Here is a 54,813-nt window from a genome sequence, read left to right as displayed (position 1 = left end):
CGGTGGCCGGTGCGGCGGGCGACCACGCTCAGGTGCACCGGGAGCGTCGGCCGGTCGGTGAAGGCGAACTCGACACTGGCATATCCGAGGACCACGTCTTCGGCCAGGCGGCGGGTCTCCACGATGCGGTAGTCCGCCGTCATGCCGCGTGGCTGGGAGTCGTAGTACGCCGCCACGCCGGCTCGGCCCACGCTGTACGGGTGGAGGCCCTGGAAGATGGCGTCCTCGGTGAAGACGTCCGCGACGCGTTCGGGCTCGTGGGCGTCGACCGCTGATTTCCAGGTGTCCAGCACTCCGGTGAGGATGTTCATCGCGTTCAGTGCCCCGCGCTCTGGCCGCCGTCGACGTGCAGGATCTCGCCGGTGACGAACGGCGCGCCTTCCAGGTAGACGACCGCGTCGACGATGTCGCCCGGGTCGCCGATCCGGCCGACCGGGTGCAGGGCGGCCAGGGCTTCGTGCGTCGAAGCCGGGTGCATCGGAGTGCGGATGATGCCCGGGGACACGGCGTTCACGCGGACGCCGCGGGTGGCGTACTCGACGGCCAGGGACTTCGTCACCGAGTTCAGGCCGCCCTTGGTCAGCGCCGCCAGCGCCGAGGGGACCGCGCTGTTCGCGTGGTCGGTCAGGCTGGTGGTGACGTTGACGATGTGTCCGCCGCCGACCTCGAGCATCGCGGCGATGGCGCGTTGGGTGATCTCGAAGAAGCCACGCAGGTTGACGCCGGTCACCAGGTCGAAGTCGGCGCCGGTGTAGTCGGTGAACGGCTTCGCGACGAAGACGCCGGCGTTGTTGACCAGGGTGTCGACGCGGCCGAACTCGGCCAGGGCCTGGTCGATCACGCGGGCGCCGACGGCCGGATCGGCGATGTCGCCCGCGACGGCCAGGATCCCTGCGTCGCCTGATGGGGTGATGGACCGCGAGTTCGCGACCACGGTGTAGCCGAGCTTGCGGTACGCCTCGACCAGGGCTGCGCCGATGCCCTGCGAAGCGCCGGTGACGACGGCGACCTTCTGGGTGCTCATTTCCGTTGACCTCCTTGAAGTGGTGCTTCCGAAGCCGATGGTGTGCTGGACTCGGGTGCTTCGCCACGACCGGTTCGCTCTCACTTGAGAGGCGCAACCTCCCACCGCACTAAGCTGCCGCCATGGAGCTACGCCAGCTTCGGTACTTCGTGGCCGTCGCCACAGAGCTGAACTTCGGCCGGGCCGCCGAACGGCTGCGCATCGCCGGGCCGTCCCTGTCCCAGCAGATCAAGGCGCTGGAGCGGGACCTCGGTGTCCGCCTCTTCGACCGCGACCGCCGTTCGGTCACGCTGACCGAATGCGGGGAAGCACTGCTGCCCCAGGTCCGGGCGCTGCTGGAGCAGGCGGAGGAGCTGCGTCGGTCGGCCGCCGGGATCGCGGCGCGGGAGCCGGTGCGGCTGGGCTACGTGAACTGGCGCCCGGCCGACCTGCTCGACCGGGTGGCGGGTGTCGCGCACCTGCACGTCGACACGTGGGTGCTGCCTTCGCACACCCAGCTGCGCCGGGTGGCCGACCGGAGCATCGACCTGGCGATCTGCTGGGCGCGGGCCGCCGGCCTGGCGGAACTCGGTCTGGAAGCCCACCTGATCGGCGTGGACCGGCTCTACGCGGTCGGTACCGGCACCGCCGAGGTCGCGGCCCGGGACGTCGTCGTGCTGGTCGACGCCGACACGGCCAGCTGGGCGTCGTGGAACGCCTACGCCGAGGAGTTCGCCCGGGCGACGGGCGCCGAGGTGGTGCACACCGAGGACGGGGGATCCACGGGCCCGGCGCTGTTCGACCACGCCCGCCGGCTACGGCGGCCAGTGCTCAACAACCCGAAGGGCCAGACGACACCGGTACCGCCGGACCTCGGGCGGCGGCCGGTGGTCGACCCGGCGCCGTTGTGGACGTGGTCGCTGGTGTCCCGCCGCGACGAGACCCGCTCGCCGGTCCACGCGACCATCGCGGCCCTCACTCGGGACGTCGGCTCCCTGGACCTCGCCACCGGCTGGCTGCCCGCCGACGACCCGCACGCCGCCGAGCGGGATCGACCCGCCTGACGGGAGGTCACTTCCGCCGTGGGGGTCGGCCCCCATTCCTGCTTCTGCTGCGACACGCTCGATCGAGAACGTGTTCGGGCCGGTTATGCCGGATAGGAGCACGGGGCATGGCGGGCTGGTCACGTCTGTTCGAGCAGTCGCTCGATGATCTTCTTGGGGCGTTGGATGAGTGCAGCGCTCGTCACTACCAGCGTCCCGATCATCACGAGAGTGATGGTGTTGCAGACATCGACGGCGTGCGCGATGCGGTCGTCCGGGGTGGACAAGAGGATGTACGCCTTGGTGGCGCTCGTTACGATCATGATCAGGCCGAGCGAGGCCGTGAGCAACCGTTGCCACAGTCGGTATTCGGGTACGTCCCGCCATGCGTGCTCGAACGCCTGCTCCCGTTTCGGGTCCCCGAAGGTCGCGATGGACATCGTGCTCGCATGCGTGAGCGGTGCTCGACGCACGAGTGTGACGAGACAGAAGACGCCAGGAATGAGGACATAGGCCGCCTCGCGCAGTGCGGCGATGCGAGGGTTCTGCGTGGCCAGCGAGAGGGTGATCGTCGCGGCGATCTCGCAGAGCACCAGGAGACCGATCAGGTCGATCCGTCGACGGCGGACGGTGACCACCACCGCGACGACGGCGACGGCCACGGCCGGCGCCGTGAGCGCCCAGAAGACGCCGACCCCGAAGGCACGCAAGAGGTAGTAGCCGCCAATGGAAAGGACGATCTCCAGCAGGCTGGACAGCAAGCTGGTGGCTTTGGTCCTCGGCTGCCGCTGCGTAACGGATGACATGACCGCTTCCTCCTGTCGCCGGCGGACTTAGTACATACTGGACTAGTATAGTACGTACTATGGCAACTCGTGGACGCTTGTCGTCTGTCGCGATCGCGGTTCTGGCGCTGCTGGCCGAGGAGCCGATGCACGCCTATCGGATGCAACAGCTGATGCAGGAGCGCGGGGTGGGGATCGTGGTCAACGTGCGCAACCGATCCGGGCTCCACGCGTCCGTCGAGCGGCTGACCCGGGACGAGCTGATCCGCGTGCGCGCCGTCGAACGCGACACACGCCATCCGGAGCGCACCGTCTACGAGCTCACTCCACACGGCCGGGAGACCCTACTGACAAGCCTGCGCGACAACGTGGCCACGCCAGCACGAGAGTTCCCCTTGTTCCCCGCCGTGGTGTCGTTCCTGCACCTGCTCAGCCCCCAGGACACGCGAGTACAGCTGGAACTGCGGGCCGAGGCGTTGCAGCGGCAGCTGGCCGAGACGCAGGCGGTGCTCACCGCCTCACGCGAGCACGGTGTCCCCCGACTGCACCTGCTCGAGCACGAGTACCTCCAGACCGCCACATCCGCAGAACTGGACTGGGTGCGCGCGGTGTCCCGCGATATCAGCACCGGCGCCCTGACCTGGAAGCCGTACGCCTGACACGATTCCGGCCCTGCAGTGATCTGTACTCACCACGCGCAGCCATGCCCGCTCGTCGGCATGAGCGCGCGTCGTGACAGCGTGGTCAACGGCAGGTCGGATGTCGCGCTTCATGGACTGCCGCGTCGGGGCGGGAACTCTAAAACACGCGACGGTCGTTGCTCCTGCGGTCGTCTTGGACGAGGTGCGGGTCGTACACGCCCGAGCGTGCGGTGCGGCGCCAGTGCCGTGCGAAGTTCTCCGGGCCGTTGTCGAGATCGGCGATCGCGATGGCGGGCTCTCCGGTCTCGGGGCAGCGCACGACCCATCGGCCTGCGGGAGAAATCACGCCGGAAGCGACATCCTGTGTGGGGCCGGCGTAGCTGACCCAGTAGCTGTTGGTGGCGGCGTGCGCCTGCGCCTGGGTGGCGAAGTCCCCGTCGTCGGTTTGCCGGCCGGGCCCCGCTGTGGAAAACAGGACGCAGTCGACGTCGAGCCGTTCGTACTCGATGAACAGCTCGGGGAAGTGGACCTCCATGCCGAGCAGGAGCCCGAACCGCAGCCCGTCGACGTCGAAGGTCACCGGCGCCGATCCCGGTGTGTACATGTGCGTGACCTTCGTGTTCGACAGCATGCGCTCGTCGTAACGCGTGACGACCTCGCCCCGGTCGGAGATGACGTACAAGCTGTTGTGCGGGCGGTGTGGCGGGGTCAAGCAGTGCACCGAGCCCACCACGGTCCAAAGCCGGAGTTTCCGGGCGAGTTCCGCGATTGCGGCCAGTTCCTGGCGCAGGACACCCCATTCGAACCGGGTCCAGTCCGCCGGCCCGACCTTGTCCGGGCCTTCGACGGACATGATCCGCTTGTGCGGAGAACAGGTCGCGCCCTCGGGGAAGTGCACGAGTGCCGCACCCGCTTCGTGCGCCTCGAGCATCAGCCGGCGGATGTCGCTCCCGCTGTCCCGCAGCCCCGTGCGGTGGCGGGGATCTTCGCGGAGAACAGCCTGCGCCACGGCCAGCCGGAGCCGTTTCGTCTCCGCCGTGATGTCGCGTTCCGGAGCTTGCCGGAAGTGCCGGAGAGCAGTCGTGTAGGACTGGCCGGTCTTGGTCGCGCGGGCACGCACCCTGCGTTTGAAGTTCCTGTTCGCCGTCATCGAAGCCCTTCCGCAGCTCGGACGGAGGTTCCCCCAGCGAACACCACGCCCGAGACGGACAAGGCCGACGACAACGACCCGAGACGAGAAGTCCCTTTGCCTCCCTGCGGGACTGCGCTGGGGGCAGTCGACGGAGGTCCGGCGTGAGCCACGCCGGAGATCACCGTAGCACGGCACACAGCACGGACAGGCCGAGGCGCGCTCGTAGGGTCGAGCGCGTGTTCCAGGCCCGGACCCGAGTCAGTCCTGGGTGGATTCGGTGGGGAGCTCCGGTGGTGCCTGCAGATCGTGGGCGCGGAACAGGACGGCGTGCTCGACGCCCATGGCCTTGCCGCCCATCGCTGCGAACTGCGGAATGAACTTCGCCGGGACCGGGTGGTCGGGGAGGGCCGCCAGGTACGCGGCGTGTGCCTCGAGCGAGGCGACGCCGCGGCGCAGTGGTTCGCCCGTGACGTCGACGCCGTGGGTCGGGTCCGTCATGCCCGGGGTGAGGTACCAGCGCGCGGAGTGCGGTTCGAGGCCCTCGTCGTCGATCTGTTCCGGGAACACCCACCGGTTGCCCGCGTCGCGGATCGCGTCGAGCGTCGCGAGGCCGGCCGCGCGGTGGTCGGCCTGGTCGAAGCCGTACGGCGTCTCGACCTCGAAGCCGGTGCCGTAGACGGCGTCCGGCTTGAAGCGGCGGATCTCCCGGCAGATGTCGCGGCGCAGGTCGAGGCCGTGGACGAGCACACCGTCGGGGTGTTCGAGGATGGTCAGGTGGTCGACGCCGACCGCGGCGCAAGCGGCCCGCTGTTCGGCGGTGCGCAGGCGGGCGGTCTCCTCGGGCGGGTTCGGCATGCCGGCCTCGCCGCGGGTGAGCAGGAGGTAGCCGACCTCGATGCCGCGTGCGGTCCAGCGGGCGACGGCCGCGGACGTGCCGTACTCCATGTCGTCGGGGTGCGCGACGACGCAGAGCACGCGCTGGAACGATTCCTCGGGCAAAGCCGGCAACGTCATGCCGACATCCTGCCGCATTCCGGGCCGGCGCCGCCGATGCCCGCGGGCGGCCGATGCGGTTGGATCGAGTGGACGATGTCCGGGAGGTGGGACGCTGGTGGGTAGCGATGCCGGAGGGCCGGACCCGGCCCGGATCACCGACGTCGCGGGGTTCGTCCGCGAGGTCGATCTGCTGCGCCGGCAGGCAGCGCGCGGCACCGGCAAGGCGCGAGTCAGCCTGACCGAGCTCGCCGGCTTGGTGGCTGTGCCGCGCTCGACCGTGCACGCTTACGTGTCCGGCAAGATCCACCCACCGTCCGACGTGTTCGACCGGATCGTCATCGCCTTGGGTGTGCCGCGCACGGCGTGGGCGAGCTGGAACGAAGCCTGGTTCCGGGTGGCCGCCCACCTCCACACGCAGAAGCAAGCCGCCCCTCCGCCGTCGGTTCCCCGGCAGCTGCCCCTCGACGTCGCCGGGTTCGTGGGACGCGAGCGGGACCTTGCCGCGCTCGACGAGCTGGTGAGCGGCTCGCCGGGCACTCGGGTCGCGCTCGTCACCGGGATGCCGGGGGTCGGCAAGTCGGCTCTGGCGATCCGGTGGGCCCACCGGGCCGCCGGCCGCTTTCCCGACGGCCAGTTGTTCGTGAACCTGCGGGGGTTCGCCGAAGCTCCCCCGGCCGATCCGGTCGACGTGCTGTCCGGGTTCTTGCGCGCCTTGGGGACGGCCGAGCGGGAAACACCGCGGGAAGTCGACCGGCTCGCCGCGAGCTTCCGGTCCGCGGTCGCCGGCCGTCGCGTGGTGGTGGTGCTCGATGACGCGAGCAGTGCCGAGCAGGTGCGCCCGTTGTTGCCCGGCTCGCCGGGCTGCGCCGTCCTGATCACCAGCCGCACGAAGCTGGTCGGCCTGGTCGCCAGGGAAGGCGCGGTGCCCTGCGAACTGGGGCCGCTCGGGACGGACGACGCCGTCGCCCTGGTCCGGCACGCCGCCGGTCCGGATCGGGCCGACACGGACCCCGCGGCGACCGCCGAGCTGGCCGAAGCCTGCGGACGGCTCCCGCTCGCGCTGCGGATCGCCGCGGCGAACGCCCGCGTCCGGCCGGGCCTGCTGCTCTCCGCGATGGTCGAGGAGCTTCGTTCGGCCGATCCGCTCGCGGTGCTCGATGCGGCGGTCGACCGGGAGACGGCGGTGCAGAACGCGGTCGCGTTGTCCTACCGGGCGCTGAACTCCGCGGCGCAACGGGTGTTCAGGCTCCTCGGGCTGTTCCCCGTCGACGGGATCGCCCTGCCGGCGCTGGCGGCCGCGACCGAGCTGGAGCCGGAGTCGCTGGCTCCGGTCGTCGCCACCCTGCTCGACATGCACCTCCTCTTCGAGCGGACGCCGGCGCGGTACAGCCAGCACGCCTTGCTGCATTCGTGGGCCAAGCGCCGTTGCCGGGCGGAAGACGCCGGCGACGTGCGTGACTCGGCGCTGCAGCGGCTGATTTCCCACTACGCGGGGCTCGCGACCGAGGCGGCGCAGCTGAGACACCCCCGTCCGTACCGGGAGAAGTACGCGCGCGCCCGATCCGGCGGCGCGTCGTTCGCGACCGCTGACGAGGCGCTGACCTGGTTCGACGTCGAATTCGCCACGCTGTCCACGCTGACCCGGCAGGCCGCCGCCGCGGGCCTCCACGCGCTGGCGACCCAGCTGTGCGTCGCCCTGCACTTCGAATTCGAACGGCACCGTTCCGCGGAGTGGCTGCCGGTCAGCGAAGCCGCGCTCGCCGCGGCACGCGCCGCCGGGGACGCGGCCGGGCAGGTGCTGTGCCTGCGGGTGCTCAGCAGCGCCCACTGGAGCAGGTCGGACCACGTCGAAGCGCTCCGCCACCTCGACGAAGCCGTGAAACTGGCCGACGAGCTCGACGCGCCGGACCTCCGGGGGATCGTCCTGAGCGATCTGGGCCGCATGTCGATCTCGGTCGGCCGGCTCCACGACGCCGCCGGGCACTACCGGCGGGCCCTGGACCTGGAGACGGCTCAGGACGGGGCGGCGTCCATCCCGAACCTCGTCGTGCTCGGCGACGTCCTCTGGGAGCTGGGGGAGCTGGCCGGTGCCTACGCCCTCCAGACCCAGGCGATCGAGACGGCGGCTCGGCAGGGATACGCCGCCGGGCTGCAGCTCGCCGAAAGCCACGCGGGCCGGCCGAGCCAGGCGCTCGGGGACCTGGAGCGCGCCGTCGAGCACTACCGGACCGGTCTCGAACTGTGCCGGTCGGCCGGGGAGCACGCGGACGAGGCCAGCGTGCTCGCCAACCTCGCGGGAGCCCTGCGCGACCTCGGCGAGTACGAGGAGGCGCTGGCGACCGCCCGCGACGCCCTGGCCAAAGCGACCCGGCTCGGCATGCGACGGACGCAGGCGGCCGCGCACCACGTTCTCGGCACGGTCATGGTGGAGCTCGGCCGGATCGACGAGGCCCGGACGGCGCTCGAGTCGGCGCTGGACCTTTCCCGCGAGGCGGGCCACCCGCGCGGCCGCGGGGACGCGCTGGTCGCCTTGTCCGCCGTGCACCTGCGCCAAGGGAAGCTCGACGAGGCCTACGACCGGGCCGGTCGGGCCCTGGCCCTCAGCGAGGAGACCGGCCACGGCCTGATCCGGGCCGACAGCCTGCTCGCGATGGCCGCCGTCGAGCTCGAGCGCGGCGAATCCGGGGCGGCGCGGGCCCACGCCGAGCGGGCTCGGGCCCTGCACGGACAGGCGGGCTGCCGGCTGGGTGCCGAGCGCGCCGACGCGGTTCTGACGTCGTTGCCGTCCGCGCGCCGCTGAGGGGCCGGTGTCCGCGAGCGTCCAGGTATGTCCAGGATCCGGCCGTCCCCGGCCTTCGCCGTGGTGAAGTGTGGCGGTCGTCGCCGAGCCGGGGACGACGTGCCGGTGTTCGGGGCACCGGCCGGCGGTTCGGCGGTTCGCAGCCATGGGGAGGGGCGACGCCGAACCGCCGTGGCCGGTTGCCGGATAGCCGCGTCGCGCCGGCAGGACGAGGGGGATCCGGTTCGTCCGTGCAGCGAAACCCGCCGTCCGCCGCCGCGGCGCCGTGCTGGACTCGGCGAGTCTTCTGCTGGTCCGGGGCGGTGGGCGCCCGTTTCGACGAGGCCGGGTTGCGCCGGGCGAGCCTGGTCTCGTGCGGCCTTGAAGGTGCGGTGCCGGACCGGGCGGACCTGACCCTGGGCTCGCCGGCCTGGTCCGATCTGGCCGGACCCCATCGGGGCCCCTCTCAGCCGTGCAGCTCTGCCCAGCGGCCGGGACGCTTCGGCAGCACGACCTCCTCGGCACCGGCCGCCCAGCCCGCCGGCCAGGTGCGGACGGCGTACCAGTCCGTCCGCGCCCAGGCCCGTGCCAGCTCCGGCGGGGCGGCGAAGGTCGCCCCGGTGAAGTCGGCGTGACCGGTGAACCGGGCCTGGGCGAACCGGGTCCTGGCCGCGAACTGCGCGTCGCGGAAGGACGTCCGGCCGGCGAATCCGGCGGCGACGGCGTCGAACGGCCCCGCGAACCGTGCGCCGGTGAAGTCGGTGAGTCCGGAGAACCTGGCCTGGTGGAAGCCGGCGGGCCCGGCCACGGTGACTCCCGGGAACGCGGCCGTCCCGGTGAAGGTCACCTGGTCGAAGTCCGCCGCTCCGCGGAAGTCCGCCTCGCGGAACCGGGCGTGCCCGGCGAAGCAGGAGCCCGCGAACAAGACGTCCCCGGTGAAGACAGTGCGGACGAAGCGGGCGGTGCCACCGAAGCGCACCTCGTCGAAGGTGAGGTCGCGGACCTCGCAGCCGGACAGGTCGACGGCGGCGGTGAGGACGGCGTACTCGACCCGGAGGTCGATGCCGGGCCAGAACTCCGGCCCGTCCGGGCGCAGGTGCGGGAGCACCAGCACCCAGAGCCGGGAATGCCAGTTCGGCATCCGGTCGCAGTCGTTGAACCGCAACTCGCCGAGCACCTGGTCGACGAAGTCCTGCCGCTGTGCCGGGTCCTGGTGGGCGCGCCGGTCCAGCTCGCGGAACGTCTCCAGCCGCGTCTCGGGGGCCGGCCTGTAGTGGCGGTAGGGCGGGTGGGCCGCCGCCGCTGTCGTCGTCGCCCGGACCGGCACCCGCCGCCGCACGGCGCTCTTGCGCAGCAGGAAGACCCGCACGTACTGCACCGCGAGGGCGATGAGGACGACGATGAGCACGGCCTGCGCCGCCGCCAGCGGAAAACCCGACATGGGTGGAGTGTGCCCGGAAGAACGAATCCGGGACAGCGAAATACTCGGCGACCCGCCACCGCCCCGCTCGCTGCCGGCCGGGCGCGGCGACGCGGACGTGATCAACAGAAAGCGCCGTTCGGCTCACGGGCAATTTCCATAACCTGTCCGAAATGAAGGCGAATTGTTTTCGAACAGGTGGGCGCAAGATCATTCCCGGCCGCTCCCGGCGAGGTTCGGACAGTACTGTCGGGCGCCCTGGCGGAGGGGACACATCTGGCCCGAGATCCCTGCACGACAGGGGTTTCGGCCGGTCATGACCCAGGGTTCCGGGAGACGTCGCAATGACGGTTGTGTCCGCCGCGGGTATGGGCGTGGCAAATGCTCCGAACGGGTGCAATAGATTCGTCGCGTGATGGCTGAACCGAAGTTTTACGGGTACGCTCCCAGCGGTCTGCAGGCGTTCCCGAGGGGAGCGCGATCGAATGGCAATCGGCGAAGAAATCCTCAGGAGGCTCGGTGTGCACGAACACCCCGGCAGCTGCGGCGGCACCGGAAAGAGCGGTGGAGTCAGGGTTCCGGCACCAGGGCTGCCTCTACGGCAGCGACGCCGGGTTCCTCGCGATGGCCGTTCCGTTCGCGGAGGACGGGCTGCGCCGGGGTGAGCCGGTGCTGGTCACCACGACGGCGGCCAACCTCGGGCTGCTGCGCGCGGCGATGGGTGCGGCTGCCGACCGGGTCGCTTTCGCGGAGTCGGACTGCTTCGGCCGGCGGCCGAAGCAGCTGGCCGGTGCGCTGCACCGCTACTGGGGCCGCCACCGGTCCACCGCGCCGACCGGCACCGTCCGCATCCTCGCCGAACCCGCCCGGGCCGGCGGCTCCGGCGACGAAGCCGCCTGGCAGCTGGCCGAGGCGGAGTTCAACGTGGCGCTGTCCGGGACCCGGATCTGGATGATCTGCCCCTACGACACCAGGACCACCGGTCCCGGGGTGGTCGAGGTGGCACGCCGCACGCATCCCGAGTACGTCGTGGACGGCGAGCTCCGGCCGTCCGCGCAGTTCAGGTCCCCCGAGGAGGCGGACGGACCCGCGGCGGCCGCGCCGTCGCGCGTCGCCGAGGACCTCTTCCGCTTCGAGGGCGACCTGGTCGCCGTGCGGCGCCACGTGCTGGAGCGGGCGAACGCCCTGCTGCGGTCCGAGGACACCGCGACGCTGTTGGGCATCGCCGTCGGCGAGGCCATCACCTACCTGCTCGAGCACGGCATCGACCGGGCGGCCGTGTGGGTGCGGCCGGCGGCCGGCCGGGTGGTGTGCACGCTGCACAGCGAACGGCCCGTCGACGGCCCGGCGTTCTACGGGCCCCGGGCGGCTGCCCGCCCCGGCACCACGTTGTGGATGACCGACCAGATCTGTGAGTGGCTCGACGTCAGCTCCGACACGGCCGGCTGCACCATCGAGCTGGCCATGCGGGAACGGCCCGCCGGCGTGGTGCACCCCGCCCGGGGCCGGTGAGCAGGGCGGGCCGCGCTCGCCGCGGGGCTGCCGCCGGTGCCGCGAATGACTCATTCGCGACCTCCGAGGTCCCGAATGAGTCATTCGCGACCTCCGAACCCGCTGCCGCGCCCGGCTGACAGCGCGGCCGGGACACATCTGTCCGTCAGTGCAGCCGCACGTCGCCGAAGCGGTCTTCGATGCGGCGCAGATCGCGCAGCCGGGGCTCGGTCCGGCCGGCGAGCCAGCGGTTCATCGTTTTCGGGGACACCCCCAGCTCTTCGGCAGCGGTCTCCTTCGTGATCCCGCGGCTGCGCAGTGCTTCGGCCAGCCACTCGGCGAAGCTGGCGGCGGGTGCGTCCGGCCGCGGGGGCACCGGGGGTGGCTCTTCGCTGCGGGACGGGAGCACGTCGAACTCGACGCGCTGGGGATACTTCCGGCAGGAGACCTCGAGCACGCCGGACGGGCCGGCCGCGCTCAGCAGGGCCCGGAGGATCGTGTTGCCCACCTCGCGTTCTTCGGCCTCGGCGAGCGGCGCACCGGCGAGGCACTCCTGGACGAATTCCCGGATTCCCGGAACGGCGGACGGGCGGGCGGGAAAGATCTTCGTGATGATTTCGACCGGGACGACCTCGATCGAATTGCCGGGTGACCGGCCCACCGATTCCATCACGATCAATGTCCCTTCCACGGGGCGTCCAGTCTAGTCTTCCGCGCGATTTCCGGCCGGCACGACAGTCTTGCCGCTGCTGCCGGACGGGTCTACGGTAGGCGTCCTTCGGGCCGGTCATTCGCCGGACGGCCCGTGGCCGCAGGGAAGGTGCCATCGATGGTCAGGGCCCCGCAGACCGGTAACGGCCCGGCGGACGACTCCGAGAACAACCCACCGGTTGTCCACATTCTCTGGATGAATGGCGGCCTGAGCTGTGACGGAGAATCGGTCGCGCTGACCGCGGCCACTCAGCCCAGTATCGAAGAGATCGTTCTCGGCGGGCTCCCCGGGCTGCCCGAGGTCGCCATGCACTGGCCGTTCCTCGATTTCCACAGCGGGCCCGACGGGGGTTCCGACAGCTTCATCGAATGGTGGCACCGCGCGGACCGCGGCGAGCTCGAGCCGTTCATCCTGATCGTCGAGGGTTCGATCGCCGACGAGACGAACAAGGCCGAGGGCTACTGGTCCGGGTTCGGCACGGACCCCGCGACCGGCCAGCCCGTGACGGCGAGCGAGTGGCTCGACCGGCTGGCCCCCAAAGCGATGGCGATCCTGGCCGTCGGCACCTGCGCGAGCTACGGCGGCGTGCACGCCATGGCCGGCAACCCCACCGGCGCCATGGGCGTGCCCGAGTACCTCGGCCGGGACTGGCGGTCGTGGGCCGGGCTGCCCATCGTGTGCGTGCCGGGGTGCCCGGTCCAGCCGGACAACCTCTCGGAGACCATTCTCCACCTGCTGTTCCAGGTGGCCGGGCGGGCACCGGAGATCGACGTCGACGAGGCACTGCGCCCGAAGTGGCTGTTCTCCAACACCGTCCACGAAGGGTGCGACCGGGCCGGGTACTACGAGCAGGACGAGTTCGCCGATCAGCACGGTTCGCCCCAGTGCCTGGTCAAGCTGGGGTGCTGGGGCCAGGTCGTCAAGTGCAACGTGCCCAAGCGCGGCTGGATCAACGGCGTCGGCGGCTGCCCGAACGTCGGCGGCATCTGCATCGGCTGCACCATGCCGGGTTTCCCGGACAAGTTCATGCCGTTCATGGAGGACCCGGCCGGCGCCGGCGGCCCGACGGCGACGAGCAGCGTGTCCGGGTCCGCGATCCGCATCCTGCGGGAGATCCGGACGGCGGCGGACCGGTGAGCGTGCCCGGCGACCCGGCTGTCCCGAGCCCCGGTGAACGCCTCGAGACACTTCTGGGCGTCCTGCTCGCCGGTCCGGGCCGGCAGCCCGCCGAAGAGATCGTCCGGCAGCTGACGGACTTGTACGGCGAAGGCCTGACCCGGATCGTCGGCACGCTGCGCGAACACGCCCCGGCGCTGGTCGGTGCGCTCGCCGCCGACGACGTCGTCGCGAACCTGCTGGTGCTCCACGACCTGCACCCCCTCGACGCGCAGGCGCGGGTCCGGCGGGCCCTGGACCGGATCCGCCCGCAGGTGGGCGCGGTCGGGTACCTGGACACCGACGACGGCGTGGTCCGGCTGAGCCTCGCCGCGAGCCGGGGCTGTTCGTCCGCGGCCCGCACGGCCCGGGCGACGGTCGAGGCCGCCGTCCGGGCCGCCGCGCCGGAGATCACCGGCGTCGAGTTCGTCGTCGAAGCCGCCCCGGCGCTGTACCAGATCGGCATGGGACCACCCGGCGCCGCACCGGAAGGGAGGGCGTCTTGAGCGTCGGCACCGGATCCACGCATCCCGCGTTCGCCCGGGACCGGCGCTCCGCGCGGCAAGAGCGGTGCGAGCTCTGCGGGACACCGGTGGCCGCGCGGCACGGCCACGTGGCCGACACCGGCCGCCGTGGCCTGCTGTGCGCGTGCCGCGCGTGCTTCCTGCTGTTCCCCCGGCGCCCGGCCGGGGAAGCCCAGACCGGAGATGCGCGGTACCGCGCGGTACCGGAACGCTACCTGTGGGACCCCCGGCGCCCGATCGGCCGCCTCCACTGGTGCGGGCTCGGCATTCCGGCGCGCTTCGCGTTCTTCCTCCACCGCGGCTCCCGCGTCACGGCGTTCCAGCCCGGGCCGGCCGGCGTGGCCGAGACGCCCCTTCCTCACGGGCTCTGGGCGGAGCTCGCCACGGCGCACCCGCTGCTGGCCACGGCCGAGCCGGACGTCGAGGCGATCGTGGTCCGCGGGGGTGAGCGCGGCACGGACTGCTTCCTCGTGCCCGTCGACGTGTGCTATCGGCTGGCCGGTGTGGTCCGCCGGTACTGGACCGGCGGCGACGGCGGCCCCGAGATGCACGAACGCGTCGGCGAGCTGTTCGCGGAGATCGAACAGCGGGCACGGCCCATGCGGTAGCGACCCGGGCGGCTCGGGCGCAGACTGAGCGGGTGCGGGTCGCGGTCCGGGTCGTCGGGGTGGTTCAGGGCGTGGGGTTCCGGCCCTTCGTCCACCAGCTGGCGGTGCGGCTCGGGCTCAGCGGGTTCGTCGGCAACGACGTGCACGGTGTCTTCGCCGAGGTCGAAGGGGCACGGTCGGGGGTGGACCGCTTCGTCGGCGCGCTCACGGCCGAAGCGCCGCCCCTGGCCCTGGTCGATGACGTGCGGGTGCGGGAAGTTCCCGCCGTGGGCGGGGCCGGGTTCCGGATTGTCGGGAGTCCGCGGGGTGGCGGTGCCGATACGCTGATCTCCGCCGATTCCGCCACCTGTGACGACTGCCTTCGCGAACTCTCCGATCCCGCGGACCGGCGGTTCCGGTACCCGTTCGTGAACTGCACGAACTGCGGCCCGCGGTTCACCATCGTCCAGGGCGTGCCCTACGACCGGCCGCTCACCACCATGGCCGCCTTCGCGATGTGCGCCGGGTGCAAGCAGGAGTACGAGGACCCGGCCGACCGGCGGTTCCACGCCCAGCCCGTCTGCTGCCCGGCCTGCGGGCCCACGCTGCGGTTCGAGCCCGGCGGCGGGGATCCGCTCGCGGAGACCGTCGAAGCCCTGCGCGAGGGCGCGATCGTGGCCGTGAAAGGGCTGGGTGGATACCACCTCGCCGTCGGCGCCCGGCACGAGGAAGCCGCGCGACGGCTCCGGCAGCGCAAGCACCGCGAGGACAAGCCGTTCGCCGTCATGGTCGCCGACCTCGCGCAGGCCCGGGAGCTGGCCGACGTCGACACGGCGGCCGAAGAAGCACTCGGCAGCCGGCGACGGCCCATCGTGCTGCTGCCGAAGAAGGCGGACCTCGCGGCCGCCGTCGCGCCCGGGAACCGGCGGATCGGGCTCATGCTGCCCTACACCCCGCTGCACCACCTGCTGCTGGCCGAGACCGGCCCGATCGTGCTGACCAGCGCGAACGTCTCCGACGAGCCGATCGTGTACCGCGACGAGGACCTCGGACGGCTGGCGCGCATCGCCGATGCCTTCCTCACCCACGACCGGCCCATCCACATCCGCACCGACGACTCCGTGGTGCGCATCGTCCGAGGGCGAACGCAGCTTCAGCGGCGTTCACGCGGCTACGCGCCCGAGCCGGTCCGGCTCGAAACGAAGAAGCACCTCCTCGGCTGCGGCGCCGAGCTCAAGAACACGTTCTGCCTCGCCAAGGGCCGCCACGCCTTCGTCTCGCACCACATCGGCGACCTCGAGAACTACGAGACGCTGAAGGCGTTCACCGAGGGGATCGCGCACTTCAAGCGCCTCTTCGACGTCGACCCGGTGCTCGTCGCGCACGACCTGCACCCGGAGTACCTGTCCACGAAGTACGCGCTCGAGCAGGACGTCGAACTGCTGGGCGTGCAGCACCACCACGCGCACATCGCCGCTTGCCTGGCCGACAACGACCACGAGGACCCGGTGCTCGGTGTCGCCTTCGACGGCACCGGTTTCGGGCCCGACGGCACCATCTGGGGCGGCGAGTTCCTCCTCGCCGATCTGAGCGGCTACGAACGACTCACCCACCTGCGGCCGGTCGCCATGCCCGGCGGCGTCATGGCCATCCGGCAGCCCCGGCGGATGGCCGCGTCCTATGTGGACGAACTCGGGCGGCCCGCCGACGAAACCATCGTGAAGCTGAAACGCAGTGGCCTCAACTCGCCCCTGACGTCCAGTGCCGGACGGCTCTTCGACGCCGCGGCCGCGCTGCTCGGTGTCCGCGAGAGCATCACTTACGAAGGCCAGGCCGCCATCGAGCTGGAACAGCTGGCCGATCCTGCCGAACGGTCCGCCTACCGGGCCCGCATCGACGACGTCGTCCACGGTGAGGATCTGATCGCCGCTCTCCTGGACGACACCGCCACGAAGGCGAAGCGGGCCGCCCGGTTCCACAACGGGGTCGCCGCGGCGATCGCGGAGACCTGCCACCGGCTGAGGGACCACAGCACGACGGTCGCGCTCTCCGGCGGGGTGTTCCAGAACGTCCTGCTGCTCGACCGGACCGTGGAAGGCCTGGAACAGCAGGGCTTCCGCGTCCTGACCCATCGGAACGTGCCCACCAATGACGGCGGGATCAGCTTCGGGCAGGTCGCCGTAGCCAGTCGTACCACTCGGTGAGGCCGTCGCCGCGGGTCGCGCTGACCTGGAGCAGCGTGGCCGACGGGTTCACCCGGCGGACGTCCCGCTCGAACTCGTCGACGTCGAAGTCGACGTAGGGCAGCAGGTCGACCTTGTTCAGCAGCACCAGGTCCGTCGCGGCGAACATGTGCGGGTACTTCAGCGGCTTCCCGGGCCCCTCGGTCACCGACAGGACCACGACCCGCGCCGCCTCGCCGAGGTCGAACAACGCCGGGCAGACCAGGTTGCCGACGTTCTCGATGAACAGCGTCGAGCCGGGCGCGGGCGACAGCGAATGCAGTGCCCGGTGCAGCATGGCCGCGTCCAGGTGACAGCCCGCGCCGGTGTTGATCTGCACCACCGGCGCGCCGGTGGCCTTGATGCGCTCGGCGTCCAGCAGCGTCTCCTGGTCGCCTTCGATCACCGCGCAGGGCCCGTCGAGGTCCCGGATGGTCCGCTCCAGCAGCGTCGTCTTGCCGGCGCCGGGCGAGCTCATCAGGTTGATCGCGAAGACAGCCCCCTCACGCAGGTGCGTGCGGTTGTGCGACGCGAGTTCGTCGTTCTTCGCCAGGATGTCCTGCTCCATGACGACCGTCTGGGCGTGGTCGGTGATCCGGACGTCCGCGTCCGAGCAACCGCAGGTGTCACACATGGCCGACCTCCACCGAGGTGATGCGCAGTTCGCGCCCGGCGAGCACCGCGACGTCGGCGCTGCCGCAGGGACACAGCAGGATGAAGTCGTCGAGGGTGAACTCGTCGCCGCAGGCACGGCAGCGCGCCCGCCCGGGCGGCTCGGCGATGTCCAGCCGGGCGCCTTCGAGCGACGTCCCCGTGCAGAGGACGTCGAAGCAGAACCGGACGCTGTCCGGCACCACGCCGGACAGCCGCCCGATCTCCAGCCGCACGCTCGTCACCGCCGCGTCGCCCAGCTTGGTGACGATCGCGTCGACGACCGACTGCGTGATCGCCATTTCGTGCATTTCAGCAGATCCTCGGCAGCGGGTCCCCGACCAGCAGGTCCACGATCCGGGTGCCGCCGAACGCGGTGTTCAGCAGCACGATCCCGGGCGGGTCGTCGGCGATCCGGCCGATCACCGCGGCGTCCGCGCCGAGCGGGTGCGCGCGCAACGCGGCCAGCGCGTCCGAAGCGCGGGTGCCGTCGACGACGACCACGATCCGGCCTTCGCAGGCGACGTACAGCGGATCGATGCCGAGCAGCTCCGACGCACCGCGGACCTCGTCCCGGACCGGGACGGCCTTCTCGTCGACGACCACGGCGACCTCCGCGGCCTTCGCGATCTCGTTGAGGATCGTCGCGACGCCGCCGCGGGTGGCGTCGCGCATCGCCCGCACGCCGGGGACCGCGGCGAGCAGCCCGGCCACCAGGTCGTGCACCGGCGCGGTGTCGGACTCGAGGTCGGCGTCGATGTCCAGTTCGCCGCGGGCCAGCATGATCGTGATGCCGTGGTCGCCGATCGGCCCGGAGACGAGGACGGCGTCTCCGGGCTTCGCGGTGGCGACGCCGAGCCCGGTGCGCGTGAGCACCCCGACCCCGGCGGTGTTGATGTAGACGCCGTCGGCCTTGCCGCGCTGCACGACCTTCGTGTCGCCGGTGACGATCTGGACGCCGGCCGCTTCGGCGGCCGCCTTCATCGACTCGACGATCTTCAGCAGGTCCTCGACGGGGAAGCCTTCTTCGAGGATGAATCCCGCGGTGAGGTACAGCGGCCGCGCGCCGGAGACGGCGAGGTCGTTCACCGTGCCGTTGACCGCCAGGTCGCCGATGTTCCCGCCGGGGAAGAACAGCGGCGAGACGACGTACGAGTCCGTCGTCAGAGCCAGGCGAGCGTCGCCGATGGTCAGCGACGCCGCGTCTTCGAGGGGCTCGAGCAGCGGGTTGCGGAACGCGTCGAGGAACACGGCCTCGATGAGCGTGTGCGTCGACTTGCCGCCGGCGCCGTGGGACAGCGTGATGCGCTCTTCCCGCACCTTCGCGCGCCGGCGCCGCGCCCGCTCGATGCGGTCGAGGACCTGCTGCTCGCGCTCGGTGGTGGTCATGCGCGGCTCGCCTCCCGGACGCGCTGCCGGCTGAACCGGCCGAAGTTGTAGTACGCCGCGCAGGCGCCTTCGGGCGAGACCATGCACGTCCCGATCGGCGTCTCCGGGGTGCACGCGGTGCCGAACACCTTGCACTCCCACGGTTTCAGCACGCCCTTGAGCACCTCGCCGCACTGGCACGCCTTCGGGTCGGCGACGCGCAGGCCGGGGATCTCGAAGATCCGTTCGGCGTCGAAGGCCGCGTACTTCTCGCGGATCGCCATCGCCGAATGCGTGATGAACCCGAGGCCGCGCCACTCGAAGTACGGCCGCAGCTCCATCACCTCGTTGATGGCCTTCAACGCCACGATGTTGCCGTTCCACGGGACGACCCGGGCGTACTGGTTCTCGACCTCGGAGCGCTTTTCGGACAGTTGCACCATCAGCATGTAGATCGACTGCAAGATATCGAGGGGCTCGAACCCGGCGACGACGACGGGCTTGCCGTAGTCGCGCGCGATGAACTCGTACGGCCGGCAGCCGATCACCGTCGACACGTGCCCCGGCCCGATGAAGCCGTCGAGCCGCAGGTCGGGGGAGTCGAGGATGGCCTTGATCGCCGGGATGATCGTGACGTGGTTGCCGAACACCGAGAAGTTCTCGATGCCCTCGGCGGCCGCGCGCAGCAGCGTCATCGCGGTGGACGGCGTCGTCGTCTCGAACCCGATGGCCATGAACACCACGCGCAGGTCCGGGTTCTGCCGCGCGATCTTCAGCGAGTCCAGCGGCGAATACACCATCCTGATGTTGGTGCCTTCGGCGTTGGAGTCGAAGAAGTTCCCGCCGGAGCCGGGCACGCGCATCATGTCGCCGAAGGACGTCATGAGCACGCCGGGCTGCCGGGCGATGTGGATGGCGTCGTCGATGCGGCCCATCGGGATCACGCACACCGGGCAGCCCGGGCCGTGCACCAGCGTGATGCTCTCGGGCAGGTAGTCCTCGAGGCCGTGCTTGTAGATGGTGTGCGTGTGCCCGCCGCAGACCTCCATGAACTTGTAGTGGCGGCCCGGTTCGCACAGCGACGTGATCTTCGCGGACAGCGCCCGCGCCTTCTCGGCGTCGCGGAACTCGTCGACGAAACGCATGACGACTCCTATTCGATCTGAGATTCGAGCAACGCGGCCATTTCGTCTTCGTAGGCCTTGCCGATGCTTTCCAGGAAGTCCAGCGCTGCGGCCGCCTCCGCTTCGTCTATTTTGGACAGTGCGAAGCCGACGTGGATGAGGATCCACTCGCCGGGCTTCGGCGGGTCGTCTTCGAGCAGGCCGATGTTGATGGTGCGCTTGACACCGCTGACCGACACCTTCGCGAGGTCCGGGCGCTCCTCGCTGATCTCGATGATCTCGCCCGGTATGCCGAGGCACATGGCTCAGACCTCCGTCTTTTCCTTGACCGGCCGTTCGGGGCTGGTGCCCCACGCGAGTTCGGTGACGGCGCGGACCGCGGCCGGCACGGCCGCGGTGACTTCGGGGGACAGGCCGATCCCTTCGTCGACGCACCCGGGTTCGCAGCCGACGATCAGCACCCGGCCGGCGTCCCCGCCGAGCAGCCGCAGCAGCCGGAACACCGCTTCGGGCTGCATGCCGTGCGCGTCGATCGAGGCCGAGCCGGCCAGGTCGTCGGTGTCCGCCTCGATGAGCGAGAGCGTGCCGGGCGGCCGTCCGTGCGGCGTCGCGTCGAGGAGGATAGTCGTCTCGTAGCCACTCAGCAGGTCGTAGGCGAGGTGCATGCCGGCGATGCCGTAGTCGGCGACCCGGACCCATTCGGGCAGGTCGGTGCCCGCCAGTTCCTTGATGACCGCCACGCCGAAACCGTCGTCGCTCAGGAAGATGTTGCCGATTCCGGCGACCAGGACCCGGGGTCTCATTCCGCACCTTCCAGGGGCTCGATCTCGTCGGGGGAGAAGTACCGGTACCGGCCGTGCGTGTGCTGCAGGTCGGCACCCGGGTCGTCGTCGAGGGTGACCGCGACGTACGTGACACCGTCCACATCGGTCAGCACGGTCCGGACCGTGGCGACCAGGCCGGCGAGGAACATGTCCTGGGCGTCGGCGCCGCGCAGGTTCGGCCGCAGCCGCACGCGAGACCCTTCGGCGACGCGGACGCCCGCGACGGTCACGGAAGGCTGTACCGGCCGCAGGGACCGGACCGCGCCGTGCAGCCGCCTCAGCAGCTCGGGCGGCATCGCGTCGACGCGGTCCACGATGGCCGCGGCGCGCGGGTCGGTGGCCCGGGCCTCGCGCTTCTCCTCGTCGGTCAGCGTCATCGTGCGCAGCGTCAGGATCTCGTCGATCTCGGTGCCGTCGAACAGGTCACCCGGGCTTTCCGGCGCGATCGCCGGGTCGTCGTAGAGGATGATCGGCGACGCGAGCACCACCGTGCTGCGTGCGGTGTCGCCGATCAGCACCGGCCACAGCCGTTCCTGCCGGCAGGCCTCGACCGCGGGTTTCGCCCACTCCGGCGGGTCCAGCATCGACAGGAAGTGCCCGGTGTCGACGTTGAGTACGAGGTGGGCGGCGAGCAGCGCGTGCCGCAGGGCGTGCTCGCGGACGCCGTCGGCGGGCCACGACGTCGTGTTGTGCAGGTCCAGCCGCAGCCGGGCACCGCCGAAGGGCCCGTCGAGCGGGTCGGCGCGGGCGGTGAGGACCCCGGACAGCTCCTGCGTCCGCCGGCCGTCGCCCGGCACCTGGAACGGCCTCTCGGCCGGGAGCCGCGAAAGGGGCAGCTCGAAGTCGACCTCGTGCTCGACGGCTTCGTCCCACGCGGTGTCCTGCGTCCTGGTCTGCAGGAACCGCAGCTTGACGTGCAGGATCGTGTGGTCCGCCGGTTCGACGAGGCATTCCACGCGAGCGGAGGAGTGCTCGCCGATCTCGGCCGACGCGTACGACGGCGGCACCAGCACGCCCCACTGCCAGCGCACCCGGTTCTTCGGCGCCGACGCCCGGTACGGGTAGAGGAGGTAGCCCTCGTAGAGCACGGCGTCACCGACCGCGCGGGCCTGGTCCGCCGCGTTCACGGCCCACCGGCCAGCAGCTGCTCGATCGCCGCTTCCCAGGTCGGGATGGCGTTGGCCGCCTTGTACTTGAGCAGCGCGTCCACCGTCTCCCGCGGCAGCTTGATCCACGCGACGTTCGGGAAGTAGCGGGACACCAGCTCGTCCCAGACGGTCACCGGCATCCGGTACTCGGCCTGGGTGTGCCACGGCACCTGCTCGACCCAGAACCCCGGCCCGCCCTTGCCGAACACCGTTCCGCTGAACAGCAGCACCATCGGCACGACGCCCTCGGACAGCGCGTGGAAGTACTTGCCGGCCGCGACTTCGAGGTCGTAGGTGCACGGCACCTCGGCGTCCACCTCGGTGGCGCCGGAGAACCCCGGCACGGTCACCGAAACCGTCGTGAACTGGAACGGCTTCAGCGTCTCGCCCCACCGGGACCGCTCGCCGAAGAGGTGGGTGAGCAGCTCCGACTCCTCGTCGGCGTACCGGCGGCGTTGCGGTTCGATGCGGATCTGGACGCGCAGCACCATCGCGTGGACGGGCTGCCCGGTCAGCTCGGAGATCCGCAGCTTGAACGCCAGCGTCGGCGACGCGGCGTACTTCAGCGGCCGGACGTCGATGCAGTCGAAGGTCAGCTCAGCCATCCGCCACGACCTCGCTGCGTTCCCGAAGGCGCGCGAAGAACCCGTCGATGGCCTCGTGCGCTTCGGTGCCGCCGTCGAAGCCCCGCCACGTCGAGCGCACGATCCCGACCAGCTCGTAGCAGACGTCGATCGGTACCAGGAAGCACTCGAAACCCAGGTCGAGCTGGTTCAGCAGCAGGGCTTCGACGTCGTCGGCGATGTCGGCGAACGCCGGCGTGCCCGCCCGCAGCTCGTCCCACGTGCCGAGCGGCAGCAGCGACTCGGTGGCCCCCGCCGGGCTCGGGTAGAACGCGACCGGGCGGTCCTGCACCGAATTGCGGAACAGGAACGCCGTCTTCACCGGGATCCCGGCCGTCTCCCACAGCGCCGTCCCCGGCCCGAAGCGCGGCGCGTGCCGGAAGCGGTCCGGCACCGCCCGGTGCCGCTTCCCGCCCGCCCCGCGGTGGGTGAAGAGCAGGTAGCAGCCCCGGCAGGTGCACAGGATCGTCCGGGATTCGAGGTCGATGACGTGCCCGTGCCCGTCGCTGATCGGTTCCGCGCACATCTCGCACTTCTCGCCCGGCGCGGCGCGCCGGACGGGCGTGCGGAACCTGCGCAGGCCGCCCGTCACGGGACCTCCACGGGACACGGCACCAGCGGCAGCAGGGTGCGTCCACCCGGGCCGGTTTCTTCCGGCACGACCCCTTCGACGACGACGTCGGAGATCTCCGGCGCCGCTTCCCGGACCACCCGCTCGATGGCGTACTTCGCGGTGACCGTCGACGACGGGCAGCCGTCGCAGGTGCCCCGCAGCCGCAGCCGCAGGACACCGTCGTCGATCCCGACGAACTCGACGTCGCCGGCGTGCGAACCCAGGTACGGCCGGACCTTGTCGAGCGCCTCGGTGACCCGCTCGTGCGTCGACCGGGGGTGCAGGTCGTGCAGCACGAGCAGGCCGCGGACGTGCTCGTCCCCGGCGAGGCGGTCGAGCAGCCCGGGATCCGAGCCGGCGAGCTCCACGATCCGGGCCAGGCCGGCGCCGTAGAACTCGAGCAGCGTGTGGACGAGGTCCTCGGCGAGTTCGGCGTCCGCGCCGGAGAACTCGCCCAGCAGCTGCTCGATCCGCTCGCCGACCCGGTCGACGTCGGTCATCAGCCGATCTCCCCGCCGAACGCGTGCGGGGTGTGCAGCCGCTCGATCACCTTGCCCTGGCCGGTGTACATGTGGACACCGCAGGGCAGGCACGGGTCGAAGCTGCGGACCGCGCGCATGATGTCGATGCCCTTGAAGTTCTCCTGCGTGTTCTCCTCGAAGATCGGCGTGTTCTGCACGGCGTCCTCGTACGGCCCCGGCGTGCCGAAGCTGTCGCGGACGCTGCCGTTCCACGGCGTCGGCGGGTACGGGTGGTAGTTCGCGATCTTGCCGCCCTTGATCACCATGTGGTGGGAGAGCACCCCACGGACGGCTTCGGTGAAGCCGCAGCTGACGCCTTCCTCCGGGACCTTGAACGGTTCCCACGTCTTGGTGCGGCCCTGGCGGACCTCACCCAGTGCCTGCTCGCCGAAGTGCAGCGCCATGGCGGCCGCGTACGCCTGGAAGTACGTCCGGGCGCGGTTGCGCTCGAGGGCGTTGCTCCACTGCGGGATCTTCCACTCGAAGTTCGCTTCGGGTTTGGTCGCCGTGCGCGGCAGGGTGATCGTGACGCTGTGCCCGGTCGACTTGACGTACGGCGTGTCGACGAGCCCGGCCAGCGCGGTCACCCACAGGCGGGCGATCGGGCCGCCGCCGGTGTCGAGGGCCAGGTGGTCGGTGCCGTCGAACCAGCGCGGGGACATCGTCCACGAGTACTTGCCGTCGAAGTCGCGCTTGGCCGGGCGCGGGATGGTGTGCTGGTTCCACGGGTGGCGCTGGTCGACCGGGTTGCCCAGCGGGTCGTGCGTGACGAACATCGGCTGGTCGGCCCAGTCTTCGTAGAACGAGCTGCCGAGCAGGATCCGGATCCCGAGGTTGATGTCGAGCAGGCTGGTCGTGACCAGCTTGCCGTCGACGACGATGCCCGGCGTCACGAACATCTTGCGGCCCCAGGACTCCATGTTCTCGTAGCTGAAGTCGCAGTACTCCGGGTCGTTCAGGCTGCCCCAGCAGCCGAGCAGGACGCGCCGCCGGCCGACCTCTTCGTAGCCGGGCAAGGCTTCGTAGAAGAAGTCGAAGAGGTCGTCGTGCATCGGCAGGCAGCGCTTCATGAACTCGACGTAGCGCATCAGCCGGGTCAGGTAGTCGGTGAACAGCTGCACGGTGGCCACCGTGCCGACGCCCCCCGGGTACAAAGTGGACGGATGGACGTGCCGGCCCTCCATCAGGCAGAACATCTCACGCGTGCTGCGGCTGACCTGCAGGGCCTCGCGGTAGAACTCGCCTTCGAGCGGGTTCAGCGAGCGCATGATGTCGCCGATGGTCTTGTACCCGTGGTCGCCCGCGTGCGGTGCCTCGGTGCGGTTGGCCAGCTCCAGGACGCCGGGGTTGGTTTCGCGGACCATCCGCTCGCAGTAGTCGACCCCGACCAGGTTCTCCTGGAAGATGTTGTGGTCGAACATGTATTCGGCGGCCTCGCCGAGGTTGAGGATCCACTCGCCGAGGTGCGGCGGGCGGACGCCGTAGGCCATGTTCTGGGCGTACACCGAGCACGTCGCGTGGTTGTCGCCGCAGATCCCGCAGATCCGGCTGGTGATGAAGTGCGCGTCGCGCGGGTCCTTGCCCTTCATGAAGATGCTGTAGCCGCGGAAGACCGACGACGTGCTGTGGCACTCGACGACCCGCTTCGCGGCCCAGTCGATCTTCGTGTAGATGCCCAGGCTGCCCACGATCCGGGTGATCGGGTCCCACGCCATCTCGACGAGGTCGGTCTTGCCCTTGGTGCTGATGCCCTTGTCGGTCTGCGTCTCGGTCATTTCCCGATCCCCCTCAGCGCCAAGACGACTTGTAGCCAGTGTTGAGCTTCTTGCCCGTGTGCCGCCACTTCGGCTCCTTGTCGAGCTTGCGTTCGGTGATCTTCCGCAGCCGCCGGATCACCGACCCGTACGCGCCGCTGGCCAGCGAGGACACCTGCGCGCCCGGCGGCTCGTCCATGAACGGCATGAACTTGTCCGGGAAGCCCGGCATGGTGCAGCCGATGCAGATGCCGCCGACGTTCGGGCAGCCGCCGACGCCGTTGATCCAGCCGCGCTTGGGCACGTTGCACTTCACGACGGGGCCCCAGCAGCCCAGCTTCACCAGGCACTTGGGGGAGTCGTAGGCGTCGGCGAACTGGCCCTGCTCGTAGTAGCCGCCGCGGTCGCAGCCTTCGTGCACGGTCGCGCCGAAGAGCCACTGCGGCCGCAGGTGGTCGTCGAGCGGGATCATCGGTGCCTGGCCGGCGGCCTGGTAGAGCAGGTAGGTGATGGTCTCCGACAGGTTGTCCGGGTGGGTCGGGCAGCCGGGCACGCAGACGATCGGGATGCCCGCCCCGGACTTCCAGTCCCAGCCCAGGTAGTCGGGCACGCCCATGGCGCCGGTCGGGTTGCCCTCCATCGCGTGGATGCCGCCGTAGGTGGCGCAGGTGCCGACGGCCATCACGGCCAGCGCCTTGGGCGTCAGGCGGTCCAGCCACTCGCTGGTGGTCATCGGCTGGCCGGTCTCGGGGTTGTTGCCGAACCCGCACCAGTAGCCTTCGTCCTTGATCGCCTCGTTCGGGATCGAGCCTTCGACGACCAGCACGAACGGTTCCAGCTCACCGCGGTCGGCTTTGTAGAACCACTCGATGAACGTGTCGGCCCCCTTGTCGGGGCCGCATTCGAAGTCGATCAGCGGCCAGTGGACCGCGATCTTGGGCAAGCCGGGCAGAGCGCCGAGGACGATTTCCTCGATGCTCGGTTGCGTGGCGGCGGTCAGTGCGACGGAGTCGCCGTCGCACGACAGACCGGCGTTGATCCAGAGGATGTGAATGGGCTGTTCTTCGGTCTCGGTCTTCTCCACGGCATGCGTCACGGCTGATCAACCCCGAATTCGTCGAGTGCGCCGAGGGTCAGCTCCCACAGCGCGTGGTAGAGGGTCGTCTGGGCTTCCTGGATGCGGTGCACGGACGGTGACGGGACGACGAAGAGGTGGTCGATGCTGTCCAGCTCGGCCATTTTTCCGCCGTCGTAGCCGGCGATGCCGACGGTCACCAGGCCGCGCCGGGCGGCTTCGTCGAAGGCACGCACCAGGTTCTCGGAGTTCCCGCTGGTGGACAGGCCCACCGCGATGTCACCGGCCCGCCCGAACGCGCCGATCTGCCGGGCGAACACGACGTCGAACCCGATGTCGTTGGACAGGGCGGTCACCACGGCGATGTCGTTCGTCAACCCGAAGGCGGGCAACGGCCGGGCGTCGCCGGCCGGGCTCAGGAACAGGCTGGCCAGGTCCTGCGCGTCGGTCGAGCTGCCGCCGTTGCCGAACGCGAGCAGCCGGCCGCCGCCGGCGAACGCGCGCGCGACGTCCTGCGCGCACGCGAACAGGCGTTCGCGGTCGGCCGCGAGCACGTCGCCGCGCAGGGCGACGATCTCGTGCACTTTGTCCACTGTGGACTTTTCCACCTGGCGGAGGACGGCGTCGACGTCGCTGGTGCCCGCGTAGAGGAACGGGTACAGCGCTTCGAGGCCGTCCGCGCCGACGGGGGTGTGCTCCCGCGTCATGGCGCGTCAACTCCCTCGGGTCAGGGATTCTCCAGACGAGCGATGGCTTCACCGGCGTGCACCAGGATTCGGTCGCCGACGCCGGCCGAGACCAGCGCCACGCTCACCTCTTCCCGGCCCGAGCCGGTATCCACGACTGCGAACCCGAGGTCCAGGAGTTCGACTACGGTCACTTCGACCGCGGTGTCGGAGCAGGTGATGCACACCCCGTCGTGACAGACGGGGCCGACTTCTCTGTCGGCGTCACGGGCGCTCACGACGCCACCTCCGGGGTCAGCGCACCGGGGTGTTCGAAGAACACGTGCACCAGCTCCCACAGCACGTGGTAGGTGGTCACGTGCACCTCCTTGACGATCCGCGGGTCGGCCGAGCGGGCGATGAAGACGTGGCCCAGCCCAGTAGTCGCGGCAATCGCGCCACCGTTACCACCGGTCAGCGCAACGGTGAGCATTCCCAGGTCACGAGCGGTTTCGAGGGCGCGGCGGACGTTGGCGCACTCGCCGTCGGTCGAGATGCCCAAGGCGATGTCGGCCGGTTCGCCGATGATCCGCAGCTGGTGGGCGAAGACGTCTTCGAGGCCCACGCGGTTGGCGACGCCGGTCACCGTCGCGACGTCGGCGGTCAGCGAAATCGCCGGCAGGGCGCGCTTGCCGACGATCACCGGGTGGACGAACTCGACCGCCACGTGCTGGGCGTCGGTGCTGGGGCCGCCGTTGCCGAACACCACCAGCTTGCCGCCGCGGTGGAAGCGGCGGGCCATGTCGTGGCACGCTTCGGCCACCGTCCTGGCGTCGTCGGCCAGGGCGAGCACGGGGGCCTTCCGGCGCTCGAAGAGGGCGTCGACGGAGTCCGGGTGATTCGGTGACCACGACATCGCGGTACTTCCTCCGGGCTGCTGCTCGGTGATGGGAGCACATCTCAGGCTAGAGCTGTGAGGTGGATCACACAATAGCGTAAAGCGGTCGGAATTTGGTGCTCTCGGTCGACGGGACGTGCTCCGCCCGGGTGAGCCGCTGCTGGGCCTCGTGGCCGGACCCGTGCGACCGCGGCGCGCGCGCCGGGCCGGGCACGTCCGTCGCCGGTCCGGGCGGTCACAAAGCGGCAGAACCATTCAGCTCGCCACCACCATCGACGAATTCGGAATCGGGGTGACAAGTAACTTTCAGCGGCGGCCGGACGATCATTGACCTCGTCATCGACCGCTCTTATCGTGAGTCCAGTTTCTCTGGTCCGGTAGCCGGACGAATTTCACGGCACGCATCGGCCGCATTCCTGAAGGGGAGTAACCCATCCCGTCCGGGATCGCGCTGCCGGCCTGACCCGAGAAGGCCGCTTCCGGCGGTCTGCCGAGCAGTGGATCTGGCGATGAAGGCGGAGGAAGCGATGAAACGGGTGATCCGCGGCTTGCTGGCGCTGGTGCTGATGGTGCCGCTGGCCGTCACCGTGGCGTTCTTGACCGCCGGTTCCGCCGCGGCCGCCACGTTGACCAGGGTCACCGACTTCGGCACCAACCCGACCAACCTCGGCATGTACGTGTACGCGCCCGACTCGCTGGCGGCGAAACCCGCGCTGCTCGTGCTGGTCCACTACTGCGGTGGTTCGGCGGGCGGGATCTTCAACGGCAACGGGCACGACTACGCGACGGCGGCCGACCGGTACGGCTACCTCGTCGTCGTGCCCGAGGCCACCCGCGACGGGCACTGCTTCGACGTCTCCACGAAGGCGGGCCTGACCCGCAACGGCGGCAGCGACTCCACCGGCATCATGTCGATGGTCGGTTGGGCCCGCCAGCACTACAACGTGGACCCGGGCCGCATCGTCGTCAGCGGCTTCTCCTCGGGGGCCATGATGACGAACGTCCTGGCCGCCGAATACCCGGACGTGTTCGCCGCCGGGGCCGCGTTCTCCGGCGTGCCCGCGGGGTGTTTCGCGACCACGGACGGCTCGTTGTGGAACAGCCAGTGCGCCGGCGGGAACGTCGTCAAGTCCGCACAGCAGTGGGCGGACCAGGCACACGCCATGTACCCCGGTTACGCCGGCGCCTACCCGCGGATGCAGCTGTGGCACGGCGACCAGGACACGACGCTGGCGTACCCGAACTACGGCGAAGAGATCAAGCAGTGGACGGCCCTGCACGGGCTGAACCAGACGCCGGCCGCCACCGACCACCCGCAGTCGTCCTGGACGCGGAACCGCTACGGCGACACCGGTACCCACGCCACCGTGGAAGGCGTCGTCGTCGCGGGCACCGGTCACACCCTGCCGCAGGCCGGGATGCTCGCGTACGCGATTTCCTTCCTCGGTCTCGACGGCGGCAGCACCGCAACCCGCAGCGGTCCGGTGCGCTCGGTGGCCGCGGGGAGGTGTCTCGACGTTCCGGGCCGGTCGACGACGCAGGGCACCCGGTTGCAGCTGTGGGACTGCAACGCCGGGACGAACCAGACGTGGACCGCGACCGCCGCCGGCGAGCTGACCGTCTACTCCGGCGACACGCTGCGCTGCCTCGACGCCGAGGGGGGCGGAACCGGCGCGGGCACGGCGGTGATCATCTGGGCCTGCCACGGCGGCGCCAACCAGAAGTGGCGGGGCAACGCCGACGGCACGGTGACCGGCACCCAGTCCGGGCTCTGCCTGGAGGTCGCGGCCGGCTCGACCGCCAACGGGACCGCCGTGCGGCTGGGCACCTGCGGTGGCGGCCAGAACCAGAAGTGGACCGGCCCGGCCGCGACCACGCGGTGACCACGCCGACGGCACGATCGCGAATGTCCACAGCGGACTTTGCCGGGCCGCTTCCGGTGCCGGAACGGCCCACGGCACCGAGGTGATCGCCTGGACCTCGGCTGGGGGCGGGTGGCGGCCTCGCGCGGTGGGGTGCGGGGGAGCGCACCCGCGGTGGCGGAGCTGAGCCGGGCCTTGTCTTTTCCGAATGGTCGGCCGGGTGTGCCGTGCGTGTGTCCGGTTGCTCCCAGTGGACGGGGCCGCGGTGTCGGTGATGGCCGACGCCGGGCATCGAGAGGTCATGTACACCAGCGACGCCATCAGTGGGGCGCTGGCCGAACTGCAGTTCGGCCTCGGGGCTCCCCACCGCCTGGCCGGTGTTCGCCGGGCAGGCCGCCGAGTACCCGGTGGCGGCCTTGTTCGCCTTCCCGCTGCAGATCGGTGTCGTGCGGGTGGCGACCCTGGACACGTACCGGTCGACCCCGGGCTCACCGGCCGGCGACGAACTCGCGGTCGCCATGCTCATCGCGCACCTGGACCTGCCGGCCGCGGAGGCGCTGGCCCGGCTGCGCGTACGCCTTCGGGCGCGGCCGGGCGTTGCGGGAGGTCGCGGCCATGGCCGACCGTGAACGACAGGTGACCCGGACGTTCGTCGCGTTGGCCGACACCCTCGTCGACGACTACGACGTCGCCGACCTCCTGCACACACTGGTGCGGCGCTGCGTGGAGCTGCTCGACGTCGCCGCGGCCGGCCTGACGCTGGTCGACGAGCGCGGGAGCCTGCAGGTGCTCGCGTCCTCCACCGAGCAGGCCCGGCTGCTGGAGCTCTTCCAGCTCGGCATCGACGAGGGGCCGTGCGTGGAATGCTTCGCGACCCGGGCTCCGTCCTGGTCGCCGACGTCTCCGCGGAGGCCACGCGGTGGCCGCGGTTCGCGGCGGAGGCGTCCCGGCAGGGGTTCGCGTCGGTGCACGCGCTGCCGATGCGGTTGCGCAAGCAGATCGCCGGCGCGCTGAACCTGTTCGGCGCCCGGCCCGGTGAGCTCGGACCCGACGACGTCCACCTGGCGCAGGGGCTGGCCGACACGGCGAGACGATGTCCGAGCAGCTGCAGACCGCCCTGAACAGCCGGTTGACCATCGAGCAGGCGAAGGGCGTCCTCGCGGTGACCGGCCGGCTCAGCATGGACGACGCCTTCACCGCGTTGCGCGGCTACGCCCGCAGCCACAGCCTCCTGCTCGGCGAAGTCGCCCGCGGACTCGCCGAGCGGCAGGTCGACCCGGCACTCGTGCTGGCCCGGCACGACCGCAAGACCTGACCGGCATCAATGCCGGGTCGTCAGGTACGGCCCCGGATCGCTGCCGGCGCCGGCGCCGTCGGCGAGCCAGCGGAGGAAGCCGCCGCGGTCGCGGCGTTCGATCTCGTCGAGGTAGTCCTGCCGGCGCTGGACCAGGTAGCGGCGAGCCAGGAGGTCGTGGGTGACGAGCAGCCGGCAGTAGCTGCGCCGCCAGGCCGCGCACAGCTCGTCCGTGCTCAGTTCGGCGACCGTGCGGGCCGCCGGAGGCGGGGTGGTGGCGGCCCGCGTGCCGGTTCCGGACCGGACGGCTTTGCGCCGCAGGCCGGCCACCAGCGCGACCGAGGCGAGGACGACCACCAGGGACGCCGTCAGCCGGCCGCCCAGGGTCGCCAGCATCCCGGAGACGGTGAAGGACAGCGCGAAGAAGATCCCCGCGGCCAGGGCACCGGCGCGCAGGTTCGTGGTGCGCGGCCGGCCCGGTGCCGCGCGCCGGACGTGCGGCGCGATCACGGCGGCGATGGCGCCGATCGCCGCCCCCAGCAGGCACAGACCGGCGAGCACGCCGGCGGGTGTGCCCAGCACGCCGATCGTCGCGAAGCCGCAGACGACGAGCGTGGCCGTGGCCCAGGCCGTGCGTGCGGGCATGGTCGGCCTCCGCGTTCGGGACCGGTGCCGGGCCGTCCGCCCGGCACCGCCGTCGGGATCGTGAACGCCGAGGTCCGGGGCGGGGTACCGACTTTAGCCGACGTCGCGGCCCGAGCACACGTTCGCCGGCCGGACCACTCGGTCAGCGCTGCCGGTCCGCGTGACCGCCGCGTACGCTGGGTTACCCCCGCCCCGGACCCCGGCGAGTGCCCGTCGACCGCCGACCGAACCGGGGTGTGCCGTGGAACCACCGCTGGACGATCTCTCTGACGAGTACCCGGTGGGCTGGGTCCTCACCTACCGGCGCCGCCGGGTGCCCGATCCGCCGTTCGGCGGGTACGCGGCCGGGGTGGTCCTCGGCCCGCCCGTGCGGGACGCGTGCACCGGCCTCGAATCCATCCCGCTCGCCTCGCTCGGCGACGGCCCGACGGTCTGGGTGCCCGACGGGGACGTGATCGGCATCCAGCCCCGCCCGGCCGCCGGCGGCGGTGCCGCGCCGTCGACCCGCCGTCATCCGTCCACACAGGACACCGCATGGGGAGATCACCCGCCTGGCTGACGACTTCGCACCCCGGCCGAGCTTAGGCTGGACGGCACGCCCCGGACCCCGGCGCCCGAACCCGACCGAGCGGGGTGGCGACATGAGCACAGGCGAGGGCACCGAACCCGGCACCGGCCGGACCTGGCCGGTCAGGCACGGCGGCGGATACCCACCGGGCTGGCAGGTCCGGTACCGCGGCCGCCGGTCGCCGACGGTTTCCGGTACGAATGGCCCGCGGACCGGTCAGGAACGGATCGGCACGATCGCGGGACCCACTCTGCGTGACGAGCACACCGGCACCACCTGGGTGGCGGTCCGGCCCTTCTGCGCGGCTCCGCACACCCCGCGGCGGCTGGTGCGGGCGAACGACATCATCGACGCCCAGCCGCCGGACGAACCCGATCCCGCAACGGCCGTGGACGACGAATAGAGCCGGCTCGCACTCCGGTCGCCGACGACCTCGTTTTCGGCGGGTTCAGCCGCGGTGGTGCGGGTAGTGCGGTGAGCGGTGCTGGAAGGACAGGATCGCCGGGTTGCGGATCGTGCCGTCCTGGATTTCCACGGCCCGCCGGACGGTTTCGTGCTCGTCCCACGCGGACTGTCCGGAAAGGACCGGACCCAGGTGGGGCAGCAGGGCCTCGCTGATCTCCCAGGTCGCCGAGTTCCACAGGTACGACGGGCTGTGGTCGACGGCGTAGTAGGTGATGCCGTTGCCGACCGGGAAGGTCGGCCGGGTGAACGTCGTGGGCCGGGCCCAGCTGAAGCCCATGCCTTCGTCGCACGACACGTCGACGATGAGACCGCCGGGGGCGAAGGCGCCGAGGTCCTCCTCGGTGAGGAAGGTCAGGGGCGCATCGGTGTCCTGCAGCACGCAGTTGACGACGACGTCGTGCTCGGCCAGGAACCCGGCCAGCGGTACCCGGCCGTTGCCGGTGATCGCGTGGCTGCGGCGGAGATCTCCCGGGTTGTTCGCGTCGTGGTCGAGGTGCACCATCGTCGCGGAGTGGATCGGCGAGCCGACCGCGCTGAGGCCGCGGGCGGTGAGGACGTCGACGTCGTGGATCCCGTGGGCGTTCAGCGCGGTCACCGAGCCGCGTGCCGTGGCACCGAAGCCGATCACCACGGCCCGCAGCCGCCGGCCGTAGTCCCCGGTCGACCCGATCAGCTGCAGGGCGTGCAGCACCGAGCAGTAACCGGCCAGTTCGTTGTTCTTGTGGAAGACGTGCAGGCCGAACGAGCCGTCGCGCCGCCAGTGGTTCATCGCCTCGAAAGCGATCACGGTGAGCCGCCGGTCGACGGCCAGCTGGGTCAGCTCGACGTCCTGCACGCAGTGCGGCCACCCCCACAGCACCTGACCGGGCCGCAGCTCGGCGACGTCTTCCCGCAGCGGCTTGGCCAGCAGCACGACGTCGCACTCGGCGATCAGCTGCTCGCGGGTGCGCAGCCCCGCGACGGCCGCCGCCAGGTGCTCGTCCGGCACGCCGAACGGTTCGCCGTAACCGTGTTCGAGGTAGATGGACTTCCGGAGATCGGGGTCGATCCGATCCAGGTGGTGGGGGTGGATCGGCAGCCGTCGTTCGTTCTCTTTCCGTGAACGCGCGATGACGCCGAGACTGAGCTGGTGCACAAGGGCCCCTTTTCTAGGAGCCATTTTTAACACACTCGGTGACGCGCCCGAGTCTCGGCTGGGGTCCGGCTCTTGGGTGGTTATAACCTGCCGGTGCGCGCGATCAGCTCGCCGGCGAAGTCCAGCGTCCGGTCAAGGCTGGGAAACGCTGCGAAAGCGTCCACGAACGCCTCGTCGACACCGGCCTCGGCGAAGCGCGTGAGCTTGCCGGCCAGCGCGTCGACGGACGTGCCCGGTTCGAGGTTGATCCGCATGGCCGTCTTCAGCGCGCCAGGATCGCGGCCGGCGTCCTGGGCCGCGCGGCGCGCGATGGACCACAGGTGGCCGGCGACTTCGTCCGGCAGGCCCTCGAAGCCGAGCCAGCCGGTGCCGCTGCGCCCGACCCGGCGCATCGCGGCCTCGCTGGCACCGCCGATCCAGATCGGTGGTCCGCCCGCCTGGACCGGTCGCAGGTCGGCGTGCACCGGCGGCAACGAGAGGAACTCGCTGTCCCAGGACACCGGAGTGGTCGTCCACCACGCGTGCAGGAACGCCAGCAGGTCGTCGAGCATCTTGCCGCGCCGGTGCCAGTCCGCGCCGCGGGTGATGTCGTACTCGTCCTTCATCCACCCGAGCCCCACGCCGACGTCGAGGCGGCCCTCGCTGAGCACGTCGAGGGTGGTCAGCAGCCGGGCGAGGTGCGGCGGCTCGTAGTAGAACGTGCTGAGCGTGCTGGCGTTGAGCCGCATCCGGCTGGTCGCCGTCGCGGCGACGGTCCACAGCAGCAGGGGATCGAGGTAACGGGTCATCTGCGGCGGGTACGGCTGTTCTTCGCCCGGGTAGGTGCTGTGCATGTCGACGGGCGTGACCAGGCGGTCGCCGACCCACAGCGTGTCGTAGCCCAGGTCTTCGAGTCCGCGGCAGAACGCGCTCAGGCCGGCGGCGCTGCTGATGGCGGGGCCGACGATGGGGATGGCGAAACCAAGCTTCATGGTAAGAGTTCTCTCCGGTCGGACGACTATCGATATCGGACAGTGCGGCTCAGCCGGCGAGTTCGGTGACGCCGAGAGCGAAGTCCCAGTGCCCCACGCCGTGGCGGGCGAGGCCCATCGTGAGCACTCCCGCTCCTTCCAGCCAGTACGCCATTTTCAGGTCGCCGACGTCCAGCGGGCGCAGCCCGAGGCTTTCGATGAACGCCGCCACGTCCGCCTTGGCCCGCGCCTCGTCGCCGGCGATGAAGACGGCGGGCCGGCCCTTCTCCAGGACGTGGCGGAAGATCGTGTTGAACCCCTTCACCACGCTGGCGCCGGCCGGGGCCGCCTTCGCGGCTTCCTGCGCGATCGAGGTGCCCTCGCCGTGGGCCAGCCCGTCGGCCGCGGAGTTGAACGGGTTGCTGATGTCGACGATGATCTTGCCCGCCAGGGCGTCCCCGTAGTGGGCGACGACCGGAACGACGCCGGCGTGCAGCAGGGCCACGATGACGATGTCCCCGGCCGGGACGGCGCCCCACTCTCCCGTGGTGGCGTTGTCGCCGAGAACCTTGGCCAGGTCGGCGGCTTTGGCCTGGTCGCGGCCCATGACTTCGACGGTGTTGCCGCCCGCTACCGCGAGCTCGCCGATGGTGCGGGCCATGTTCCCGGTGCCGATGATGCTGATGCCGCTCATGAGTTGTCCCGTCTTGGCTGTTGATCGGAAACGTTCTCTACGCCGGGCTATGTACACCGAGCTGTGTGGTTAACGTAGCGGACGATCGATCGGGATGCAAGCTATGTACACCGGTCGGTACCCAACTCGGCTGGACTGGGGCATGACGGAGCCGGAGAAGGTCCCGAACAGCTCGGCGAACAACTGGCGCTGCTCCTCGATGGCGCCTCGGCGCGCAACGCCATCCCGGCGCCAGGCCGGCGATGAGGGCGTGTCCGAAAGTGGGTGACCTTCCGGTCGGTGCTCAGCGATCCTTCGAGGCGGCTTCGCCGCCGAGCTGCCACATTTCGTGGTTGCCGCATTCCGCCGTGATCTCGGCCGCCGTCTGAGCCGCGGTGAAGAAGTCTTCGACCACCGGCGAGAGATGTGCGGTCGCCATGGCGAGGCACACCTGGTCCGGCGCCAGATCCGGGACGGGCACGTAAGCGACCTCCGGATGCGTGTAGAAGACCGTCGCCGATCGCGCCAGGAACGAGATGCCCCGGCCGGCGGCGACGTGCTCGAGCGTTTCGTCCACGCCGCGAACCAGGTATCCGGCGTTGAGGTGCGGGCGCCTGGTGGGCTGCGTGCTCGCGTCGGCGTGCCAAAGCAACGGTTCGCCGGCCAGGTCGGCTTCGGTGACTTCTTCCTTGCCGGCCAGCCGGTGCCGTGCGGGCAGGACCGCTACCCGCGGCTCGGTGTAGAGCGGAACGACGCGCAGGCCGGCCTCGTCGATGGGCAGCCGCACGTAGCCGATGTCGATGCGGCCGTCGAGCAGCAGCTCGGCTTGCTCGTCGGCTTCGATGCGTTGCACGTCGACCCGCACATCCGGGTGCCGGGCGGCGAACCGGTGGATCGCCGGGGTGACCGCGACGCCGGCCCGGAAGCCGACCATCATCCGCCGGTCGCCCCGCGTGGCCGCGGTCACCCGGCGGCGGGCCGCGTCGGCGGAGGCCAGCAAGGGAGCGGCGTCGGTGAGCAGCTGCGCGCCGGCGTCGGTCAGCACCACCCCGTGGCTGTCCCTGGTGAACAGCGCGGCGCCGAGATCCTGTTCGAGCGCGCGGATCTGCCGGCTCAGCACCGGCTGCGCGATGTGCAGCCGGTCGGCGGCGCGGCCGAAGTGCAGCGTGTCGGCGACCGCGACGAAGTAGCGCAACTTGCGCAGGTCCAGATCCATCAGGGCCTCCTGCGGTCCGGCAATGCCACCAGGGTATCGCCGCGGCCGAAAGAGGTCTTGGACATCGGCTCGGACCGGCGGCAACCATGGATGTCGGGCGCCCCGCACACACTTCCGACTCCAGAAAGCAGCACACCATGAGCACCATCAGCATCGTCGGCCTCGGGGGCATGGCCCGCGCCATCGCCACCCGCGCGGTCGAGGCCGGCCACACCGTCGAGGTCATCGGCCGCGACGCCGCCAAGGCCAAGGACCTGGCCGCCGAACTCGGCGGCAGCGCGACGGCCGGAGCATTCGGCGCCACCCCGGCCGGTGACATCGTGGTCTCCGCGGTGCCTTATGCCAGTGCCACGCAGGTCTTGACCCGGTTCGGCGACGCGCTGGCCGGCAAGATCGTCATCGACATCTCCAACACCTTCAACGCCGACGCCACCGGGGTCGTCACCCCCGCCGGCACCTCCGGTGCGCAGGAGATCGCCAAGATCCTTCCGGCGAGCGCGCACGTCGTGAAAGCGTTCAACACCGTCTTCGGCCACGTCCTGGCCCGGGGCGGCCGGCTGGACGTGCTCATCGCGGGCGACGACGTGGACGCCAAGACTCGCGTGTCGGCCTTCATCGAGAGCCTCGGGCTGCGTCCGCTGGACGCCGGCGATCTCGCGGCGGCGCGGTGGCTGGAGGCGGTCGGTCCGCTGCTGATGGGCCTCGCGAACCACGGCGCGGGGTTCGACATCAGCCTCGGCGTCACCAGCAAAGACTGAGCAGGACACATCGTGCGAGTTTTCGTCACCGGCGGAACCGGCCACACCGGTTCCCACATCGTCCCCGAGCTCGTCGCCGCCGGGCACGAGGTCACCGCCCTGGCCCGCTCGGACACGGCCGCGGCCACGTTGTCCGCGCTCGGCGCGAAGGTGCGTCGCGGCGACCTCGAGGACCTCGACGGGCTCAAGGAGGCCGCCGCGGACTCCGACGGCGTCATCCACGTCGCGCACCGGCAGGACCTGCTCCCCACCGGCGGAGTCGCCGCCGTGGCCGCCGCCGAAGTCCCGATCATGCTCGCCTACGGCGAAGCGCTCGCGGGAACCGGTAAGCCCCTGGTCGCGGCCGGGAGCATCGGCTCGCCGGGGAACCTGGGCCGGCCGGCCACCGAGCAGGACCCGGCCCTGCCCGGCGGCGAGGAGCACGCGGGCACCCTGCGGGCTCGCAACATCGTGGAGACCACCGTCATCGGCCTGGCCGAGCACGGGGTGCGGTCGTCGATCGTGCGCATCGCCAACATCGCCCACAGCCCGACCGACCAAGCCGGCTTCCTCCAGCGGCTGATCGCGCTCGCGAAGGAGAAAGGCGTCGCCGGCTACCCCGGAGACGGCACCAACCAGTGGAACGCCGTGCACGCCCGCGATGCCGCCTCCGTGTTCCGCTTGGCTTGGGAAAAGGGCCCGGCCGGCAGTTACTGGCACGCGGTGGCGGACGGCGCCATCCCGTTCCGTGACATCGCCGAGGCCATCGGCGGCCGGCTCGGCCTGCCCGTCGTGAGCATCCCCGCCGATGTCCTGATGGTGCCGGGCTACTTCGGGTTCCTCGCGAACATCGTCACGCAGAGCTACCCGGCGTCCAATCTCATCACCCGCGAGACCCTCGGCTGGGAACCCGCGCAGCCCGGCCTGCTCGACGGTCTGGACAACGGCCACTACTTCCCCGCGAGCCGGGGATAGGAACCGCCGGGACCGGTTCACCGGACAGGTTTGTGGCCAATCCTTGACCGGCGTGACCCGCGTCACGTAACTTCCCGGCTGTCTTGAATCGTTTCAAGTCATCCGGGGAGAGGTCGCCATGGCCGAGAACGATCCGATGGTCCGTCCCAACAGCGGTGAGTTCGAACTGTCCCGGCGGCGCGTGCTCGCGCTCGCCTCCGCGGCGGCCATCGCCGGGACGGCCGGCGGGTGGCCGTTCGCTTACGCCGCGTCGGATACCGCCGCGTCCGACACCGCCGATCCGGCGCGGCGGTTCGCGAACCCGCGCCCGGATTCGCGGCCCACCGTGCTGTGGTTCTGGAACGGCGCCGTCACCACCGCCCTCGTGGCCGCCGGGCTGGCGGACCTGCGGGACAAGGGCGTCCACGAGGTGCTGGTGTTCCCGTTCGACACGGCGGCGCTGCGGCCGGCGTTCTTCACCGAGGACTGGTTCGCGCTCATCGAGTTCACCCTGCGCGAGGCCCAGCGGCACGGGATGCACCTGTGGCTGTTCAACGACGACTACTTCCCGAGCGGCCGCGCCGGCGGGCTCGTCGTCGACGGCGGGAAGGTCGGCGACCGGGTCTACCGGCCGCGGCCGGACCTGCGGCTCAAGGGCGTGGGGCACCAGGTGCTGACCGTCGCGGGCGGGGTTCCGGTGCCGCTGGTCAGCCGGGGGCTCTCGGTGTCGGGTGGGCGGCTGCTGGTCGACGCCGGCGCCCGTGACGGCGTGACGCTGCTGCGCGAGGGCACGCAGTGGCAGGACTACGACGTCGTGGCGAAGGTCCGGGTCGAAAGCGCCACGGCCGGGCTCATGGTGCGCAGCGCCGACGAGGGCAACGGCGTCCTCGCCGACCTGCGCGCCGACGGCGCCGTCGACGTCTGGCAGCAGACCGGCGGCGCGTTCAGCCTGGTCCGCAGCGGTTCCCCGGTCGCCGGGTTCGACCCGGCGGCCGACCACGAACTGGTGGTGGGGGTCCGCGGAACGACACTGACGGTGTCGCTGGACGGTGCCGCGCAGGCCCCGGCCGAGCTGCGGTACGGCACCGGCCGCGTCGGCGTGCGCGCGGTGGCGAGCCAGCGATCGTCGTGGGACAGCCTCAGCGTGCGCGATCCGGACGGCCGCGTGCGGTACGCGGAGACGTTCGACGACGTCGCCGCGCTCGACGCCTTCGACCTGCCCGCGACCGGTGTCCCGCTGGTCGCCGCGGCCGCCCGGCCGGAGTCCTCGGCCGATCCCGGCTCGCTGGTGGACCTCACCGAGCAGGCTCGCGCGGGCGGCACGTGGACACCGCCGGCCGGGAACTGGCGGCTGGACCTGTTCACCGTCCGCCCGCTGAGCACCCCCACCGGCACCGGCCGCGCCTACCTCGACCTGCTCGACGACGAGGCGGTGCGGCTGTTCGTCGACGCCGTGCCGGGGGAGTACCTGCGGCGGTTCCCGTGGGCGGCGGGCTCGGTCCTGCGCGGCTTCGCCGACGACGAGCCCTACCTCGCCTCGGCCGACGGGCCGTTCGACACCGTACCCTGGTCGTCCACATTGGACACGGAGCTGCGCCGGGCCGGGGTGGCACCGGGGATCGCGTTGACCGCGGTGCACGACGACCTCGGCCCGGCCGGCCTGCGGCTGCGCGGGATCTTCTGGCGCGCGGTCAGCAACCGGTTCGCCGCCGCGTACTACCGGACCCAGGGGCAGTGGATGGCCGCGCACGGCCTGCGGCTGATCTCCAACCCGCTGTGGGACGAATACGGGCCGGGGGAGCAGCTGCGCAGCTCCGGCAACCTGAACACCACCAACCAGTGGGCGCAGGTGCCGGGCACCGACCTGATCTTCGACCACTACCAGCGCGGCTACCACCGCACGCTGTCGCGGTGGCCGGCCAGCACCGCCCACCAGCTCGGGCTGGAGCGCGTCTACCTGGAGGCGATGGGCGGCACCGGCTGGCCGGTCACGCCCGCCTTGGTCCGCGAGGTGATCGGCGCGTTCGCCGTGCGCGGGGTGAACCACACGCTGCTGCACGCGCGGTTCAGCGACGAGAACCAGATCGTGTACCCGCCGCCGTTCCAGCCGGTCAACCCGTGGTGGGCGGTGTCGGCGCCGCTGAACGACTGGACCGGCCGGCTGATGGAAGCCTGCCGGCTGCCGGCCAAGGCCCGCACCGCGCTGCTCCAGCCGCAACGCGCGGCCGAGTCCACACAGGACACTCCGGCGATGGCCGAGCTGGACACCGCGTTCCTCACCGCGGCGCACGCGCTGGAAGACGTCCAGGTCGATTTCGACTTCCTCGACGAAGGCGCGCTCGACGCGGACCCCGCCCTGGTGACGCACGCGCGGCCGGCCGGGCCGCGGCTGGTCGTCGGGCAGCAGGCGTACGGGATCGTGGTGGTGCCCCGGACGCCGATCCTCGCGCTCGGGGCGGCGCGGACGCTGATCCGGTTCGCCCGTGGCGGGGGCACGGTGATCGTCGTCGGCGAGCCGGGCCGCGAGGCCGGGGGCGACGACGCCGGCCTGCGCGGCGCGCTGGCCGAGCTGTTCTCCGTCCGCTCGGTGGTCCGGGCGGCCGATCCGGTGGCGGCCGCGATCGCCGCCGCCGGGGCGGGAGGTGCGGCGGCGGTGCTGGAGCCGCCGCACGAAGACGTCCGCGTTCTGCGGCTCGAAGGCGAGGGTCGAGCCGCGTTCGTCGTGCTCAACGAGCGCGCGGACCTCGTGGCGCTGACCGCGACGTTCCCGGCGTCCGGGGTGCCCGAGGTGTGGGACCCCGACACCGGAACCGTGACGCCCGTGGGCGTGTGGCGGCGGGTGCGGTCCGGGAGTACCGCGGTGGAGCTGCGGCTCGAGCCGAAAGCGACGCTGCTGGTGGTGTTCCGCGCGGGGCGGGAACCCGCGCACGCGGTGTCCGCGTCGGCGCCGGTCGAACGCGTGCGCATCGACGCCCGCGCCGCGACCGCCACGGTGCGGGTGACCGGGCCGGGCGAGGTCACGGTCGCCGCGGTCGACGGCGGGTGTTCCTACACCGGCACGGCGGCGGTTTCCGACCCGCTCGCGGTGGTTCCGCTCGGCGGCGACTGGGCGTTCCACTTCGATCGGGAAGGTGCGCCGGTGGTCACGCGCGCGCTCGGTTCCTGGACGGACCTGGACCCGGCGTACTCCGGATCTGCTTGGTACGAACGGGAATTCCTCTTGGACGCCGCGGTCCTGTCCGGCCGGTCGTGGAGCCTCGACCTCGGGGAGGTCCGCGAAGTGGCCGAGATCGAAGTCAACGGGCGGAACGCCGAGTCCCGGCTCTGGCCGCCGTACGGGGTCGACGTGACGGCGGTGGTGCGGCCCGGCCGCAACCGGGTGCGGGTGCGCGTCACCAACACCGGCGCCAACGCGCGCGGGCAGGCGCTCGCCTCCGGTCTGCTCGGCCCCGTCGCGCTGCGGCCGCACCGCCTCGTCGAGGTCCCGCTGGCCCGCTCGGCGTCGAGCTCCTGAAGATCAGGCAGCGGTGGTCGTCAGAGAGGTGATGGCGTCGTCGATCTCCAGGTCGATCAGCCGCTGGACCTCGATGGCGCGGTTGTCGAAGATCCCGGTGAGCTCGAGGCTGACGATGCCGTGGATGCGGGTCCAGATCCGGATGGCGGCGGTGGCGGCGCGGGGGGTGGCGTCCGGCCGCTCCTGGGCGCGGGCCCAGTGCCGCAGTTGCTCGTCGAGGGCGCGGTCGCCGGTCTTGCCGCCGGCCGGGGCCGTGTCCTGGATGGCGGCCAGCAGGTCGATGAGCAGGGCCATCGCCTGGTCCAGCGGGGTTGGTGCGGCCGGCTGGCCGGGGGCGTCGCCGGCGCGTTCGGCGAAGAGCATCCCGTAGCGGCGGCGGTGGCGCAGGGCCCAGTCGCGGTAGGCGGCGACCAGGAGCCGGACCCGTGCGCGCGGTGCCCGCCGGCTGCCCTCGACCGCTTCCCGCATCGCCGTGGCGAGCTGCTGGTAGGACGAGGTGACCAGGTGGGCGATCAGCGCGTCCCGGGACGCGAAGTAGCGGTAGACCGCGGGTGCGGACATGGCCATGCTGCGGGCGAGGGCCGCGATGGTCAGCGCGTGCACGCCGTCGGTGTCGATGATCGCGAACGACGTGTCCTCGATCTCCTGGAACGTCTGGGCGCGCAGGCGTTCGCGTCGGCTCATCGCCGGCGGCTCGTTGGTCATCGTCGCATCGTAATGGACCGTAGCGGTGTCGACGGGAACGTCACTCCGCTACGGGCCGTCACGGTGTGGCGGCGGCCCAGTGCACTCAGCATCGCGTCGATTTCGGTCTGGTAGAGCAGCGCGGTGTCGACGCCGGTGGCGGCCAGGTGCCGGCCCAGCTCGAGGCCGATCAGGCCGTGCAGCCTGCTCCACCAGATCAGCCCGAAGTGCCGCACCGCGGCCGGGATCCCGAGCCGGTCCCGGAGCTGCTCGTCCAGCGCGGGCGGGAGCGCGACGGGGGGTGGCTCGCCGGCTTCGGCCACGACGCCCAGGAACACGGTCATGCACCGCTGCGCGGCGGTCGCGATGCGGTCGGCGGCGTGCGCACGGGCGGAGCCGTAGGCGGTTTCGTACGCCAGGTGGTAGGCGTGCGGCCGGGCCAGTGCCCAGTCGCGGTAGGCGTGGGCGACCGCGGCGACCCGGGAGGCGACGGAGGCTCCCCGGGCGGCGGCTTCGAGGGCGTCGGCGAGCGCGAGGTGGACATCGACCGCCAGGTCGGCCAGCAGTTCGTCGCGGCAGGCGAAGTAGCGGTACAGCGCCGGTGCGGACATCGCCATGCTCCGCGCGATCGCGGTGAGCGACACCGTCTCCGCGCCGCCCTCGCACAGCTGGGCCATGGCGGTGGCCTTGATCTCCGCCACGGTCTGGCGCCGGTATCGCTCGCGCCGGGTCGGCTCCGGTCCGGCCATCGCGGACACCTCGTTTCGCGCTATGGGTTGACGCAGTATGACACAGCGGTGCATAGTTACGACCATTAACGGAGCGACGAGGAGTCGCATTAGTTCGAGGAGCCGGCCATGGCCGAGACGAGCATCCCCACCGTGACCGCGACCGAAGTGGTGCTGCCGGGCAAGGTCGAACCGTCCGGGCTGCGGCTGGTCCGGCGCTCGTTGCCGGCGCCGGCGGCCGGCCAGGCTCTGGTGCGCGTCGAAGCGACCGCCGTGTCCTTCGCCGAAAGCGCGATGCGCCGGGGCCGCTACTACGGCCAGCCCGCGTTCCCGTTCGTGCCCGGCTACGACCTCGTCGGGGTCGTCGAGTCGGTCGGCCCGGACGTGGACCGCGCGCTGATCGGCCGGCGGTTCGCCGCACTGACCAAGACCGGCGCCTGGGCCACGGCCGTTCTGCTGCCGGCCGCCGATCTGGTCGAGGTGCCCGAAGGCGTGAGCGCGGAGGAAGCGGAGACGCTGACGGTCAACGGGCTGACGGCCTACGAGATGCTCCACCACGTCGCGAAGGTGCGCGCCGGGCAGGCCGTGCTCGTGCTGGGCGTCGCCGGCGGGGTCGGGACCCTGCTGACCCAGCTCGCCCGCCACGCGGGTGCCCGGGTGATCGGCACGGCGAGCCCGCGGCACCACGAGGCGCTGCGCGCACTGGGCGTCGAGCCGGTCGACTACCGGGATCCCGACGTCTCCGCCCGGGTCCGCGAACTCGCCCCCGGCGGGGTGGACGCCGTGTTCGACCACCTCGGCGGCTCGAGCATCTCCCGGTCCTATCGCTTGCTGAACAAGACCGGAACCCTGGTCTGCTACAGCATCGCGAGCAAGCTCGACGACCGGACTCCGGTGTTGCTCAGCTTCCTGAACGTGCTGACGAAGCTGGCGTTCTGGAACCACCTGCCCACCGGCAAGCACGCGAGCTTCTTCGACGTGTGGTCGGGCGCGGGCAAGCCGGATTCGGCCGAGCGCGAGGCGTTCCGCGCCCGGATCCGCACCGACCTCACCCACGTCTTCGGGCTTCTGCGCGATGGGGTGCTCACGGCGAAGATCGCCGCCCGCTACCCGCTGACCGAGGTCGCGGCGGCCGTGGAACTCTCCGAATCCTCCGCGCGAACCGCCCTCGGGAAGATCGTGCTGGTGCCGTAAACGCTTCCCGCGATCGCGGAAGGAACGCCCACCTTTCCTTCTCCTCCAAGGAGTCCGGCACCATGAAGATCACCATCACCGGCGCGTCCGGTCTCATCGGCGGCAGGCTCGCCGCCCACCTCCGTGACCGCGGCGACGAGGTGACCGTGCTCTCCCGCTCCGCGAGCACCGAGCGCGCGACGTGGCAGTGGGACCCGCTCACCGGGGCCGCCCCGCTCGGCGCGCTCGCCGGCCGGGACGCCGTGGTGCACCTGGCCGGCGAACCCCTCGGCCGGCGCCTGACCGAGGAGGTCAAGGACCGCGTCCGGCGCTCGCGGGTGACCGGCACCCGCAACCTGGTCGAAGGCCTGCGGGCCACCCCCGAAGCGGACCGGCCGCGGGTCCTCGTCTCCAGCTCCGGCGTGGCCTACTACGGCCCGCGCGGCGACGAGGAGATCACCGAGGACACCGGGCCGGGCGCCACGTTCCTGGCGGGGGTTTCCCGCGAATGGGAGGACGAAGCAGCCAGGGCGGCCGAGTTCGGCGTCCGGGTGGTGCGGATGCGCACCGGCGTCGTTCTCGACGCGGCGGGCGGCACGTTGAAATCGCTGCTGGCGACCTACCGGATCGGGCTGGGCGGCCCGATCGCGGGCGGTGCGTTCGTGGTGCCGTGGATCCACCTCGACGACATCGTCGGCCTGTACGTCAAGGCGATCGACGACCCGTCGTGGCGCGGCGCCTACAACGGCACCGCCCCCGAACCGGTCACCCAGCGGGAGTTCTCGAAGGCGCTGGGCCGGGCGCTGCACCGCCCCGCCGTCCTGCCGACGCCCGCCTTCGCGCTCCGGATGGCGCTCGGCGAGACGGCGGACATGGTCACCACCGGCCAGCGCGCCGTGCCCCGCCGCGCCCTCGAGGGCGGCTACCGCTACACGCACCCGCAGCTGGCCGCCGCGCTGACCGCCGCGTTGCGCTGATCCCGGCCGGCCGAATTCCCTGCACACACGGAGAATTCACCGCCATGATCGACGCCTTCGGCCGTCTCGCACGGGGCTTGACGAGAACATCAGGCGGTGAGGAAGTTCAGGGCTGCTCGCCGGGTTCCCGGCCGGCCTGTTCATGACGGCCGCCGGGCCGGCGGCGGTGGCTGCGGATGATGAGCCGGCCCGCGGGTCGCTGGAAGCGGCCGAGCGGTTGCTGCGGATGATGAGCCGGCCCGCGGGTCACTGGAAGCGGCCGAGCGGTTGCTGCGCCGGGCCGAGCGGGGTACGGAGACCGTGCCGGACCCCCGGCGCGGCCGGCTGGAGCTCTTCTCCGGGGCCGTCGGGCTGCTGGCCGTCCGCCGGCGCGGGAACCCGCCGGCTGAGGCCGAGGCAGCGCTGCGGGCCACGGCCGAGGCATTGGGGGCGGCGCAGCCTTACCTGGGGGAGGACTCGCGTGCGCCGGCGCCGATCAGCCTCGGCTGTGCCCAGGGCCGGACCGGCCACCAGGCGGAGTGCCTGGCGGAGGGGATCGTGCCGGATCGGCCGGCCGTACCTCGAGTTCACGGGCCTGGCCCACCAGGCCGCGATCGAGCCTTCGCGGTCGTTGGCGTGGCCCGCCGAGTCAGCAGGCAGGCGATCGAGCCGGCCGATCGGCGCGGCCGGCCGGCCGCGGACGAGGTCGGGCAACTCGGCCAGGGCCCGCGCCGTGCCGGCGTCCCCGGCGCGCAACGCCCGCAGGACCACGCCGCGGTGGTCCTCGATCAGCGCGCGCTCGACCTTGCCGAGCCGGCGGCCGCCATCGCGGGCATGATCTTCGGCGCGGTGCTCGCCTGGCCGGCCCGGCCCGGGGAAGCCGAGGCCACGTGTTCGGCGCGCCGAACACGTCGTCAGCGCGGAGGCCCACTGGCCCGGGGAGGCCGTACCAGCCGAGGCTCAGCCGGGTGACCGCGCGGGCCTGGTGCGGTGCTCGGGTCCGGGCTGCCGGCGAAACCAGATCCGCGTGCTGCGTGCAGGGAGGTTCATGCGGGAAAGCCAGCGGCGCGATCGGCCCGGGCGGAGAGCCGAAACCGGGTCATCTCCGGTGATCCACTCGGTGTCGAGAGCCGCCGCCACACCGATCACCGGCCGGCCGTCCGCGAACCCGGTGTGTCACGCTGGGGAAGACCGCCGCTGACCCGGCAGAGAGAGGACTCCGATGCACCGGCTGACCGTGCTCTACCCGCCGCCCGTCGACGAAGCCCACTTCCGCGACTACTACGTCGGCTCCCACCTGCCGCTGGCGGCGAAGCTCCCCGGCCTCGTGCAGTCCCAGTACTCCTTCGACGTGGCCTCCCTCGGCGGCGAAAGCAAGTACTTCGCGGTCTTCCACGCCGACTTCGAGTCCGCCGAGGCCATGGCCGGGGCGCTCGGCTCGGAGGCGGGCAAGGCCGTCGCCGCCGATGTGCCGAACTACGCCACCGGTGGGGTGGAGATGATCCACTACCCGCTCAGCTGAGGACGGCGATCCCGGCCGGGCATCCCCCCCCCGGGAGCAGCGCGAACACACGTACGGCCGGGATGGCGGTACGAATCCCCCGGAACGGCATGTAATCGTTCGATCACGCGTCCTGCCGCTTCCCCCGGGAGGAGACCCGATGCCCGCACGCCCACCGACGTCCGAACAACGGGCCGCGGTCGACGCGTTCCGCGCCGGTGACCACCTGGTGCTGCAGGCCGGCGCGGGCACCGGAAAGACGACCACCCTGACGATGCTGGGCTCGAGCACCCGCCGCCGCGGCCGGTACCTGGCGTTCAACAAGGCCATCGCGACCGAGGCCCGCCGCCTGTTCGGCCCGAACGTGGCGTGCTCCACCGCGCACAGCCTCGCGTTCAAGGCGGTCGGGCACCGCTACCAGGACCGGCTCAACCACCCGCGGATGGCCACCGCGAAACTCGCGCAGTCGCTGGGCATCACCATGGAAGTGACGATCGGCGAGCGGAAGCTGACCAAGGCCGCGCTGTGCTACGCCGCCCAGCGCACGGTGATCCTCTACTGCTACTCCGCCGACGAGACCCTCGACCGGCAGCACGTGCCCTGGCTCAAGGGCATCGGCGAGGAACACCTGCACGACCAGCTCACGCAGCTGGTGCTGCCCTACGCCCAGCGGATGTGGGCGGACCTGCAGAACCCCGAGCGCGGGCGGGTGCCGTTCAAGCACGACCACTACCTGAAGATGTGGGCCTTGACCCGGCCGCGGCTCTACGGCGACTTCTTCCTGCTGGACGAGGCGCAGGACACCAACCCGGTCGTCGAGCAGGTGTTCCTCGCCCAGGGCGAGCACGCCCAGCTGGTCATGGTGGGGGACTCCGCGCAGGCCATCTACGGCTGGCGCGGCGCCCGCGACGTCATGACCGGCTTCTCGGGCCGCTCATTGGCGTTGTCGCACTCGTTCCGGTTCGGGGACGGCGTCGCCGCCGAAGCGAACCGGTGGCTGGCCATCGCCGGCGCGCCGATCCGCCTCACCGGCTCTCCCGTGGTGACCAGCAGGGTGGAAACCGTCGAGCAGCCGGACGCGATCCTGTGCCGCACCAACGGAGGCGCGATGGCCGAAATCCTCACCCTGCTCGGCAAGGGCCGCCGGGTCGCGCTCGCCGGCCGTGCCGCCGTTCTCCAGAGCCTGGCCGAGGCCGCGCGCGACCTGCAGGCCGGCCGCCGGACCACCCACCCCGAGCTGCTGCTGTTCGCCTCCTGGGGCGAGGTCCAGGACTACGCGGAGTGGGACCCGGACGGCCGCGACCTGCTGTCCTTCGTGGAGGTCATCGACGAACACGGCGCGGACGTCGTGCTGCACACCCTTTCCCGGCTGGCCGCCGAAACCCACGCCGAAGTCGTGGTCTCGACCGCCCACGCCGCGAAAGGCCGCGAGTGGCCGAGCGTGCGCATCGCCGACGACTTCCCCGAGCCCGTCGACCCGGAGAACACCGACCTCAACGGGGAGCCGATCCCGGGCAAGATCGAGCCCAGCGAAGCCCGGCTCGCCTACGTCGCCGTCACGCGGGCCCGGAACCGCCTCGACCTCGGCGGCCTGGCCTGGATCAACCGGCATCCCGACGGCAACCCGGGCCCGGAGCAGCTCGGCCGGGCAGCCAGCTGACGCCACCGGTTCATGCCGCGGAGCGCCCTCCCCGTCTCCGCTCGGGTCGCGCCCGGTGTGGTGGGATCCGGACGTGAGCCGAGCTGCCGAGGAGAGCAACCGCCGCCTGCTGCGGGCCCGCGACACCATGGACCGGGACTACGCGAAGCCGCTGGACCTGCCGGCGCTGGCTCGCGTCGCGCACGTCTCGGCGGTGCACTTCAGCCGGACCTTCCGCGCCACCTTCGGCGAAACCCCGCACCGCTACCTGCAACGCCGGCGGGTGGAGCGGGCCATGTTCCTGCTGCGTTCGGGCGACCGGAGCGTCACCGACATCTGCGTGGAGGTCGGCTTCACCAGCCTGGGGACCTTCAGCCGGACGTTCCGGGACGTCGTCGGCGAGTCGCCGACGGCCTACCGGCGCCGCGGCCCGCTGTCGGACGTGCCGACCTGCTTCGCGATGGCGTGGATGCGGCCGCGGAGCTGACCGGGACGATCGTTTTGGATAAGCGTCCCGGCGCGGCCCCGCACTACCGTCGCCCCCATGCTCAACGCAATCACGATTTCGCAGATCTTCGTGCTCGACCAGGACGAGGCACTCGACTTCTACGTCGGCAAGCTCGGCCTGGAGGTCCACACCGACGCCGACCTGGGGTTCATGCGATGGCTGACGATCAACGTGCCCGGTCAGCCGGACCGGGAGATCCTGCTGGAGAAGCCCGCGCCGCCCCGGATGGACGAGGCGACGGCGAACCAGGTCCGCGACCTGCTGACGAAGGGTGCGATGGGCGGCTCGCTGTTCTTCACCGCCGACGACTGCCGCAAGACCTACGAGACGCTGTCGGCCAAGGGCGTCGAGTTCACCGAGGAGCCGACCGAGCGGCCGTACGGGATCGACTGCGGCCTGCGTGACCCGTTCGGCAACAGCATCCGGTTCAGCCAGCCGCTGTCGGGATCCTGAAAACGCGCCGCCGCGTCGACGCAGTCCTCGAGGCTGCTGTCGAAGGCGGCCGGTGCGGTTCGCGGCGAGGCTCTGGTCTGAACCCGACCGCCAACCTGGGCCACCGATGCTCGGGGCCGTGGCCCTCTGTGTCCGTGACTTGCCTTCAGTCTGCCGCCAGGGACACAAGTGCACCAGAGGCGTCGGCCCCTCCCTAACGCGCGTTCGGGTGACGATGAGCTGATCAGGAGGGTGAGGTCGTTCCCGAACCGGTGACATTCTGTAACAAGTCCGGCGGCTTCTGCGTCTGTCAGGAGTGCGGTGGTCACGCCGTGCTCGCTGGAAGGTGGTCGCTGATGAGCTTGTTCTGGATCGGGCGTGTGCTGCCGGTGTGGATGAGTGGCCGGGCCGGTACCGCACCGTTGACGATCGCCGCGGTGGGCGCGTTGCTGCTCGCGTGGTCGCAGTCGACGGGCGCCGGATGGGTGATGACCTCGGTGCTCGCGGTGGCCGGGGCCGCTGCCGCGCTGGGACGCGCCCGCCGTCGCGTCGAAGTGATCTTGCGGGAGGAGCTCGACGCCCGGTAGCGCCCCGGTGCCCGATCAGTCCCTGGTGGCTGACGCCAGGGTGGTCACGGGCGGATCAGCACCTTCAGCGCTTCGCGGTCGGCCATGGCTTGGTACCCGCCGGGGACGTCGTCGAGCGCGACGGTGCGGTCGAAGACCTTGCCCGGCTCGATCCGGCCGTCGAGGATGTCCGGCAGCAGGTCCTCGATGTAGGCGCGCGCGGGCGCCACCCCGCCGGTGAGGGTGATGTTGCGCAGGAACACCCGGACGCCGGCCGGGACGTCCGGGTACTGCGGGGCGCCGACGCGGCTGACGGTGCCGCCGTCGCGCACGACGCCGAACGCCGTCTCGATCGCCGGTTTGAGGCCGACGCATTCGAGGACGGTGTGGGTGCCGTCGCCGCCGGTGAGCTCCCGGACGCGTTCGATGCCTTCGTCGCCGCGTTCGGCGACGACGTCGGTGGCGCCGAACTCCCGGCCGAGGCCGGTGCGAGAAGCGTGGCGGCCCATCAGGATGATCCGCTCGGCGCCCAGGCGCTGGGCGGCGAGCACGGCGGACAGCCCGACCGCGCCGTCGCCGATCACGGTGACCGTCGTGTGCGGGCCGACCCCGGCGGTGACGGCGCAGTGGTGGCCCGTCGGGAAGACGTCGGACAGGCTCAGCAGCGACGGCAGCAGCGCCGAGTCCTCGCCCACCGGCAGCTTGACCAGCGTCCCGGCGGCCTGCGGGACGCGGACGGCTTCGCCTTGACCGCCGTCGACGTCCGCCGAGCCCCACTGGCCGCCGTGGCGGCAGGAGGTCTGCAGGCCTTCGCGGCAGAAGTCGCAGGTGTTGTCGGCCCACACGAACGGCGCGACCACGACGTCGCCGGGCTCGAGGCCGGTGACGTCGGCGCCGATGTCCTCGACGACGCCGAGGAACTCGTGGCCGATCCGGTCGCCGTGGTCCTGGGCCGGCTTGGCCCCGTAGGGCCACAGGTCGCTGCCGCAGATGCAGGAGCGCAGCACCCGCACGATCGCGTCGGTCGGCTCGTGCAGCCGGGGGTCCGGCACGGTCTCGACGCGCACGTCGCCGGCACCGTAGATCAACGTCGCCTTCATCGGCTCACTCTCGTCGTGGGTGGTCTTCCCTGGCCACCACCCATCAAACGCGCTGAGCCGGAGTCCGGCAGGGGATCAGGTCCGGCTGTCCCACGATCGGGTGAGCCAGCCGCTGCACGTCTCACCCCACCAGGACGTTCTTGTAGAAGAGGTTGGCGTAGCGGTTGACGTTGTCGACGCTGCTGCGTGAGCCGAAGCCGAGGAAGAGGCGGGTTTCGCCGTCGGCCGTGCGGTAGACCGCCATGCCCTCGGGTTCGCGCCAGACGAGGGACTCGCCGGCCCGGGTGATCGCGCGTTCCTTCACCTCGCCGGTCTTCATGTCGACGCGCGTGACGTAGGAGTCGATGTCCGCCGCGTCGGCGTGGCCCGCTCCGTCCAAAATGTACAGGGAGCTGCCGAGGATCGTGTAGCCCTGGAAGACGACGCCCGACGAGCTCAGCGACGGCTGCGGGAAGTGGGCCAGTGGCTCGGAAAAGTCGCCGGCGACGGCCTTCGCGAGCGGGAACACGCTGAACCACATCCGGCCGTCTTCGTCGCGGCGCACGACCATCCGCCGGTACACCGGGTCGGTGGCGCAGGTGATGTTCTTGCTGCCGGTGAGGAACTTCTTCACCGCCGGGGTGCCGCCGTCGACGAACTTGAAGCGGGCGAGGGCGGTGCCGCGGGATTCGGTGGTGGTCCCGTCGGCGTCGCACTCCATCCAGAGGTAGGAGGCGGTCCCGACGGGTTCCACGCCCAGTGACACGCCGTGCCCGGCGTGGTTCAGGTGCATCGAGCCGAGCAGTTCGCCGGAGAAGCTGAGCTGGCTGACGCACAGGTCGTCGCCGGAGGTGCCGTTCTGGGCCTGCACGATGAAGAGGCGCCGGTTGACGTTGTCGAACGCGAAGCCCTGCATGACGTGGTGCGATTCGTGCAGCATCTTGCTGCGGAAGAGGTCGTACGAGGGTTGGGTGATGTCGATGTAGGGCGACGCGGGGAGTTCCTCGGCCGCGGCGGCGGTCCCGGCGAGCAGAGCCCCGCTCCCGAGCGCGACGGCGGTGGCGGCCCCGGCTCGGAAGAGCGAACGCCGGGAAAGCGTGAAGTCGGGAAGGAAGTTCTGTGGCACGGCTCGCCTCCTGGATCGGTGTATGGCGAGCGACCCTGCCCCGGCGCTGTACACGAGACGTACAAACGCCTCGGAGCGGCGCGGAGCCGGGCGCCCTGGTCGTCAATTCCCGGGGGTGAGGATCCTGCCGTTCGTCGCCGGGGCCGGGGCGGTAGGCGCAGTGGGTTCCCGTGTGGACGGTGTCGCGCAGGTGCTGCCCGAGTGGCTCGTCCAGCGTGGTGATCCGGGTGATCGCGGCGGTGATGGTCTTGGTGGCGGCGATGCGGGCGCGTTCGTGGCTGGCCCCGCCCGCCCGCGGTCATCCGCCGAGACCGGTACGCCTGGACCGCCTGCCGGTCGAGGGTTTCGCCGAGAGCGGGTTGCTCGACGCCGGGTTGCCCGCCGGTCACCAGGTCCAGGCAGGACATCGGCTCGCCCGGCGGTTTCCAGGAACCGGGTCAGGTTCGCGACCGCCACGCGCGTCCCGTCGCGCAGCGTTCCGGAGCACCCATCACCTTCTGGGAATTCACGAAGAAGGGCGCCGTCATCACGGTGATCACGGTGCTGGTGGCCGCGCCCTACCTCTGGCTGCGCTACTTCGTCTTCTCGTGACCGACTGAGACCCACCGCGACGGCCGACGCGCGGCTTCCTCGTCGCCCGGAAAGCAGCGCCGGGTGGATGGCTCGTCGGTCCCCTCGGCCGCTGACGCAGCCGTCCGGCGAGCCATCCTTCCCCCCGTGAGTGAAACGTTGCGCACTAATCGTGACGGCGGGCCGGGACGTCAACAAGGCCGGCCGTCGGCCGTGTTCGGCGCTTCTTCGTTGCCGGACGTCGGCAACTACCCAGACCGGCGTGCGCCGGTCGTTGGGCGGTCCACAGGCTTGCGCGTATCGTCGGGTAGTCTGCCGTGCCGGTTTCCGGCAAGCCGGAAACGAGGGGATCCGTGCCGTGGTGACCGAGCGTGCTCGCCCGGGGTGGGACACCGCCGTCGTCGCGCGGCGCGCTGCCCGGGACGCGGGTGGCGTCGCGGTGGCCTTCCTGGCCGGGTACCCCGAGATGCTCGACGGGGTGAGCCGGACCGGGCGGCGGCTGACGCGGGCGGAGCTCGACTCCCGTCGCGCGCTGGGTGCCCAGGCCGCCGAGCAGAGCGTCCCGCTGCGGGCCCTGGCCGAGCTCTACCTCAGTGCGCAGTGGCTCTCCTGGCGCGAACTGCCCGCGGTCGCGTCGGCGACGGGCAAGGACGAGGTCTGCGCGATCGCCGAAGCGGTCATGCGTGCCGCCGACGACGCGATCGTCGCGCTCGCCGACGGGTACGACCGGGCCCAGCGGCTGGTGCTGTTCCAGGAGGGTGCCGAGCGCCGGGAGTTCATCGACGACCTGCTCCACGGCCGCAGCGATCCCGGGCGGCTGGCCGAACGCGCCGACCGGTTCGGGCTCCGCCTGGCCGCCAGCTACCTCGTGGCCGTGGCCCGCGCCGCCCAGCCGTTCACCGACGGCGATGCCCGGATGCGGCACGTCGAGACGAACCTGTTGTCCCGCTTCGACTCCCGCGACGTTCTCGTCACGACCAAAGACGGGCTGCTCGTCTGCGTCGCGCCCGGCGCCACCGGCGACGTGCCGGGCGAGTTCGCCCGCGAGCTCGAACTGGTGGTGCCGTCCGGGAGCGGGCAGATCGGCATCGGCCGCACGCACCCTGGACCGGCCGGCGTCCTCCGCTCCTACGAGGAAGCCCGCGGCGCCCTCGAACTGGCCGCGTCACTCGGGCTGACCACGCCCGTGCTGAGGGCCGAGGAACTGCTCGTCTACCAGGTGCTGTTCCGCGACCGCGCCGCGATCATCGAACTGGTCGGTTCGGTGCTCAGCCCGCTCGTCGTCTCCCGAGGTGGTGCCCAACCGGTCCTCGACACCCTGGTCGCGTACTTCTCGACGGGGGAGAACACCACCGAGACCGCCCGGAAGCTGTTCCTCAGCGTCCGGGCCGTCACCTACCGGCTCGACCGCGTCAAGCGCCTCACCGGCTACGACCCACGGGATCCGGCGCACCGGTTCACCCTCGAAGCCGCGGTACTGGGCGCGCGTCTGCTCGGCTGGCCCGCCCGTCCCCTGCAGACGTCCGGTTGACGGGTGGCCGCGGCCGAACTCAGCCTCAGTGCCAGGCGCGGAACGCGTTCAGCAGGTCCGCGCGCACCGCGGGCGACAACGACTCCGGCGGCAGTTCCCCCAGCTCCGTTATCGTGGTCCGGAACTGCTCCAGGTAGCGTTCGCAGCCTTCGCACAAGGCCAGGTGCTCGACGAACCGCGCTTCGGTCGCGGCATGGCTTCAGCGGTACTCGGGGTTGGCGAAGTCGAAGCGGCAGCCGGCGTCCTTCAGGATGCGCGCGAGGTGCAGCAGGTTCCACGTCATGAACGTGGTGTTGCGGTTGGTGAAGTCGTTCTCCGGGCCACCCGATCGGGCGTCCAGGTAGGACGGTCCCGGGCCGGCTTCGCCGATCCAGCCCGCGCCCGCCTGGGGCGGGATGGTGTAGCCGAGGTGCTGGAGGCTGTGGAGGACGTTCATCGCGCAGTGCTTGACGCCGTCTTCGTTCCCGGTGATCAGGCAACCGCCGACCCGGCCGTAGCAGGCGTACAGCCGCTCGATGACCAGCTTGGTGACGGAACTGTTGTCCCCCAGCCA

The 54,813-nt window shown here is 71.3% G+C and carries 58 protein-coding genes and 1 pseudogene (2 of these 59 only partly in view); 25 read left to right on the top strand and 34 right to left on the bottom strand.

Annotation, left to right across the window (positions count from 1 at the left end; translation table 11 throughout):
* Together AB0F52_RS17075 and AB0F52_RS17070 are read right to left on the bottom strand one after the other, a co-directional pair.
* Positions 1–293, bottom strand: partial view of an SgcJ/EcaC family oxidoreductase gene (locus AB0F52_RS17075; RefSeq protein WP_360171134.1) — the 5' portion only. It extends 238 nt beyond the left edge of the window; 293 of the gene's 531 nt are visible here — the first part of the coding sequence; the start codon lies at positions 291–293; the stop codon falls past the left edge of the window.
* A 23-nt stretch (positions 294–316) separates the two neighbouring features.
* Entirely contained in the window at positions 317–1,024 is a 708-nt protein-coding gene (locus AB0F52_RS17070; protein WP_360171131.1) for an SDR family oxidoreductase, read from the bottom strand.
* 122 nt (positions 1,025–1,146) lie between these two features.
* Between AB0F52_RS17070 and AB0F52_RS17065 the strand changes: the two genes are divergently transcribed.
* Positions 1,147–2,067: a LysR family transcriptional regulator gene (locus AB0F52_RS17065; protein WP_360171128.1), complete on the top strand. Its 921-nt coding sequence runs from the start codon at positions 1,147–1,149 to the stop codon at positions 2,065–2,067.
* Positions 2,068–2,186: 119 nt separating this feature from the next.
* On the opposite strand, the gene AB0F52_RS17060 is transcribed toward AB0F52_RS17065, so the two are convergent.
* Entirely contained in the window at positions 2,187–2,852 is a 666-nt protein-coding gene (locus AB0F52_RS17060) for a VC0807 family protein (RefSeq protein WP_360171125.1), read from the bottom strand.
* 59 nt (positions 2,853–2,911) lie between these two features.
* On the opposite strand from AB0F52_RS17060, the gene AB0F52_RS17055 reads away from it, so the two are divergent.
* Positions 2,912–3,490 carry a helix-turn-helix transcriptional regulator gene (locus tag AB0F52_RS17055; protein ID WP_360171122.1) on the top strand — a complete coding sequence of 193 codons (579 nt, stop codon included), beginning with the start codon at positions 2,912–2,914 and terminating at the stop codon, positions 3,488–3,490.
* Positions 3,491–3,629: 139 nt separating this feature from the next.
* On the opposite strand, the gene AB0F52_RS17050 is transcribed toward AB0F52_RS17055, so the two are convergent.
* A complete protein-coding gene (locus tag AB0F52_RS17050; protein ID WP_360171119.1) occupies positions 3,630–4,622 on the bottom strand; it encodes a carbon-nitrogen hydrolase family protein in 993 nt (330 codons plus the stop codon).
* 240 nt (positions 4,623–4,862) lie between these two features.
* On the bottom strand, positions 4,863–5,618 hold the full coding sequence (locus AB0F52_RS17045; RefSeq protein WP_360171116.1) for a PIG-L deacetylase family protein: 756 nt from the start codon (positions 5,616–5,618) through the stop codon (positions 4,863–4,865).
* Between the two features lie 97 nt (positions 5,619–5,715).
* Here AB0F52_RS17045 and AB0F52_RS17040 point away from each other — a divergent pair, with 97 nt between their 5' ends.
* On the top strand, positions 5,716–8,400 hold the full coding sequence (locus tag AB0F52_RS17040; RefSeq protein ID WP_360171113.1) for a tetratricopeptide repeat protein: 2,685 nt from the start codon (positions 5,716–5,718) through the stop codon (positions 8,398–8,400).
* Positions 8,401–8,845: 445 nt separating this feature from the next.
* Here AB0F52_RS17040 and AB0F52_RS17035 read toward each other — a convergent pair whose 3' ends face one another.
* A complete protein-coding gene (locus AB0F52_RS17035) occupies positions 8,846–9,820 on the bottom strand; it encodes a pentapeptide repeat-containing protein (RefSeq protein WP_360171110.1) in 975 nt (324 codons plus the stop codon).
* 543 nt (positions 9,821–10,363) lie between these two features.
* On the opposite strand from AB0F52_RS17035, the gene AB0F52_RS17030 reads away from it, so the two are divergent.
* Positions 10,364–11,311 carry an MEDS domain-containing protein gene (locus AB0F52_RS17030; protein WP_360171107.1) on the top strand — a complete coding sequence of 316 codons (948 nt, stop codon included), beginning with the start codon at positions 10,364–10,366 and terminating at the stop codon, positions 11,309–11,311.
* Positions 11,312–11,456: 145 nt separating this feature from the next.
* Here the strand turns inward: AB0F52_RS17030 and AB0F52_RS17025 are convergent, their stop codons facing one another.
* Positions 11,457–11,960, bottom strand: a complete 504-nt coding sequence (locus tag AB0F52_RS17025; RefSeq protein WP_360172013.1) for a helix-turn-helix transcriptional regulator — start codon at positions 11,958–11,960, stop codon at positions 11,457–11,459.
* 159 nt (positions 11,961–12,119) lie between these two features.
* Here AB0F52_RS17025 and AB0F52_RS17020 point away from each other — a divergent pair, with 159 nt between their 5' ends.
* The 4 genes from AB0F52_RS17020 to hypF are packed head-to-tail and all read left to right on the top strand — an operon-like array spanning position 12,120 to position 16,472.
* Positions 12,120–13,139 (top strand): hydrogenase expression protein HypE, encoded by a 1,020-nt coding sequence (locus AB0F52_RS17020; protein ID WP_360171105.1) that lies wholly within the window; start codon positions 12,120–12,122, stop codon positions 13,137–13,139.
* Positions 13,136–13,663, top strand: coding sequence for a NifU family protein (locus AB0F52_RS17015; protein WP_360171102.1), 528 nt, complete (start codon positions 13,136–13,138; stop codon positions 13,661–13,663). Before AB0F52_RS17020 ends, AB0F52_RS17015 begins: the two co-directional genes overlap by 4 nt.
* The gene (locus AB0F52_RS17010) at positions 13,660–14,289 is read left to right on the top strand and encodes a DUF5947 family protein (protein WP_360171099.1); all 630 of its coding nucleotides are present in this window, start codon (positions 13,660–13,662) and stop codon (positions 14,287–14,289) included. Before AB0F52_RS17015 ends, AB0F52_RS17010 begins: the two co-directional genes overlap by 4 nt.
* A 32-nt stretch (positions 14,290–14,321) precedes the next feature.
* The gene (gene hypF / locus AB0F52_RS17005) at positions 14,322–16,472 is read left to right on the top strand and encodes a carbamoyltransferase HypF (protein ID WP_360171096.1); all 2,151 of its coding nucleotides are present in this window, start codon (positions 14,322–14,324) and stop codon (positions 16,470–16,472) included.
* Here the strand turns inward: hypF and hypB are convergent.
* Genes hypB through AB0F52_RS16930 form a run of 15 tightly spaced genes read right to left on the bottom strand, consistent with a single transcriptional unit; the run spans position 16,429 to position 27,772 of the window.
* Positions 16,429–17,124, bottom strand: a complete 696-nt coding sequence (hypB, locus tag AB0F52_RS17000; RefSeq protein WP_360171093.1) for a hydrogenase nickel incorporation protein HypB — start codon at positions 17,122–17,124, stop codon at positions 16,429–16,431. The two genes, hypF and hypB, sit on opposite strands and share 44 nt — an antisense overlap.
* Entirely contained in the window at positions 17,117–17,452 is a 336-nt protein-coding gene (locus AB0F52_RS16995) for a hydrogenase maturation nickel metallochaperone HypA (RefSeq protein WP_360171090.1), read from the bottom strand. The genes hypB and AB0F52_RS16995 overlap by 8 nt, the downstream gene beginning before the upstream one ends.
* Before the next feature lies 1 nt (position 17,453).
* Positions 17,454–18,530: a hydrogenase expression/formation protein HypE gene (gene hypE, locus AB0F52_RS16990; protein WP_360171087.1), complete on the bottom strand. Its 1,077-nt coding sequence runs from the start codon at positions 18,528–18,530 to the stop codon at positions 17,454–17,456.
* Positions 18,527–19,654: a hydrogenase formation protein HypD gene (gene hypD / locus AB0F52_RS16985; protein ID WP_360171085.1), complete on the bottom strand. Its 1,128-nt coding sequence runs from the start codon at positions 19,652–19,654 to the stop codon at positions 18,527–18,529. The genes hypE and hypD overlap by 4 nt, the downstream gene beginning before the upstream one ends.
* 8 nt (positions 19,655–19,662) lie before the next feature.
* A complete protein-coding gene (locus tag AB0F52_RS16980) occupies positions 19,663–19,935 on the bottom strand; it encodes a HypC/HybG/HupF family hydrogenase formation chaperone (RefSeq protein ID WP_360171082.1) in 273 nt (90 codons plus the stop codon).
* A 3-nt stretch (positions 19,936–19,938) separates the two neighbouring features.
* On the bottom strand, positions 19,939–20,436 hold the full coding sequence (locus tag AB0F52_RS16975) for a hydrogenase maturation protease (RefSeq protein WP_360171079.1): 498 nt from the start codon (positions 20,434–20,436) through the stop codon (positions 19,939–19,941).
* On the bottom strand, positions 20,433–21,584 hold the full coding sequence (locus AB0F52_RS16970) for a hypothetical protein (RefSeq protein ID WP_360171076.1): 1,152 nt from the start codon (positions 21,582–21,584) through the stop codon (positions 20,433–20,435). The genes AB0F52_RS16975 and AB0F52_RS16970 overlap by 4 nt, the downstream gene beginning before the upstream one ends.
* Positions 21,581–22,210, bottom strand: coding sequence for a DUF6084 family protein (locus tag AB0F52_RS16965; RefSeq protein WP_360171073.1), 630 nt, complete (start codon positions 22,208–22,210; stop codon positions 21,581–21,583). The genes AB0F52_RS16970 and AB0F52_RS16965 overlap by 4 nt, the downstream gene beginning before the upstream one ends.
* A complete protein-coding gene (locus AB0F52_RS16960) occupies positions 22,203–22,820 on the bottom strand; it encodes a DUF5947 family protein (RefSeq protein WP_360171070.1) in 618 nt (205 codons plus the stop codon). The genes AB0F52_RS16965 and AB0F52_RS16960 overlap by 8 nt, the downstream gene beginning before the upstream one ends.
* Positions 22,817–23,341: a NifU family protein gene (locus AB0F52_RS16955; protein ID WP_360171067.1), complete on the bottom strand. Its 525-nt coding sequence runs from the start codon at positions 23,339–23,341 to the stop codon at positions 22,817–22,819. The genes AB0F52_RS16960 and AB0F52_RS16955 overlap by 4 nt, the downstream gene beginning before the upstream one ends.
* On the bottom strand, positions 23,341–25,137 hold the full coding sequence (locus AB0F52_RS16950; protein ID WP_360171064.1) for a nickel-dependent hydrogenase large subunit: 1,797 nt from the start codon (positions 25,135–25,137) through the stop codon (positions 23,341–23,343). The genes AB0F52_RS16955 and AB0F52_RS16950 overlap by 1 nt, the downstream gene beginning before the upstream one ends.
* A 13-nt stretch (positions 25,138–25,150) precedes the next feature.
* Positions 25,151–26,212, bottom strand: coding sequence for a hydrogenase expression protein HypE (locus tag AB0F52_RS16945; protein WP_360171061.1), 1,062 nt, complete (start codon positions 26,210–26,212; stop codon positions 25,151–25,153).
* Positions 26,209–26,898 carry an SIS domain-containing protein gene (locus AB0F52_RS16940; protein ID WP_360171058.1) on the bottom strand — a complete coding sequence of 230 codons (690 nt, stop codon included), beginning with the start codon at positions 26,896–26,898 and terminating at the stop codon, positions 26,209–26,211. Before AB0F52_RS16940 ends, AB0F52_RS16945 begins: the two co-directional genes overlap by 4 nt.
* 20 nt (positions 26,899–26,918) lie before the next feature.
* On the bottom strand, positions 26,919–27,104 hold the full coding sequence (locus tag AB0F52_RS16935) for a HypC/HybG/HupF family hydrogenase formation chaperone (RefSeq protein ID WP_091621794.1): 186 nt from the start codon (positions 27,102–27,104) through the stop codon (positions 26,919–26,921).
* 47 nt (positions 27,105–27,151) lie between these two features.
* Positions 27,152–27,772, bottom strand: coding sequence for an SIS domain-containing protein (locus AB0F52_RS16930; protein WP_360171055.1), 621 nt, complete (start codon positions 27,770–27,772; stop codon positions 27,152–27,154).
* A gap of 509 nt (positions 27,773–28,281) precedes the next feature.
* Between AB0F52_RS16930 and AB0F52_RS16925 the strand changes: the two genes are divergently transcribed.
* The 4 genes from AB0F52_RS16925 to AB0F52_RS16910 all read left to right on the top strand — a co-directional run bounded on the left by AB0F52_RS16925 (position 28,282) and on the right by AB0F52_RS16910 (position 30,931).
* Entirely contained in the window at positions 28,282–29,637 is a 1,356-nt protein-coding gene (locus AB0F52_RS16925) for a PHB depolymerase family esterase (protein WP_360171052.1), read from the top strand.
* Between the two features lie 356 nt (positions 29,638–29,993).
* Positions 29,994–30,245, top strand: a complete 252-nt coding sequence (locus AB0F52_RS16920; RefSeq protein ID WP_360171049.1) for a hypothetical protein — start codon at positions 29,994–29,996, stop codon at positions 30,243–30,245.
* A gap of 234 nt (positions 30,246–30,479) precedes the next feature.
* Entirely contained in the window at positions 30,480–30,737 is a 258-nt protein-coding gene (locus AB0F52_RS16915; RefSeq protein ID WP_360172009.1) for a GAF domain-containing protein, read from the top strand.
* Positions 30,710–30,931: an ANTAR domain-containing protein gene (locus AB0F52_RS16910; protein WP_360171046.1), complete on the top strand. Its 222-nt coding sequence runs from the start codon at positions 30,710–30,712 to the stop codon at positions 30,929–30,931. The genes AB0F52_RS16915 and AB0F52_RS16910 overlap by 28 nt, the downstream gene beginning before the upstream one ends.
* Positions 30,932–30,937: 6 nt before the next feature.
* Here the strand turns inward: AB0F52_RS16910 and AB0F52_RS16905 are convergent, their stop codons facing one another.
* The gene (locus AB0F52_RS16905; RefSeq protein WP_360171043.1) at positions 30,938–31,555 is read right to left on the bottom strand and encodes a hypothetical protein; all 618 of its coding nucleotides are present in this window, start codon (positions 31,553–31,555) and stop codon (positions 30,938–30,940) included.
* Between the two features lie 241 nt (positions 31,556–31,796).
* Between AB0F52_RS16905 and AB0F52_RS16900 the strand changes: the two genes are divergently transcribed.
* On the top strand, positions 31,797–32,114 hold the full coding sequence (locus AB0F52_RS16900) for a hypothetical protein (protein ID WP_360171040.1): 318 nt from the start codon (positions 31,797–31,799) through the stop codon (positions 32,112–32,114).
* Positions 32,115–32,196: 82 nt separating this feature from the next.
* The gene (locus tag AB0F52_RS16895; protein ID WP_360171037.1) at positions 32,197–32,526 is read left to right on the top strand and encodes a hypothetical protein; all 330 of its coding nucleotides are present in this window, start codon (positions 32,197–32,199) and stop codon (positions 32,524–32,526) included.
* Between the two features lie 45 nt (positions 32,527–32,571).
* On the opposite strand, the gene AB0F52_RS16890 is transcribed toward AB0F52_RS16895, so the two are convergent.
* From AB0F52_RS16890 to AB0F52_RS16875, 4 genes are all read right to left on the bottom strand, one after another.
* Positions 32,572–33,723 (bottom strand): N(5)-(carboxyethyl)ornithine synthase, encoded by a 1,152-nt coding sequence (locus tag AB0F52_RS16890; RefSeq protein WP_360171034.1) that lies wholly within the window; start codon positions 33,721–33,723, stop codon positions 32,572–32,574.
* Positions 33,724–33,803: 80 nt separating this feature from the next.
* Positions 33,804–34,694, bottom strand: coding sequence for a TIGR03619 family F420-dependent LLM class oxidoreductase (locus AB0F52_RS16885; protein ID WP_360171031.1), 891 nt, complete (start codon positions 34,692–34,694; stop codon positions 33,804–33,806).
* 49 nt (positions 34,695–34,743) lie between these two features.
* Positions 34,744–35,367, bottom strand: coding sequence for an NAD(P)-binding domain-containing protein (locus AB0F52_RS16880; RefSeq protein ID WP_360171028.1), 624 nt, complete (start codon positions 35,365–35,367; stop codon positions 34,744–34,746).
* Positions 35,368–35,650: 283 nt separating this feature from the next.
* Positions 35,651–36,562: a LysR substrate-binding domain-containing protein gene (locus AB0F52_RS16875; RefSeq protein WP_360171025.1), complete on the bottom strand. Its 912-nt coding sequence runs from the start codon at positions 36,560–36,562 to the stop codon at positions 35,651–35,653.
* A 137-nt stretch (positions 36,563–36,699) separates the two neighbouring features.
* Here AB0F52_RS16875 and AB0F52_RS16870 point away from each other — a divergent pair, with 137 nt between their 5' ends.
* The 3 genes from AB0F52_RS16870 to AB0F52_RS16860 all read left to right on the top strand — a co-directional run bounded on the left by AB0F52_RS16870 (position 36,700) and on the right by AB0F52_RS16860 (position 41,767).
* Entirely contained in the window at positions 36,700–37,320 is a 621-nt protein-coding gene (locus AB0F52_RS16870; protein WP_360171022.1) for an NAD(P)-binding domain-containing protein, read from the top strand.
* 12 nt (positions 37,321–37,332) lie between these two features.
* On the top strand, positions 37,333–38,274 hold the full coding sequence (locus AB0F52_RS16865; RefSeq protein WP_360171019.1) for an SDR family oxidoreductase: 942 nt from the start codon (positions 37,333–37,335) through the stop codon (positions 38,272–38,274).
* Between the two features lie 118 nt (positions 38,275–38,392).
* A complete protein-coding gene (locus AB0F52_RS16860) occupies positions 38,393–41,767 on the top strand; it encodes a glycosylhydrolase-like jelly roll fold domain-containing protein (protein ID WP_360171016.1) in 3,375 nt (1,124 codons plus the stop codon).
* Between the two features lie 3 nt (positions 41,768–41,770).
* Here AB0F52_RS16860 and AB0F52_RS16855 read toward each other — a convergent pair whose 3' ends face one another.
* Together AB0F52_RS16855 and AB0F52_RS16850 are read right to left on the bottom strand one after the other, a co-directional pair.
* On the bottom strand, positions 41,771–42,472 hold the full coding sequence (locus tag AB0F52_RS16855) for a TetR/AcrR family transcriptional regulator (RefSeq protein ID WP_360171013.1): 702 nt from the start codon (positions 42,470–42,472) through the stop codon (positions 41,771–41,773).
* Positions 42,469–43,200, bottom strand: a complete 732-nt coding sequence (locus tag AB0F52_RS16850; protein WP_360171010.1) for a WHG domain-containing protein — start codon at positions 43,198–43,200, stop codon at positions 42,469–42,471. Before AB0F52_RS16850 ends, AB0F52_RS16855 begins: the two co-directional genes overlap by 4 nt.
* A 108-nt stretch (positions 43,201–43,308) precedes the next feature.
* Here AB0F52_RS16850 and AB0F52_RS16845 point away from each other — a divergent pair, with 108 nt between their 5' ends.
* Together AB0F52_RS16845 and AB0F52_RS16840 are read left to right on the top strand one after the other, a co-directional pair.
* On the top strand, positions 43,309–44,373 hold the full coding sequence (locus tag AB0F52_RS16845) for a medium chain dehydrogenase/reductase family protein (RefSeq protein ID WP_360171007.1): 1,065 nt from the start codon (positions 43,309–43,311) through the stop codon (positions 44,371–44,373).
* Between the two features lie 62 nt (positions 44,374–44,435).
* Positions 44,436–45,329 (top strand): TIGR01777 family oxidoreductase, encoded by an 894-nt coding sequence (locus AB0F52_RS16840; RefSeq protein WP_360171004.1) that lies wholly within the window; start codon positions 44,436–44,438, stop codon positions 45,327–45,329.
* A gap of 246 nt (positions 45,330–45,575) precedes the next feature.
* On the opposite strand, the gene AB0F52_RS16835 is transcribed toward AB0F52_RS16840, so the two are convergent.
* Positions 45,576–46,079 carry a hypothetical protein gene (locus AB0F52_RS16835; RefSeq protein WP_360171001.1) on the bottom strand — a complete coding sequence of 168 codons (504 nt, stop codon included), beginning with the start codon at positions 46,077–46,079 and terminating at the stop codon, positions 45,576–45,578.
* A 451-nt stretch (positions 46,080–46,530) separates the two neighbouring features.
* Here AB0F52_RS16835 and AB0F52_RS16830 point away from each other — a divergent pair, with 451 nt between their 5' ends.
* The 5 genes from AB0F52_RS16830 to AB0F52_RS16810 all read left to right on the top strand — a co-directional run bounded on the left by AB0F52_RS16830 (position 46,531) and on the right by AB0F52_RS16810 (position 49,975).
* Positions 46,531–46,830: an EthD family reductase gene (locus AB0F52_RS16830; protein ID WP_360170998.1), complete on the top strand. Its 300-nt coding sequence runs from the start codon at positions 46,531–46,533 to the stop codon at positions 46,828–46,830.
* A gap of 139 nt (positions 46,831–46,969) precedes the next feature.
* Entirely contained in the window at positions 46,970–48,469 is a 1,500-nt protein-coding gene (locus AB0F52_RS16825) for a UvrD-helicase domain-containing protein (RefSeq protein WP_360170995.1), read from the top strand.
* A 127-nt stretch (positions 48,470–48,596) separates the two neighbouring features.
* The gene (locus AB0F52_RS16820) at positions 48,597–48,935 is read left to right on the top strand and encodes a helix-turn-helix transcriptional regulator (protein ID WP_360172006.1); all 339 of its coding nucleotides are present in this window, start codon (positions 48,597–48,599) and stop codon (positions 48,933–48,935) included.
* A gap of 57 nt (positions 48,936–48,992) precedes the next feature.
* Complete coding sequence (locus tag AB0F52_RS16815) at positions 48,993–49,409, top strand: VOC family protein (RefSeq protein ID WP_360170992.1); 417 nt, start codon at positions 48,993–48,995, stop codon at positions 49,407–49,409.
* A gap of 335 nt (positions 49,410–49,744) precedes the next feature.
* The gene (locus AB0F52_RS16810; protein WP_360170989.1) at positions 49,745–49,975 is read left to right on the top strand and encodes a hypothetical protein; all 231 of its coding nucleotides are present in this window, start codon (positions 49,745–49,747) and stop codon (positions 49,973–49,975) included.
* Positions 49,976–50,019: 44 nt separating this feature from the next.
* On the opposite strand, the gene AB0F52_RS16805 is transcribed toward AB0F52_RS16810, so the two are convergent.
* A complete protein-coding gene (locus AB0F52_RS16805; RefSeq protein ID WP_360170986.1) occupies positions 50,020–51,054 on the bottom strand; it encodes an alcohol dehydrogenase catalytic domain-containing protein in 1,035 nt (344 codons plus the stop codon).
* A 121-nt stretch (positions 51,055–51,175) separates the two neighbouring features.
* Entirely contained in the window at positions 51,176–52,159 is a 984-nt protein-coding gene (locus tag AB0F52_RS16800) for a teichoic acid biosynthesis protein C (protein WP_360170983.1), read from the bottom strand.
* A gap of 931 nt (positions 52,160–53,090) precedes the next feature.
* On the opposite strand from AB0F52_RS16800, the gene AB0F52_RS16795 reads away from it, so the two are divergent.
* The gene (locus tag AB0F52_RS16795) at positions 53,091–54,260 is read left to right on the top strand and encodes a helix-turn-helix domain-containing protein (protein ID WP_360170980.1); all 1,170 of its coding nucleotides are present in this window, start codon (positions 53,091–53,093) and stop codon (positions 54,258–54,260) included.
* Positions 54,261–54,285: 25 nt separating this feature from the next.
* On the opposite strand, the gene AB0F52_RS16790 is transcribed toward AB0F52_RS16795, so the two are convergent.
* Both AB0F52_RS16790 and AB0F52_RS16785 read right to left on the bottom strand, forming a co-directional pair.
* Positions 54,286–54,417 (bottom strand): hypothetical protein, encoded by a 132-nt coding sequence (locus tag AB0F52_RS16790; protein WP_360170977.1) that lies wholly within the window; start codon positions 54,415–54,417, stop codon positions 54,286–54,288.
* A 42-nt stretch (positions 54,418–54,459) separates the two neighbouring features.
* Positions 54,460–54,813 (bottom strand): annotated as a pseudogene (locus AB0F52_RS16785) (flavodoxin family protein); its annotated part runs 174 nt beyond the window's last position; the annotation flags it as partial.

It is taken from the genome of Amycolatopsis sp. NPDC024027, assembly GCF_040638975.1.
GTDB lineage: Bacteria > Actinomycetota > Actinomycetes > Mycobacteriales > Pseudonocardiaceae > Amycolatopsis.
The sequence above is the reverse complement of the archived record's forward strand: the minus strand, read 5'-3'. Positions and strand labels throughout refer to the sequence as shown.

Excerpts from the sequence above, each read along its gene's own strand:
- AB0F52_RS17070 (WP_360171131.1), bottom strand. The coding sequence starts at position 1,024 with ATGAGCACCCAGAAGGTCGCCGTCGTCACCGGCGCTTCGCAGGGCATC.
- AB0F52_RS17065 (WP_360171128.1), top strand. The coding sequence starts at position 1,147 with ATGGAGCTACGCCAGCTTCGGTACTTCGTGGCCGTCGCCACAGAGCTG.
- AB0F52_RS17060 (WP_360171125.1), bottom strand. The coding sequence starts at position 2,852 with ATGTCATCCGTTACGCAGCGGCAGCCGAGGACCAAAGCCACCAGCTTG.
- AB0F52_RS17055 (WP_360171122.1), top strand. The coding sequence starts at position 2,912 with ATGGCAACTCGTGGACGCTTGTCGTCTGTCGCGATCGCGGTTCTGGCG.
- AB0F52_RS17050 (WP_360171119.1), bottom strand. The coding sequence starts at position 4,622 with ATGACGGCGAACAGGAACTTCAAACGCAGGGTGCGTGCCCGCGCGACC.
- AB0F52_RS17045 (WP_360171116.1), bottom strand. The coding sequence starts at position 5,618 with ATGACGTTGCCGGCTTTGCCCGAGGAATCGTTCCAGCGCGTGCTCTGC.
- AB0F52_RS17035 (WP_360171110.1), bottom strand. The coding sequence starts at position 9,820 with ATGTCGGGTTTTCCGCTGGCGGCGGCGCAGGCCGTGCTCATCGTCGTC.
- AB0F52_RS17025 (WP_360172013.1), bottom strand. The coding sequence starts at position 11,960 with ATGGAATCGGTGGGCCGGTCACCCGGCAATTCGATCGAGGTCGTCCCG.
- AB0F52_RS17020 (WP_360171105.1), top strand. The coding sequence starts at position 12,120 with ATGGTCAGGGCCCCGCAGACCGGTAACGGCCCGGCGGACGACTCCGAG.
- hypB (WP_360171093.1), bottom strand. The coding sequence starts at position 17,124 with ATGTGTGACACCTGCGGTTGCTCGGACGCGGACGTCCGGATCACCGAC.
- AB0F52_RS16995 (WP_360171090.1), bottom strand. The coding sequence starts at position 17,452 with ATGCACGAAATGGCGATCACGCAGTCGGTCGTCGACGCGATCGTCACC.
- hypE (WP_360171087.1), bottom strand. The coding sequence starts at position 18,530 with ATGACCACCACCGAGCGCGAGCAGCAGGTCCTCGACCGCATCGAGCGG.
- hypD (WP_360171085.1), bottom strand. The coding sequence starts at position 19,654 with ATGCGTTTCGTCGACGAGTTCCGCGACGCCGAGAAGGCGCGGGCGCTG.
- AB0F52_RS16980 (WP_360171082.1), bottom strand. The coding sequence starts at position 19,935 with ATGTGCCTCGGCATACCGGGCGAGATCATCGAGATCAGCGAGGAGCGC.
- AB0F52_RS16975 (WP_360171079.1), bottom strand. The coding sequence starts at position 20,436 with ATGAGACCCCGGGTCCTGGTCGCCGGAATCGGCAACATCTTCCTGAGC.
- AB0F52_RS16965 (WP_360171073.1), bottom strand. The coding sequence starts at position 22,210 with ATGGCTGAGCTGACCTTCGACTGCATCGACGTCCGGCCGCTGAAGTAC.
- AB0F52_RS16955 (WP_360171067.1), bottom strand. The coding sequence starts at position 23,341 with ATGACCGACGTCGACCGGGTCGGCGAGCGGATCGAGCAGCTGCTGGGC.
- AB0F52_RS16950 (WP_360171064.1), bottom strand. The coding sequence starts at position 25,137 with ATGACCGAGACGCAGACCGACAAGGGCATCAGCACCAAGGGCAAGACC.
- AB0F52_RS16940 (WP_360171058.1), bottom strand. The coding sequence starts at position 26,898 with ATGACGCGGGAGCACACCCCCGTCGGCGCGGACGGCCTCGAAGCGCTG.
- AB0F52_RS16930 (WP_360171055.1), bottom strand. The coding sequence starts at position 27,772 with ATGTCGTGGTCACCGAATCACCCGGACTCCGTCGACGCCCTCTTCGAG.
- AB0F52_RS16925 (WP_360171052.1), top strand. The coding sequence starts at position 28,282 with ATGAAACGGGTGATCCGCGGCTTGCTGGCGCTGGTGCTGATGGTGCCG.
- AB0F52_RS16915 (WP_360172009.1), top strand. The coding sequence starts at position 30,480 with ATGCTTCGCGACCCGGGCTCCGTCCTGGTCGCCGACGTCTCCGCGGAG.
- AB0F52_RS16910 (WP_360171046.1), top strand. The coding sequence starts at position 30,710 with ATGTCCGAGCAGCTGCAGACCGCCCTGAACAGCCGGTTGACCATCGAG.
- AB0F52_RS16905 (WP_360171043.1), bottom strand. The coding sequence starts at position 31,555 with ATGCCCGCACGCACGGCCTGGGCCACGGCCACGCTCGTCGTCTGCGGC.
- AB0F52_RS16895 (WP_360171037.1), top strand. The coding sequence starts at position 32,197 with ATGAGCACAGGCGAGGGCACCGAACCCGGCACCGGCCGGACCTGGCCG.
- AB0F52_RS16885 (WP_360171031.1), bottom strand. The coding sequence starts at position 34,694 with ATGAAGCTTGGTTTCGCCATCCCCATCGTCGGCCCCGCCATCAGCAGC.
- AB0F52_RS16880 (WP_360171028.1), bottom strand. The coding sequence starts at position 35,367 with ATGAGCGGCATCAGCATCATCGGCACCGGGAACATGGCCCGCACCATC.
- AB0F52_RS16875 (WP_360171025.1), bottom strand. The coding sequence starts at position 36,562 with ATGGATCTGGACCTGCGCAAGTTGCGCTACTTCGTCGCGGTCGCCGAC.
- AB0F52_RS16870 (WP_360171022.1), top strand. The coding sequence starts at position 36,700 with ATGAGCACCATCAGCATCGTCGGCCTCGGGGGCATGGCCCGCGCCATC.
- AB0F52_RS16860 (WP_360171016.1), top strand. The coding sequence starts at position 38,393 with ATGGCCGAGAACGATCCGATGGTCCGTCCCAACAGCGGTGAGTTCGAA.
- AB0F52_RS16855 (WP_360171013.1), bottom strand. The coding sequence starts at position 42,472 with ATGACCAACGAGCCGCCGGCGATGAGCCGACGCGAACGCCTGCGCGCC.
- AB0F52_RS16850 (WP_360171010.1), bottom strand. The coding sequence starts at position 43,200 with ATGGCCGGACCGGAGCCGACCCGGCGCGAGCGATACCGGCGCCAGACC.
- AB0F52_RS16845 (WP_360171007.1), top strand. The coding sequence starts at position 43,309 with ATGGCCGAGACGAGCATCCCCACCGTGACCGCGACCGAAGTGGTGCTG.
- AB0F52_RS16840 (WP_360171004.1), top strand. The coding sequence starts at position 44,436 with ATGAAGATCACCATCACCGGCGCGTCCGGTCTCATCGGCGGCAGGCTC.
- AB0F52_RS16830 (WP_360170998.1), top strand. The coding sequence starts at position 46,531 with ATGCACCGGCTGACCGTGCTCTACCCGCCGCCCGTCGACGAAGCCCAC.
- AB0F52_RS16825 (WP_360170995.1), top strand. The coding sequence starts at position 46,970 with ATGCCCGCACGCCCACCGACGTCCGAACAACGGGCCGCGGTCGACGCG.
- AB0F52_RS16820 (WP_360172006.1), top strand. The coding sequence starts at position 48,597 with ATGGACCGGGACTACGCGAAGCCGCTGGACCTGCCGGCGCTGGCTCGC.
- AB0F52_RS16815 (WP_360170992.1), top strand. The coding sequence starts at position 48,993 with ATGCTCAACGCAATCACGATTTCGCAGATCTTCGTGCTCGACCAGGAC.
- AB0F52_RS16810 (WP_360170989.1), top strand. The coding sequence starts at position 49,745 with ATGAGCTTGTTCTGGATCGGGCGTGTGCTGCCGGTGTGGATGAGTGGC.
- AB0F52_RS16805 (WP_360170986.1), bottom strand. The coding sequence starts at position 51,054 with ATGAAGGCGACGTTGATCTACGGTGCCGGCGACGTGCGCGTCGAGACC.